This window comes from Corallococcus interemptor, from assembly GCF_003668875.1.
In the GTDB taxonomy this organism is placed as follows: Bacteria; Myxococcota; Myxococcia; order Myxococcales; family Myxococcaceae; genus Corallococcus; species Corallococcus interemptor.
In genome coordinates this window covers 1-54,870 of sequence record NZ_RAWM01000051.1, presented here as the reverse complement: position 1 = coordinate 54,870, position 54,870 = coordinate 1, and the positions used below count along the sequence as shown (strand labels likewise).

34 protein-coding genes and 1 pseudogene are annotated in these 54,870 nt (G+C 72.0%); 20 read left to right on the top strand and 15 right to left on the bottom strand.

Annotated elements, in window-relative coordinates; genetic code table 11:
- On the top strand, positions 1 to 3,181 hold a 3,181-nt coding region (locus tag D7X96_RS19760), incomplete at its 5' end, for a type I polyketide synthase (RefSeq protein ID WP_121770433.1).
- Between the two features lie 41 nt (positions 3,182 to 3,222).
- Here the strand turns inward: D7X96_RS19760 and D7X96_RS19755 are convergent.
- Genes D7X96_RS19755 through D7X96_RS19745 form a run of 3 tightly spaced genes read right to left on the bottom strand, consistent with a single transcriptional unit; the run spans position 3,223 to position 14,845 of the window.
- Positions 3,223 to 12,864: a non-ribosomal peptide synthetase gene (locus D7X96_RS19755; RefSeq protein WP_121770432.1), complete on the bottom strand. Its 9,642-nt coding sequence runs from the start codon at positions 12,862 to 12,864 to the stop codon at positions 3,223 to 3,225.
- Positions 12,865 to 12,917: 53 nt separating this feature from the next.
- A complete protein-coding gene (locus tag D7X96_RS19750) occupies positions 12,918 to 13,181 on the bottom strand; it encodes a phosphopantetheine-binding protein (RefSeq protein WP_120551329.1) in 264 nt (87 codons plus the stop codon).
- Positions 13,178 to 14,845: an AMP-binding protein gene (locus tag D7X96_RS19745; protein ID WP_121770431.1), complete on the bottom strand. Its 1,668-nt coding sequence runs from the start codon at positions 14,843 to 14,845 to the stop codon at positions 13,178 to 13,180. Before D7X96_RS19745 ends, D7X96_RS19750 begins: the two co-directional genes overlap by 4 nt.
- Positions 14,846 to 15,152: 307 nt before the next feature.
- Here D7X96_RS19745 and D7X96_RS19740 point away from each other — a divergent pair, with 307 nt between their 5' ends.
- From D7X96_RS19740 to D7X96_RS19695, 10 genes are all read left to right on the top strand, one after another.
- On the top strand, positions 15,153 to 15,992 hold the full coding sequence (locus tag D7X96_RS19740) for a thiamine pyrophosphate-binding protein (RefSeq protein ID WP_121724071.1): 840 nt from the start codon (positions 15,153 to 15,155) through the stop codon (positions 15,990 to 15,992).
- Positions 15,989 to 17,026 carry a transketolase family protein gene (locus D7X96_RS19735; protein ID WP_120551332.1) on the top strand — a complete coding sequence of 346 codons (1,038 nt, stop codon included), beginning with the start codon at positions 15,989 to 15,991 and terminating at the stop codon, positions 17,024 to 17,026. The genes D7X96_RS19740 and D7X96_RS19735 overlap by 4 nt, the downstream gene beginning before the upstream one ends.
- Position 17,027: 1 nt before the next feature.
- Positions 17,028 to 17,231, top strand: a complete 204-nt coding sequence (gene lysW / locus D7X96_RS19730; RefSeq protein ID WP_120551333.1) for a lysine biosynthesis protein LysW — start codon at positions 17,028 to 17,030, stop codon at positions 17,229 to 17,231.
- A 9-nt stretch (positions 17,232 to 17,240) separates the two neighbouring features.
- On the top strand, positions 17,241 to 18,092 hold the full coding sequence (locus D7X96_RS19725) for a RimK family alpha-L-glutamate ligase (protein WP_121770430.1): 852 nt from the start codon (positions 17,241 to 17,243) through the stop codon (positions 18,090 to 18,092).
- Positions 18,089 to 19,132, top strand: coding sequence for an N-acetyl-gamma-glutamyl-phosphate reductase (gene argC / locus D7X96_RS19720; RefSeq protein WP_120551335.1), 1,044 nt, complete (start codon positions 18,089 to 18,091; stop codon positions 19,130 to 19,132). Before D7X96_RS19725 ends, argC begins: the two co-directional genes overlap by 4 nt.
- Positions 19,133 to 19,161: 29 nt before the next feature.
- Positions 19,162 to 20,007, top strand: a complete 846-nt coding sequence (locus D7X96_RS19715) for a family 3 encapsulin nanocompartment shell protein (RefSeq protein WP_120551336.1) — start codon at positions 19,162 to 19,164, stop codon at positions 20,005 to 20,007.
- Positions 20,007 to 21,002 carry a sulfotransferase gene (locus D7X96_RS19710; protein WP_120551337.1) on the top strand — a complete coding sequence of 332 codons (996 nt, stop codon included), beginning with the start codon at positions 20,007 to 20,009 and terminating at the stop codon, positions 21,000 to 21,002. The genes D7X96_RS19715 and D7X96_RS19710 overlap by 1 nt, the downstream gene beginning before the upstream one ends.
- Positions 21,003 to 21,210: 208 nt before the next feature.
- Positions 21,211 to 21,987 carry an SDR family NAD(P)-dependent oxidoreductase gene (locus D7X96_RS19705; protein WP_120551338.1) on the top strand — a complete coding sequence of 259 codons (777 nt, stop codon included), beginning with the start codon at positions 21,211 to 21,213 and terminating at the stop codon, positions 21,985 to 21,987.
- The gene (locus D7X96_RS19700) at positions 21,984 to 22,853 is read left to right on the top strand and encodes a [LysW]-aminoadipate kinase (protein WP_121770429.1); all 870 of its coding nucleotides are present in this window, start codon (positions 21,984 to 21,986) and stop codon (positions 22,851 to 22,853) included. The genes D7X96_RS19705 and D7X96_RS19700 overlap by 4 nt, the downstream gene beginning before the upstream one ends.
- Positions 22,840 to 23,901 (top strand): M20/M25/M40 family metallo-hydrolase, encoded by a 1,062-nt coding sequence (locus D7X96_RS19695; RefSeq protein WP_120551340.1) that lies wholly within the window; start codon positions 22,840 to 22,842, stop codon positions 23,899 to 23,901. The genes D7X96_RS19700 and D7X96_RS19695 overlap by 14 nt, the downstream gene beginning before the upstream one ends.
- Before the next feature lie 4 nt (positions 23,902 to 23,905).
- On the opposite strand, the gene D7X96_RS19690 is transcribed toward D7X96_RS19695, so the two are convergent.
- Positions 23,906 to 25,141, bottom strand: a complete 1,236-nt coding sequence (locus D7X96_RS19690; protein ID WP_120551341.1) for an MFS transporter — start codon at positions 25,139 to 25,141, stop codon at positions 23,906 to 23,908.
- Between the two features lie 99 nt (positions 25,142 to 25,240).
- On the opposite strand from D7X96_RS19690, the gene D7X96_RS19685 reads away from it, so the two are divergent.
- Both D7X96_RS19685 and D7X96_RS19680 read left to right on the top strand, forming a co-directional pair.
- Complete coding sequence (locus D7X96_RS19685; RefSeq protein ID WP_121770428.1) at positions 25,241 to 26,167, top strand: RluA family pseudouridine synthase; 927 nt, start codon at positions 25,241 to 25,243, stop codon at positions 26,165 to 26,167.
- A 30-nt stretch (positions 26,168 to 26,197) separates the two neighbouring features.
- Complete coding sequence (locus D7X96_RS19680; RefSeq protein ID WP_147468350.1) at positions 26,198 to 27,694, top strand: putative metal-binding motif-containing protein; 1,497 nt, start codon at positions 26,198 to 26,200, stop codon at positions 27,692 to 27,694.
- Between the two features lie 9 nt (positions 27,695 to 27,703).
- On the opposite strand, the gene D7X96_RS19675 is transcribed toward D7X96_RS19680, so the two are convergent.
- Positions 27,704 to 27,985 carry a hypothetical protein gene (locus tag D7X96_RS19675; RefSeq protein ID WP_121770426.1) on the bottom strand — a complete coding sequence of 94 codons (282 nt, stop codon included), beginning with the start codon at positions 27,983 to 27,985 and terminating at the stop codon, positions 27,704 to 27,706.
- A gap of 133 nt (positions 27,986 to 28,118) precedes the next feature.
- Between D7X96_RS19675 and D7X96_RS19670 the strand changes: the two genes are divergently transcribed.
- Complete coding sequence (locus D7X96_RS19670) at positions 28,119 to 29,159, top strand: hypothetical protein (RefSeq protein ID WP_121770425.1); 1,041 nt, start codon at positions 28,119 to 28,121, stop codon at positions 29,157 to 29,159.
- Positions 29,160 to 29,169: 10 nt separating this feature from the next.
- Positions 29,170 to 29,688, top strand: coding sequence for a GNAT family N-acetyltransferase (locus D7X96_RS19665; RefSeq protein ID WP_121770424.1), 519 nt, complete (start codon positions 29,170 to 29,172; stop codon positions 29,686 to 29,688).
- On the opposite strand, the gene D7X96_RS19660 is transcribed toward D7X96_RS19665, so the two are convergent.
- Complete coding sequence (locus D7X96_RS19660; RefSeq protein ID WP_121770423.1) at positions 29,685 to 33,614, bottom strand: bifunctional serine/threonine-protein kinase/formylglycine-generating enzyme family protein; 3,930 nt, start codon at positions 33,612 to 33,614, stop codon at positions 29,685 to 29,687. The genes D7X96_RS19665 and D7X96_RS19660 overlap by 4 nt on opposite strands.
- 129 nt (positions 33,615 to 33,743) lie before the next feature.
- On the opposite strand from D7X96_RS19660, the gene D7X96_RS19655 reads away from it, so the two are divergent.
- A complete protein-coding gene (locus D7X96_RS19655) occupies positions 33,744 to 34,676 on the top strand; it encodes a sigma-70 family RNA polymerase sigma factor (RefSeq protein ID WP_120546246.1) in 933 nt (310 codons plus the stop codon).
- A gap of 3 nt (positions 34,677 to 34,679) precedes the next feature.
- Here the strand turns inward: D7X96_RS19655 and D7X96_RS19650 are convergent, their stop codons facing one another.
- The 6 genes from D7X96_RS19650 to D7X96_RS19625 form a co-directional block, all read right to left on the bottom strand.
- Complete coding sequence (locus D7X96_RS19650; protein ID WP_120546245.1) at positions 34,680 to 35,792, bottom strand: ADYC domain-containing protein; 1,113 nt, start codon at positions 35,790 to 35,792, stop codon at positions 34,680 to 34,682.
- 58 nt (positions 35,793 to 35,850) lie between these two features.
- Entirely contained in the window at positions 35,851 to 40,821 is a 4,971-nt protein-coding gene (locus D7X96_RS19645; protein WP_244219657.1) for a hypothetical protein, read from the bottom strand.
- Positions 40,822 to 41,039: 218 nt separating this feature from the next.
- Entirely contained in the window at positions 41,040 to 41,462 is a 423-nt protein-coding gene (locus tag D7X96_RS41010) for a hypothetical protein (protein WP_244219656.1), read from the bottom strand.
- A 110-nt stretch (positions 41,463 to 41,572) separates the two neighbouring features.
- Entirely contained in the window at positions 41,573 to 42,103 is a 531-nt protein-coding gene (locus tag D7X96_RS19635) for a hypothetical protein (protein WP_121770421.1), read from the bottom strand.
- A gap of 14 nt (positions 42,104 to 42,117) precedes the next feature.
- Positions 42,118 to 42,513, bottom strand: coding sequence for a hypothetical protein (locus D7X96_RS19630; protein WP_120546242.1), 396 nt, complete (start codon positions 42,511 to 42,513; stop codon positions 42,118 to 42,120).
- 85 nt (positions 42,514 to 42,598) lie between these two features.
- Positions 42,599 to 43,579: a ChaN family lipoprotein gene (locus tag D7X96_RS19625; RefSeq protein WP_121725219.1), complete on the bottom strand. Its 981-nt coding sequence runs from the start codon at positions 43,577 to 43,579 to the stop codon at positions 42,599 to 42,601.
- A 267-nt stretch (positions 43,580 to 43,846) separates the two neighbouring features.
- Between D7X96_RS19625 and D7X96_RS19620 the strand changes: the two are divergent.
- Positions 43,847 to 45,422, top strand: a pseudogene (locus tag D7X96_RS19620) (ATP-binding protein); the annotation flags it as partial.
- Between the two features lie 8 nt (positions 45,423 to 45,430).
- Here D7X96_RS19620 and D7X96_RS19615 read toward each other — a convergent pair.
- Both D7X96_RS19615 and D7X96_RS19610 read right to left on the bottom strand, forming a co-directional pair.
- The gene (locus D7X96_RS19615; RefSeq protein ID WP_120546240.1) at positions 45,431 to 45,937 is read right to left on the bottom strand and encodes a hypothetical protein; all 507 of its coding nucleotides are present in this window, start codon (positions 45,935 to 45,937) and stop codon (positions 45,431 to 45,433) included.
- Between the two features lie 89 nt (positions 45,938 to 46,026).
- Positions 46,027 to 48,054, bottom strand: coding sequence for a YgiQ family radical SAM protein (locus D7X96_RS19610; protein WP_121770420.1), 2,028 nt, complete (start codon positions 48,052 to 48,054; stop codon positions 46,027 to 46,029).
- A gap of 349 nt (positions 48,055 to 48,403) precedes the next feature.
- On the opposite strand from D7X96_RS19610, the gene D7X96_RS19605 reads away from it, so the two are divergent.
- Complete coding sequence (locus D7X96_RS19605) at positions 48,404 to 49,552, top strand: hypothetical protein (protein WP_120546238.1); 1,149 nt, start codon at positions 48,404 to 48,406, stop codon at positions 49,550 to 49,552.
- Between the two features lie 206 nt (positions 49,553 to 49,758).
- On the top strand, positions 49,759 to 53,439 hold the full coding sequence (locus tag D7X96_RS19600) for an AAA family ATPase (RefSeq protein ID WP_120546237.1): 3,681 nt from the start codon (positions 49,759 to 49,761) through the stop codon (positions 53,437 to 53,439).
- A 22-nt stretch (positions 53,440 to 53,461) separates the two neighbouring features.
- Here D7X96_RS19600 and D7X96_RS19595 read toward each other — a convergent pair whose 3' ends face one another.
- Positions 53,462 to 53,827 carry a hypothetical protein gene (locus tag D7X96_RS19595; RefSeq protein ID WP_120546236.1) on the bottom strand — a complete coding sequence of 122 codons (366 nt, stop codon included), beginning with the start codon at positions 53,825 to 53,827 and terminating at the stop codon, positions 53,462 to 53,464.
- A 243-nt stretch (positions 53,828 to 54,070) separates the two neighbouring features.
- Between D7X96_RS19595 and D7X96_RS19590 the strand changes: the two genes are divergently transcribed.
- The coding region (locus tag D7X96_RS19590; RefSeq protein ID WP_244219655.1) for an alpha/beta fold hydrolase at positions 54,071 to 54,870 on the top strand (800 nt) is incomplete at its 3' end.

Sequence of the window (54,870 nt, the reverse complement as noted above, 5' to 3'; positions counted from 1 at the left end):
GTCGGGTGACTTCCTGGCCACGCGGGTGTCGTACGAGCTGGACCTGACGGGCCCGGCGATGACGGTGCAGTCGGCGTGCTCCACGTCGCTGGTGGCGTTGCATCTGGCGTGTCAGTCGCTGCTGGCGGGCGAGTGTGACCTGGCGCTCGCGGGGGGCGTGTCCATCCGCACGCCGCAGCTGGGCGCGCACCGCAACCAGGAGGGCGGCATCCTGGCGCCGGATGGACGGTGCCGGCCGTTCGACGTGAACGCGGCGGGGACGGTGGTGGGCAATGGCGTGGGGATGCTGGTGCTCAAGCGGCTGGCGGACGCGGTGGCGGACCGGGACACCATCCGCGCCGTCGTGCTGGGCACGGCGCTGAACAACGACGGGGGCGCGAAGACGGGGTTCGCGGCGCCTTCGGTGCAGGGGCAGTCGGCGGTGATCCGCGAGGCGCTGTCGGTGGCGGGCGTGTCTCCGTCGGAGGTGTCCTATGTGGAAGCGCATGGGACGGCGACGGCGTTGGGGGATCCGATCGAGGTCGCGGCGCTCAAGCAGGTGTTCGAGGGCGTTTCGCCGGGGGCGTGTGGCCTGGGGGCGGTGAAGAGCAACTTCGGGCACCTGGACGCGGCGGCGGGGGTGGCGGGGGTCATCAAGACGGTGCTGGCGATGGAGCACCGGACGCTGCCTCCGACGCTGAACTTCACGAAGCCGCATCCGATGCTGGAGCTGGAGGGCAGTCCCTTCCAGGTGGTGGCGAGCGCGCGTGCATGGGAGGGGCCGCTGCCGCTGCGTGCGGGAGTGACGGCGCTGGGGATTGGAGGCACGAACGCGCACGTGGTGTTGCAGGAGGCTCCGGCCCTTCCGGAGACGGATGCGCCCCGGCGTGGGGAAGAGGTGCTGCTCTTGTCCGCGAAGACGGAGGGGGCGCTGGAGCGGATGACCTCGGCGCTCGCGGAGCGTGTCCAGGGGGCTTCGGGCGCCGGGCTCGCGGACGTCGCGCATACGTTGCAGGTGGGACGGGCTCGCTTCCCTTGGCGCCGCTTCGTCGTGGTCCGTCAGGGAGAGGACGCGGCGGCGCTCCTGACGGGAAAGCCCGGTGCCGTGTTCGACGAGGGCGAAGCCCGTGGGGTGGCCTTCCTGTTCCCGGGCGGCGGTGCGCAGCGGGTGAACATGGGCGAGGCGTTCCTTCGTGAGCCCGCGTTCCGCGCGGCCATTGATACGTGCGCGGAGTGGCTTCGCGGTCCCCTGGGCGCCGACCTCCGCGACATCCTCTTCGCGGGACCCGAGCGCTTCGATGCGGCGGCCCGTGAGCTGGACCGGCCGCTGTGGTCCCAGCCCGCGTTGTTCGTCTGTGACTGGGCGCTCGCGCAGCTGTGGCTGTCGTGGGGCGTGAAGCCGGAGGCGCTGCTGGGGCACTCGCTTGGCGAATACGTGGCCGCGTGCCTCGCGGGCGTGTTCACACTGGAGGAGGCGCTGGGGCTCGTCGTTGCTCGCGGGCGGTTGATGGAGGCGATGCCTCCGGGCGGCATGGTGTCCGTGCTCGCGCCCGTGGAGCAGGTCTCGGAGTTCGTGGGCGCGGCTGTGTCGGTGGCGGCCATCAACGGACCGGAGACCTGTGTCCTCTCCGGGCCTGTGCAGGAGCTGGAGGCCGCGGAGCAGGCGCTGACGGCCCGGGGCATCGAGCACAAGCGGGTGCGCTACGCGCGCGCCGCGCACTCGGCAATGCTGGAGCCGTACCTGGAGGGCTTCGCTCGGGAGGTGGCCCGGGTGAAGCTCCGCGCGCCTTCGCTGCCCGTCGTGTCCAGCCTCACCGGCCGGTGGCTCCAGGAGCGCGAGGCGACGTCTCCGGACTACTGGGTCCGGCACCTGCGGCACACGGTCCGCTTCTCCGACGCACTGGCCTGCCTGCTGGAGTCCGGAGACCGCGCACTGATTGAAGTGGGACCGGGCACGACGCTCACCGCGCTCGCGAGGCAGCACCCGGTTCGCAAGACGCAGCCCGTGCTGGCCACCCTGCCGACGAAGGGGGATGCACCTGGAAGCGCCCTGGCCGCCCTGGGCGAAGCCTGGGCCGCGGGCGTGGACGTGGATTGGGAACGCATCCGGGACGGCGAGCGGCGCCGGCGCGTGGACCTGCCGACCTACAGCTTCGACCGCGAGCACTACAGCCTGGATGACGCCGCGCCGGCCCCCATCTCACGCGAGGCCATGGCGGCCCGGGCGAAGGCGGTCGTCCCCCCGAAGGCGCGGGCCCCTCGCCGGAGTGAGCGCGTGGCCCCTCGCGACGCCACGGAGCAGATCCTGGTCGAGTGCTTCCAGACGCTGTTCCGCCTGGACGACGTGGGCATCCACGATGACTTCTTCGCGCTGGGCGGCGACTCGCTGGTCGCGCTCCGGCTGCTCGCGATGATCTCCGAGCGCTTCGGCAAGCGGCTCGCGCTGAAGGAGATGCTGACCGCGCCCACGGTGGAGTTGCTGGCGCGGAAGCTGGGCGGACAGGAGGAGTCGCGCGCCCTGCCTCCCGGTGTCGCGCTGCTTCAGCAGGGCACTCGCGGTCCGCCGCTGTTCTTCGTGCACGGGGCCGGAGGCCAGGCGGTGTTCTACCGGGAGCTGGCGGGCGCCATCGACCCGGGCCGGACCGCGTATGCCTTCGAGGCTCGGGGCCTGGAGCCGGATGGGCCGCTGCACACGTCCGTCGACGAGATGGCGACGGCCTACCTGGAGGGCCTGCGCGCGTTGCAGCCCTCGGGGCCGTACTTGCTGGTGGGGGCTTCGTTCGGCGGCGCGGTCGTCTACGAGATGGCCCGCAGGCTGAAGGCGGAAGGCCACGCGGTGCCGCTGTGCGCGATGCTCGACACGCCGGGCCCCGGGGACATCGCTCGGGCCCGGGTGGGCGGGGTGGGCTTCGCGCAGGAGCAGGTCTTCACGGATCCGGAGCAACAGAAGCGATACGTGCGTGTCTGGGAGGCGAACATGCTCGCGCTTCGTGACTACCCCATGCCCCGCTTCGAGGGCGGCACCCTCCAGTTCTTCCGCGCGGCGACCCTCATCGAGCACCTGCCGAAGCACGTGGAGCTGGAGTGGCTGGATTCGGGCGCGGTGATCCGGGTGGAGACCGTGCCGGGCAATCACCTGTCGATGCTCCTGGGCGAGAATGCCGTGGGGCTGGGGGCGAAGCTCGCGGCCTTCCTTCCCTGAGTGAGGTCCGCATGTTCATCCAGACCTCCTGAGCGACAGGCTCAGCGTCCCCGCCGCTGGGCCATTCGCCGCAGGTTGTCCCGCCGCTGCGCGCCCGCGTCCTGCGCGGGTGCGGGCGTGGCCACCGGTGGCGTGTCCTTCGGCGGTGACAGGTGTCCGGCGAGCGCTCGCACCGTGGGGTACTGGAAGAGCGTCACCAGCGGGACCTTGCGGCCCACCAGCGCCTCCAGCTTCGCGTGCACGGACTGGAGCAGCAGCGAGTTGCCACCCAGGTCGAAGAAGTTGTCGCTCGCGCCCACGCGCTCCAGCCCCAGCACGCTGGCCCAGAGCGCGGCCAGCGTCTGCTCCAGGCCCGCCTCGGGGACGCGGTAGTCCTCGCTCAGCTCGGGGCGATGCACGTCCGGTGCGGGCAGGGCCTTGCGGTCCAGCTTGCCGTTCGCGGTGAGAGGCAGCCGCTCCAGCACCACGAACGCGGACGGCACCGCGTGCTCCGCGAGCGACCTGCGCAGCGACGACCGAAGTTCGTCCACCGTGAACGCGGCCCCTTCGCGGAGCACCACGTACGCGACCAACCGCCGCTGGCCCGGCACGTCCTCGCGCACCTGCGCCACGGCTTCCTTCACCGGAGCCTGCGCGAGCAGCGCGGCTTCCACCTCGCCCAGTTCGATGCGGAAGCCTCGCAGCTTCACCTGCGAATCCGCGCGGCCCCGGAACTCCAGCGTTCCGTCCGCCAGCCACCGCACCACGTCACCCGTGCGGTACAGGCGCGCGCCGGGCTCGCGGGAGAACGGATCCGGTCCGAAGCGCTCCGCCGTGAGCGCGGGCTGTCCCAGATAGCCGCGCGCCACCTGGGCGCCTCCCAGGAACAGCTCGCCCCACAGGCCCACCGGCACGGGCTGTCCCGTGCCATCCAGCACGTATACGCGCACGTTCGGCTCCGGGCTTCCGATGGGCGGCAGCTGGCCCTCGGAGGCTTCGGGCTTCACGACGCCGGAGGTCGCGATGACGGTGTTCTCCGTGGGGCCGTAGCAGTTGAGCCACTGTCCCGGGACACCAGGCCCCGGGCGGCGGTGCAGCACGTCGCCGGCCACGTGCACCCGGCGCAGCGCCATGCCGGTAGGCCACGGCTGCTCCAGCGCCGCCTCCGCCATGGGCGTGGGCAGCGTGGTGAGCGTGATGCCCTCCGCCGCGAGCCACCGCACCAGCCGCGCGGGCTCCGCACGCACCTCATCCGAGGGCAGATGCAGGCTGGCGCCATGCGACAGCGCGGGCCAGGTCTCGAAGACGGTCGCGTCGAACGCGAGCCCCGTCAGCAGCGTGGCCTTGTCTCCCGCGCCCATCTCCGCTGCCGTGCCGAGCCCCACGACGAGGTTCGCCAACGTGCCGTGCGTCACCGAGACGCCCTTGGGCTTGCCTGTGCTGCCCGACGTGTAGATGACGTAGGCCATCGCCTCCGCGTGCAGCGTTACTTCGGGCGCGGTGGTGGGTTGCGACTCCAGCGTGGGCTCCGCGTCCAGGCAGAGCACGCGCACGCCGCAATCGTCGAACCGCGAGGCGAAGGCCTGACGGGTGACGACGATGCGCGCGCCGCTGTCCGTCAGCACATGCCGCCACCAGGCCTCCGGCCACGTCAGGTCCATGGGCAGGTAGGCCCCGCCCGCCTTGAGGATGCCCAGCGCGCCCCACACGTAGCCGGGCGTGCGGTCCATTCCCAGGGCGACCACTGTCTCCGGTCCCACGCCTTGAGCGCGCAGCAGGTACGCCAGCCGGTTCGATTGGGCCTCCAGCTCCCCGAACGTCAGCCGTTGCCCGTCGCTCACCAGCGCGAGCGCGTCCGGCCTCCGCCGCGCCTGCTCCGTGATGCGCGCGGGCACGCGAAGGTCCACCGGTACGTCGAGCGCGGTGTCGTTCCACGCGACGAGCAGTTGCTGCCGCTCCGCCTCCGTCAGCAGCGACAGCGACGCGAGCGGGCGCTCCGGGTTTCGCGTCACCTGCTCCAGCAGGCGGATGTAGTGCCCGGCCATGCGCTCCACCGTCGCCGCGTCGAAGAGGGCGGTGTTGTATTCCCAGTGCGTCACCATGCCGGTGGCGGACTCGCGCATGAAGAGGGTGAGGTCGTGCTTCGCGAGCCCGGGATCGAAGGACACCGGCGCTGTCTCCAGCCCTCGCAGGGGGATGCCGGGGAAGTCCTTGAAGAGGGCGAACACGGTCTGGAACACCGGCGTGCGGCTCAGGTCTCGCGGTGTCTGGAGCGCGTCCACCAGTTGTTCGAAGGGCACCTCCTGGTGCGCGTACGCGCCCAGGCACGTCTCGCGCACCCGGGTCAGGAGGCTCTGGAAGGACTCCGCGCCGGAGACCTTCACGCGCAGGGGCAGGGCGTTGACGAAGAAGCCGATGAGCCCTTCCACCTCGCGCTGGTTGCGTCCGGAGATGGGCGAGCCGACGACGAGGTCGTCCTGGCCGCTGTAGCGCGACAGCAGCGCCTGGAAGCCCGCGAGCAGCGCCATGAAGGCCGTGACGCCCTGCTGGTGACACAGCTCCTTCACGGCGGCATCCACGGCGGCGGGGAGCCGCACGAAGTGGGCCGCGCCGGCCTGGGCCTGCACGGGTGGCCGGGGCCGGTCGGTGGGCAGCTCCAGCGCGTGGGGCGCACCCTCCAGGTGCCGCTTCCACCAGGTGAGCTGCGTCTCGAGCGCTTCGCCCTGCAACGTCGCGCGCTGCCAGCGGGCGCAATCCGTGTACCGGATGGGCAGCGGGGGCAGACGCGGTGTCTGTTCGCGCGTGAAGGCGTCGTAGAGGATGCCCAGCTCGCGTCCCATCACCTCCGTGGACCAGCCGTCCGTGATGATGTGATGCATGAGCAGGAAGAGCGCGTGGTCCTCCGCGTCCAGCCGCAGCAGCGTCGCGGTCAGCAGCGGGCCCGTGCGCAGATCGAAGACGTGGCGCATCCGCTCTTCCGCGCGCTGGCGCAGGACGGTGTCGCGCTCGTGGGGCGGCACGTCCTCCAGCCGCTCGAAGGCGAGCGCGAAGGGGACCGAGGGCAGGACGCGCTGCACGGGCTGGCCGTGCTCTTCCGCGAACACCGTGCGCAGGGACTCGTGACGCTCGATGAGCGCCGCGAGCGACCGCTCCAGCGCGGCCACGTCGAGCGGCCCCTTGCACCGGATGAACAGCGGGACGTTGAAGGCGAACCCGCCCGGCGCGAGCGCGTCGATGAACCACAGCCGCTGCTGTGGGAAGGACTGCGGCGCGAAGTCTCCGGCCTCCGTGCGCACCAGGGGCGGAGCCTGGAGGGGATGGGCTTCCTGGCGCAGGGCTTCGATGCGTGTGGCCAGCTCCGCGAGCGTCGGGGCTTCAAAGAGCACCCGCACCGGCAGCTCCATCTGGAGGGATTCCCGCAGCCGCGAGGCCACCTGCGTCGCGAGCAGCGAGTGCCCGCCCAGTTCGAAGAAGTGGTCCTGGAGGCCCACGCGAGGCACCACGAGCAGCGAGGCCCAGATGTCGGCGATCACCTTCTCCACCGCCGTCATGGGGGCCAGGAACCCGGTGTCGTCCGTTGCTTCCTCCGTGGGCGCGGGCAGACCGTGGCGGTTGACCTTGCCGCTCGGCCCCAGGGGCAGTGCGTCCATTCGCACCAGGGCGGAGGGCACCATGTGCTCCGGGAGCTTTCGCGCCAGTGCCTGTCGCAGCGCCTCCGGTGAGAAGGCTGCTTCCGGTTGGACCACGTAGGCCACCAGCTGCTTGTGGCCCGGCGTGTCCTCGCGGACCACCACGACGACGTCACGCACGTCGGGCAGGGCTCTCAGGGCGGACTCCACTTCGCCCAGTTCGACTCGGAAGCCGCGCAGCTTCACCTGTCCGTCCAGGCGGCCCAGGAACTCCAGTTGTCCGTCAGCGAGCCAGCGGGCCTTGTCTCCCGTTCGGTAGAGCCGGGCGCCCGGCTTGGGGCCGAAGGGGGAGGGGACGAAGCTCTCCGCGGTGAGGTCCGGCCGGCCGTGGTAGCCGTGCGCGAGCCCATCACCGCCGACGTACAGCTCGCCCCGAACGCCAACGGGGCAGGGCTGGTGCTTCGGATCCAGCACGTAGACCTGGACCGACGGCAGCGGCGTTCCCACGGGAGGCAGCGCGGGCCAGGTGCTGGGTGCGCCGGATGCGCGCCACGCGGAGACCGCATGGGTTTCCGAAGGGCCGTACTGGTTTTCGAGGACGCAGCCGGGCAGCCGCTCGAAGAGGGATACGAGGGCCGGTGTCACCTGGAGCTGTTCGCCCGCCGTGATGACTTCGTTGAGGGGTGGCAGCTCCGTCGCCGTGCGCGCCGCTTCGCTCAGGGACTGGAGCGCGACGAAGGGCAGGAAAAGGCGCTCCACGCGGTGCTGGATGAGGAAGCGAAGTAGGGCTGGCGGGTCGCGGCGCAGCTCGGCGGCACTGAGCAGCAGCCGGCCTCCGATACACCAGGTGCCGAAGATCTCCTGGAAGGAGACATCGAAGTTGAGGGACGCGAACTGGAGCGTGGTGGCCTGCGCGCGCACGGCGCGGCGGGTCTGCCACGCGAGCATGTTGCCGATGCCCCGATGGGACATGGCGATGCCCTTGGGCCGGCCCGTGCTGCCCGAGGTGAAGACGACGTAGCAGACGGCTCCGGGCGACAGCTTCACGTTGGGCGACGTGGTGGGACGCGATGCCCGCGAGGCTGCCTCCATCGTCACGATGCGCGTGGAGGTGTCTGTCGGGAGGGCGTGCACGAAGCCCTCGTGCGCGAGGACCACGGGCGCACGTGTGTCCTCCACCATCAGGGCCAAGCGTTCCGCCGGGTAGTTCGGATCCAGCGGGACGTAGGCGGCCCCGGCCTTGAGCGTGGCGAGAACAGCGACGGGCATGTCCAGGCTGGAGCGCTCCAGGCACAGCCCGACGGAGCTTCCCGGCGTGGCACCCAGGGCGATGAGGTGGTGCGCGAGCTGGTTGGCGCGTGCATCCAGCTGCGCGTACGTCAGTGACTCCGCTTCGTTCGTGACTGCGACCGCTTCCGGTGTCCTCGCGACCTGGGCCTCCACCCATTGATGGATGAGCCCCGGAGCAGGGAGCCGTTCCTCACGGTGGTTCCATGCGACCAGCAGTTGCTCCCGCTCCTCTCGCGACAGGAGCGACAGGTCCGCCAGCGGCAGCTCGGGATTCGCGGTGACGCCTTCGAGCAGCCGCACGTAATGCCCGGCCATCCGGGCCACGGTCGCCTCCTCGAAGAGGGCGGTGTTGTATTCCCAGTAGGCGACGAGCCCGTGCGGCGTCTGCCGCATGAACAGCATGAGGTCGAAGCGGGAGACGCCCGACTGGAACGGGAAGTCCTCCACCGCGAGCCCGGGCAGCGACAGCGGCGTCGCGGCCCGCTGCAGGACGAACATCGTCTGCACCAGGGGCGTGCGGCTCAGGTCACGCGGCGGCTTGAGCGCGTCCACGAGTTGTTCGAACGGCAGGTCCTGATGCGCGAACGCCCCCAGGCAGCTCTCGCGCACGCCGCGCAGCAGCTGCCGGAAGGAACGCGAACCGGAGACGTCCGCGCGCAGGACGAGCGTGTTGACGAAGATGCCGATGAGCCCTTCCACCTCGCGCCGGTTGCGGCCGGAGATGGGCGAACCCACGACGACGTCCTCCTGTCCGCTGTAGCGCGCGAGCAGGGCCTGGAACCCCGCCAGCAGCGTCATGAACAACGTGGCGCCTTCGCGCTGTCCCAGCAGCTGGAGCGCGCCGTGGAGGGACTGGGGCAGCAGCACCTCGAAGTTCGCGCCCTGGAAGGTCTGCACGGGCGGACGAGGCTTGTCGGTGGGCAGGTCCAGCACGGGCGGTGCTCCCGCCAGCGCCTCCCGCCACCACGCGAGCTGGTCCTCCAACTCCTCTCCCTGGAAGGACTCACGCTGCCATCGCGCATGGTCCACGTACTGGAGGGACAGGGGCGGCAGCGTGCTCTGTCCCCGCGTGGGGTAGAGCGCGTTCAGCTCGCGCTGGAGCACGTCGACGGACCACCCGTCGAAGACGATGTGGTGGATGACGAGCATCAACACATGGTCGTCATTGGCGACGCGCAGGAGCAGGCCCCGCATCAGGGGACCGCGCCGCAGGTCGAACGGACGCCGCGCCTCCGTGGCCAGTTGCTCCGGGAGCTTCGCGGCCTCCACGTCCGTCCTCGCCAGCGTGAAGTCCCAGGCGGGCCCGATGCGCTGCACCGGCTGTCCGTCCACTTCGTCGAACGTGGTGCGCAGGACGTCGTGGCGACGGATGATCTCCGCGAGGCTCTGCTCCAGTGCGTCCGCGTCCAGCGCGCCCCGCAGCCGGGTGACCAGGGGCACGTTGTACGAGTACCCCAGCGTGTCCAGCTGCGAGATGAACCACAGCCGCTGCTGCGCGAACGACTGCGGCAGCCATCCGTCCCTTGGCCCGGGCACCAGTGGAAGCGACTGGATCCGGTTGCTCCCCAGCCGCAGTGCATCGATGCGCGCGGCGAGGCTGGTGACCGTGGGCGCCTCGAACAGGGTCCGCACGGACAGGTCCACCTGGAAGGTCTCCCGCAGCCGGGACGCGACCTGCGTCGCGAGCAGCGAGTGCCCACCCAGCTCGAAGAACGAGTCCTGCGTGCCCACGCGCGTGCGGCCCAGGAGCGCGGCCCAGACCTCGGCGACCGCTGTCTCCGTCGGAGTCACCGGCGCCACGTAGGCGTCGTCCGTGAGCGCGTCTCCGACTGGTGTGGCCAAGGCCTTGCGGTCCACCTTGCCCACGGGCGTCAGCGGCAGCCGGTCCAGCTTCACGAAGGCGGACGGCACCCAGGGCGCTGGCAGCTGGGCGGCCAGTCTTGGGCGCAGGGCGTTCACGTCCACGTTCGCGCCGGTCACGTAGGCCACCAGCCGCTTGTCACCGGGGGCGTACTCGCGCACCTCCGCCACGGCGTCCTCCACGCCGGGCAGGTCGCGCAGGGCGGTTTCAATCTCTCCCAGCTCGATGCGGAAGCCGCGCAGCTTCACCTGCGTGTCCGCGCGGCCCATGAAGGCCAGCTCGCCGGAGGGCAGCCAGCGCGCACGGTCGCCCGTGCGGTAGAGCCGGGCACCGGGGACCTCGCTGAACGGATGCGGCACGAAGCGGTCCGCGGTGAGGTCCGGCTTGCCGAGATAGCCCCACGCGAGCCCGTCACCTCCCACGTACAGGTCTCCCACCACGCCGGGCGGCACCGGCTCCAGGCGCGCGTCCAGCACCAGGGCCTGCGAGTTCTCCAGCGGGCGGCCGATGGGCACGGGCCTCCGCGCGTCCAGGTCCCGCTTCACCTGATACGTGGCGGAGAAGGTGGTGTTCTCCGTGGGGCCGTAGCCGTTGACGACCGCGCGTCCCGCGTCCAGCAGCTTGCGCGCGGCCAGCGGGGACAGCACGTCGCCGCCCGTGAGGACCTGTCCCACGCGCGCGAGCGCCGCGGGCCGGTTCAGCGCCATCTGTTCGAAGAACGCCGTGGTGAGGAACAGCACGCTGACGTGCTCGCGGTCCAGGATGGCCGCCAGTTCCTCCAACGACGGTGTCACCGGCGGATAGAGGAACAGCTTCGCGCCGTTGAGCAGCGCGCCCCAGAGCTCCAGCGTCGCGGCGTCGAACGACGTGGTGGCCAGCTGGAGGACGACGTCCTCCACGCTGAACCGGACATAGGAGACGCCCTTCACCAGGCGCGTCACGCCCCGGTGGGGAACGCCCACGCCCTTGGGCCGCCCGGTGCTGCCGGACGTGTACATGACGTACGCGAGCGCATCGGCGGGGATGTGCACCTCCGGCGCGGCCACCGGCAGCGCAGCGAAGGCCCGCCACGACGGGTCGAGCACCAAGACCCGCGCGACCAGGCCGTTCAACGCGGACTCGCGCCCCGGCTCCACCAGGAGCACGGAGATGCGGGCGTCGCGCGCCATGAGCTCCAGACGCTCCGGCGGGTAGCTTGGATCCAACGGGACGTACGCGCCGCCCGCCTTGAGGATGGCGAGCGTGGCCACCACCATCTCCAGCGACCGGCCCGCGCACAGGCCCACGGGTGTTCCTAGCCGTACGCCCAGCCCACGCAGGTGGTGAGCGAGCTGGTTCGCCCGCGCCTCCAGCTCCGCGTACGTGAGCCGCTGACCTCCGGACTCCACGGCCACGGCGTCAGGAGTCCGCGCGGCCTGCTGCGCGAAGAGCGCCGGCAGGGACGCGTCGCGCGGGTAGGGGACGGTGGCCCCCGTGCCGTGGTGGAGCAGGCGCTGGCGCTCCGTCGCGGTGAGCAGCGGCAGCGTGGCCACGGGACGCTCCGGCTCCGCGACCGCGGCCTCCAGCAAGCGCGAGTAGTGCTCCGCGAAGCGCGCCACCGTCGCCGCGTCGAAGAGGTCGGTGCTGTACTCCCAGAGGCCCACGAGCCCTTCCGGCGTCTCACGCAGGAAGACGGTGAGGTCCATGCGCGACACGCCCGGCTCGAAGTCCAGCTCGGACGTCTTCAAGCCCTCCAGCTCCAACGCGGGCACGGCCGAGTGCTGGAGCGTGAAGAACACCTGGAACAGCGGCGGGCGGCTCAGGTCACGCTCCGGCTGGAGCGCGTCCACCAGCTGCTCGAAGGGCACCTCCTGGTGCGCGTACGCGTCCAGGCACGTCTTGCGCACGCGGCGCAGCAGCTCCCCGAAGCCGAGCGAGCCTTCACCGCGCACGCGCAGGGGCAGCGTGTTGATGAAGAAGCCGATGAGCGGTTCCACCTCCTGCCGCGTACGGCCGGAGATGGGCGAGCCGATGACGATGTCATCCTGGCCGCTCAGCCGTGAGAGCAGCAGCTGCATCCCACCCAGGAGCGCCATGAACAACGTGACGCCCTGCTTGCGGCACAGCGCCTCCAGCGCCTTGCCCAGCTCCGGAGGAAGCGCATGGCGGTACACCGCGCCCCGCGTGGACTGCACGGCGGGACGAGGCCGGTCCGTGGGCAGGTCCAGCGCGGCGGGGGCTCCCGACAGTTCTCCTCGCCACCACTCCACCTGCTGCTGGAGGTGTTCCCCCTGGAGCCACTGCCGCTGCCACACCGCATGGTCCGCGTACTGCACCGGCAGCGCGGGCAGCGTGGGCTCCGTTCCGGCGCGAAAGGCCGCGTAGAGCGCTTGCAGCTCCCGCTCCATCACCGTGAGCGACCAACCGTCGCAGCAGATGTGGTGCAGCATCAGGAGCAGCACGTGCTCTGTTTCGCTCAGCCGCAGGAGCCGCACGCGCACCAGCGGCCCCGCGCCCAGGTCGAAGGGCACTCGCGCCTCCGCCTCAGCCAGGTGCCGCAGGGCTTGCTCGCGCTCGGACGGGGGCAGCGCCTCCAGCGATTCCACATGCAGCGGCAGGGACAGCGACGGCGCGATGCGCTGCACCGGCTGCCCGTCCACGACGGCGAAGGTGGTGCGCAGCGCTTCGTGCCGCTCCACCAGCACGGCCAGCGCCCGCTCCAGCGCGGGGACGTCCAGCGCTCCGGTGAGCCGCGCGAAGTACGGGACGTTGTAGGAGATGCCCCCGGGCGTGAGCTGCTCGATGAACCACATGCGCTGCTGCCCGAAGGAGAGCGGCAAGAGGCCATCGCGAGGGACGGGCACCACCGGCGGTGCTCGACGACGGGACCTCGCCGGGGACTTCGGCGCGGGGGCGGAAGGGGAGCCGGGGTGCTCGGTCGTCATGTCGCGCTCGGGGGAAAGCGGGGAAGGGGCCGCCCTCGAAGGGGCGGCTCGACTCAGGCGGTCTGCTCCTGGCGCAGCTCGTCGCACAGCGTGGCCACGGCGCGGAGCGTGTTGAACAGCTCCACCATGGAAACCTCCACGCCCAGCTCGTTCTCGATGCGGTTGGACAGGACCGTGGCCATCAGCGAGTTGCCGCCAATCTCCAGGAAGTGGTCCTCCGGGCGCACCACCTCCACGCCCAGCAGGTCCTTCCACCACGCGGCGAGCTTCGCTTCCGTGTCCGTGAGGCCGGAGGCTTCTTCGGGGCGCCCGCTCACGCGGGCCTCAGCCGCTCGCGCAGCAGGTACTTGCGCACCTTGCCGGTGGCCGTCTTGGGCATCTCGTCGATGAGATCCAACCGGTCCGGCCAGTACTGGTTGGACATGCCCTGCTGCTTGAGGTGGTCGCGAAGCTCGTTGAGCGTGGGCGGGGCCTCTCCCTCGCGCACCACCACCACGGCGCACACCCGCTCGCCGCCAATCTTGTCGTCCGAGTGCGCGACGACCGCGACCTCCTTCACCTTCGGGTGCGAGTAGAGCGCGGACTCCACCTCCACCACGGGGATCTTGTACCCGTACCGGAAGATGACGTCCTTCAGCCGCCCGACAATCCGGATGCCGCCGCGCCCGTCGTCGCGCGCCAGGTCGCCCGTGTCGAACCAGCCCTCCGCGTCCACCGCCGCCGCGTACACGTCGTCGCGCTTGAAGTAGGTGAGGCACTGGCTGGCGCCGCGCACCAACAGCCGCCCCGTCCCATCCGGATACGGCGTGCCGTCCTCCGCGATCGCGGGGACGATCTTCGTCTCCATCCACGCCACCGCGCGCCCGTCACTCTGGCTGGGCCAGTCCGGCGGATCCTCGTGCCGCGTGATGGTGACCGCGCCGTTCTCCGTCATGCCCCACAGCGTGTGCAGCCGCACGCCGAACACCTCGCGCACCGCCGCGATGAGGTGCGGCGGCACCGGGATGGAGCCCGTGGCCAGCTGCCTCAGCGAGGACGTGTTGCGCTGGCGCTTGCGCTGCAACGCGATGAGGTTCATCAGGTACGTGGGGATGCCGTACGTGAACGTGACGCCGTGCTCCTCGAAGAGCTTGAGCGTCAGCTCCGGGTCGCCCACGTCCATGTAGATGGCCGTGGCCCCCAGCAGGATGGGCATCAGGTACGAGTACGTGAACCCCGTGGACGCCGTCAGCAGCGACGGCAGCGCCACCACGTCCGTCCCGTCGATGCCCAGCGTGTCGCAGAGCGCGCGCGTGATGCCGTAATTCGTGTTGTGCGAGTGCACCACGCCCTTGGGCTCACCCGTGGTGCCGGACGTGTAGAGGATGTTGCACACGTCGTCCGGGGCCGCCGTGGCCACGCCGTCCAGCGACGCCTCCTTCTCCCACTCGCGCTCGATGAAGTGGCGCTCGAAGTCCAGCTCGCCGGGCTGGAGGTCTGTGTTGGCGCCGAGCAGCACGCGGTGGCGCAGCGACGGCAGCACCGCCGCGATGTCCTTCGCCATGTCCCGGTGCGAGTGCCCCGTCCACGACGTGGGCCCCACGTACACGGACGCTTCCGTGCGCCCCAGGATGAACTCCACCTCGCGCCGCCGGTAGTCCGGCGGAATGGGCGCGATGACCGCTCCCAGCCGCGCGCACGCCAGCGCGAGCGCCGTGAAGTGCCAGCCGTTGGGCAGCTGCACCGCGACGATGTCCTCGCGCCCCACGCCCAGCTCGCGCAGGCCCAGCGCGAACCGGTCCATGTATCGCGCCAGCTCCGCGTACGTCAGCCACGTGATGTCCTTGGAAAAATACCGTGCGGCGATGATCGCGGTCTTGTCCGGGTGCGCGTGGACGCAGCGACGCAGATCGTCAACCACCGTGGTGTCACGCCACCAACCCTTCCGGCGGTACTCCGCGCCCTTCGCCAATGCCGCTGCGTTATGGAAACGCTGCCCCATGTGAAGGTCTCCTCCGAGTGACGGAAAACGGGGGAATGCCAGGCGTGCCGCGCGTGTAACACCGCGAGTTTACCGGGCTAGACGGTTTTTTCTCGTGCATCTACATCTTAAGAAAATCCGCGTTGACGGCGCATGATGCGTTTTCCTAGGGTGTCTCACAACAGCCGGATTCCGGGGCTGTGTCAGCGACGCTACGGGCATGACTTTCTCGGCGAACTCAACGACCCCCGGGCTGTCGCGCGACGCGCGGACGCCAGAAGAACCCTCGGCCTCCGGTGGTCCGCTGGCGCCTGCCCGCCCTGGGGACATGGCACCGGGCGCCGCGTCGGACGCGGGGCTGGCGCTGCTGCCTCGCCGGGCGAAGCGGATCCGTCAGACCATCGTGCGGCTGGCGGCGACGCCGTCGGGCTGTCACCTGGGCGGCTCGCTGTCGATGGTGGAGATATTGGTGGCGCTGCTGGGCCGGGTGATGCGCGTGGATCCGCGCGCGCCCAAGGCTCCCGAGCGCGACCACCTCATCCTGTCCAAGGGGCACGCGGCAGCGGGGCTCTACGCGGCGCTCGCGGAGTTCGGCTTCGTGGACGTGGAGACGCTGGTGCGCGAGTACAACGCGGACGGCAGCATCTTCACCGGGCACGTGAACGCGGCGGTGCCGGGCGTGGAGTTCGCCACCGGCAGCCTGGGCCACGGGCTGGGGCTGGGCGTGGGGCTGACGCTCGCGCACGCGCTGCGCGGTGAGCCCAACCGCACCTTCGTCGTCTGCGGCGACGGGGAGATGGGCGAGGGCTCCAACTGGGAAGCGCTCCAGGTGGCGTCACACCGCAAGCTCACGGGCCTGACGCTGATCATCGACCGCAACGGCGGGCAGAACGACGGGCCCACCGAAGCCATCCTGTCGCAGGAGGCGCTGGTGCAGCGCCTGGACGCGTTCGGCTTCCAGTCGCTGGAGGTGGAAGGGCACGACCTGCCCGCGCTGGTCGCCGCGCTGGAGGCGCCCGTCGTGGGCGTCCGTCCTCGCGCCATCGTGGCCCGGACGCGGAAGGGCGCGGGCGTGCCGATGCTCAAGGGCAAGGGGCCGCACTACGCGGTCTTCTCACCGGAGCACCTGCGCCGGGCGCTCGCGTCGCTGGGGGAGGACGCCCAGTGAGCGCGTCGCTCTCCCCGGGGGTGGACCTGGCCCAGGCGCCGGAGGCGTGGCTCGCCGCGCACCCGGACCTGTCCAGCCGGCTGGTGTTCCGGCACGCGGCGGCGCGCTTCGCGGAAGAAGACGCGCGCGTCGTCTTCCTGGAGGCGGACCTGGGCGGCGGAGGCGACCCGTTCGAGAAGCGCCACCCCCAGCGCTACTTCAACCTGGGCATCTGCGAGGCCACCATGCTGGACATGGCGTGTGGCCTGGCGCACGGCGGGCACACCGTCATCGCGCACAGCTTCGCGGCGTTCGGCGTGATGCGCGCGTGCGAGCAGGTGCGGCTGAACCTGGCCTATGCGCGCGCCAACGTGAAGCTGGTGTGCGACTACGGCGGCGTCGCGGGCGCGTTCTTCGGCCCCACGCACCACGCGATTGAAGACCTGGCCGTGCTGCGCGCGATGCCCAACCTCACGGTGGTGTCGCCCGCGGATGGCCTGGAGACGGTGCTCGCCACGCGCGCGATGCTCCAGCACGACGGGCCGGTGTACCTGCGGCTGGGCCGCAACCGCGTCACCCGCCTGGACCTCCCACGCCCGCCGTTCGAGCTGGGCCGCGCCGCGCTCCTGCGCGAAGGCGACGACGTGGGGCTGCTGGCGCACGGTGAAGTGGGCGTGTCCGTGGCGCTGGACGCCGCGAAGCTTCTGGAGGCGCAGGGCGTCTCCGCGCGCGTGCTCAACGTGCACACGCTCAAGCCGCTGGACGAGGAGGCGGTGCGTGAGACGGCGTCGCGCACGCGGCTCCTGGTGACGGTGGAGGAGCACAACGTGCTGGGCGGCCTGGGCAGCGCGGTGTGCGAGACGGTGTGCTCGCTGGACCTGCAGCGGCGCGTGCTGCGCGTGGGCTTGCAGGACCGGTACGACTCGCGCGCCGGTTCGCATGAAGCGCTGCTCAAGGGCCATGGGCTGGAGGGCGGGCAGGTGGCCGAGCGCATCCTTGGAGTGCTCCCAAGAACCCCGATGTTTGCCGTGGGACCCGAAGCGAGGAGGGACTGACATGCAGGTCCAGAACCCGAACCCGATGACGCAGTCCGTGCCGCCGGAGCAGTGTCCGCTGTGCGCCCAGCCGGTGCCGGGCGGCAACCGGATCGTGGGTGAGGTGCTCTCCTGTGACGGCTGTTCCGCCGAGCTGGAGGTGGTGGGCGTCAACCCGCTGCGGCTCGAGGAAGCGCCCGAGGTCGAGGAAGACTGGGGGGAGTAGACCCGCGCCATGCGCAAGGTCGACCTCGTCTATACGCGCGTGCGCACCGAGGAGAAGCTCCTCCTCGAGGCGCTGCGCAGGCGCGACTGCGCCGTCAACCTGGTGCAGGACACCGGGATGGTGCTGTCCATGGACCGGCAGCGCGTCACCGAGGCCGACACCGTGTTGATGCGCAGCATGTCCTTCACGCGTGCGCGCTACCTGGCCACGTTCCTGGAGATGAAGGGGCTGCGCGTGCTCAACAGCGCGCGGACCATCTCGCTGTGCGGGGACAAGGCGCTCACCAGCGCCGCGCTGGCCGCGAAGGGCGTGCCCATGCCGTGGTCGTTCGTGGCCTTCGACGAGGACGCGTGCCTGGAGGCGATTGAGCAGAAGGGCTACCCGGTGGTGACCAAGCCTGTGCTGGGCAGCTGGGGCCGGATGGTGGCCCGGCTGGACTCGCGCACCGCGGCCGAAGGCGTGCTGTCCACGCGCTTTGGCACCGGCGGCGCGCAGGACCACGTGGCGCTGGTGCAGGAGTACGTGGACAAGCCGGGCTACGACCTGCGCGTCTACGTCGTCGGCCGCGCGGTGGGCGGCCTCCGGCGGCGCTCCGAGCACTGGATCACCAACACCGCTCGAGGTGCCGTGCCGGAGCGCTACGAGGTGCCGGTGGTGCACGCGAGGCTGGCGGAGGCCGCGGCGGAGGCGGTGGGCGGGGACATGGTGGCGGTGGACCTGCTGGAGACGCGCGGCGGCGACATCTACGTCAACGAAATCAACCACTGCGTGGAGTTCGCGCGCAGCATCGACGAGACGGGCGTTCCGCTGCCGGACCTCATCGCGGAGTACGTCGCGTCCGGAGCCGGAGCCCGGCGATGAGCGTGCGCGTGGCGGTGCTGGGGGCCGCGGGCTACACCGGCGGCGAGGTGCTGCGCCTCTTGCTCGCGCACCCGGCCGTGGAGGTGGTGCAGGCCACCTCCGGCCAGTTCGCCGGCAAGCGCCTGGACTTCCCGCACCCGCACCTGCGCGGAGTGGGCACGCTGCGCTACACGCCGCACGACGCGCTGGAGCCCTGCGACGTGCTGGTGAGCTGCCTGCCCCAAGGCGAGCTGATCAATCGCTGGCAGAAGGTGTCCCGGCTGGCGGAGCGCGTGGTGGACCTGAGCGCGGACTTCCGCCTGGACGCCTCGGGGCACGCGCGCTGGTACGGCAAGCACCCGCGCCCGGAGGACGTCCCCGCGTTCGTCTACGGCCTGCCGGAGTGGATGGGGGACGCGCTGACGAACGCGCGCCACGTCGCGATCCCCGGCTGCATGGCGCACGCGGGGCTCCTGGCGCTCCTGCCGCTGCTGCACGCGGGGCTCGTGCGCCCGGACGTGCTGGTGGTGGACGCGAAGACGGGCTCGTCCGGGGGCGGTTCGACTCCGGACCGCTCGTCGCACCACCCGGAGCGGGCGAACGCGCTGCGCTGCTACAAGCCGGTGGGCCACCGGCACACGGGGGAGCTGGAGGGCGTGGTGGCGCGGGTCACCGGCCAGCAGCCCACCATCCACTTCAGCGCCACGGCGGTGCCAGGCGTGCGCGGCATCCTGGCGACGGTGCACGCCTTCGCGGCGCGGCCGGTGGACGAGCCGGAGGTGGTGCGCGCCATCGCCACGCGCTACCGCGAGAAGCCCTTCGTGCGGCTCTTGCGCCCCAGCGCGTCCCTGTCTCCGTTCCCGGAGCCCGGGCCGCTCCTGGGCACGAACCACTGTGACCTGTCGGTGGACGTGGACCCGGAGCGGGGCCGCGTGGTGGTGAACGCCGCCATCGATAACCTGGTGAAGGGCGCCGCTGGCACGGCGGTGCATGCGTTGAACCTGATGCTGGGCCGCCCGGAGACGGAAGGGCTGGGCTTCCGGGGCCTGCATCCGCTCTAGAGCGCTGTTCATTCCGAGGAGCCCCACCCATGAGCTTGAGCACGAAATCCCCTGGAGAGGTGTTCGCGGCCGCGGTCCAGAAGCAGGGCACGAAGGCGCACGTGGACTACGACAACTCCATCGTGGACGCGTTCCCCGGCTTCAAGCGCCGTCCGCGCATCGCGGTGCGCGGCATGTTCAAGACGGCGAAGGCGGAGCGCGACCCGGTGCCATTCTGGTACGAGACGCATCCGCAGGCGAAGCCCACCGGCCCGGTGCAGGACGTGGAGCTGCGGCCGGAGGCCGGCTTCGAGTTCCACCAGGACACGCAGGCGCTCAAGCCCACGCGCGCGTGGATTCAAGTGCCGCGCAACCTGCTGGAGGATCCGAAGTCGCTGGCGCAGTTCATCGACTTCCGGCTGCTGGTGCGGCTGAACACGGCGGAGAACCAGGCGCTGTGCATCGGCAAGGGCGGGGACGGCGTGCGGGGCCTGTTGCACACGCCGGGCATCGTGCGGCTGCCGGCGCAGAAGACGGCGGTGCGGTCGCTGCTCAACGCGTGCGCGCAGGTGGAGCAGATGGGCGGGTCCGCGGACGGCATCGTCATCAACTCGTTGGACTTCTACGAGCACCTGGTGGGCCAGCAGTCGCTCCTGTCGGACCTGGCGGCCATGGGCATCCGCCTGTGCCGCACGCGCATGGTGAACCCGGGCACCATCATCGTGGGGGACTTCACCGCCGCGGCGACGCTGTATGACAGCGAGCGCTCGGTCATCCGGTTCGCGGAGCCGCCGCCGGGCATCTTCCCGCGTGAGGGACTGGCGGCCTACGGCGAGGTCTACACGACGCTCGCGGTGCACCTGCCCACCCACTTCTTCGTGGCGTCGCTGACCTGATGGCCTCCGCGAGCGCGAAGGGCGAGGGCGCGCAGCTCACGGTCCTCTACATCACCGGCTGGTGCCGCAGCGGCAGCACCATCCTGGGCAACGTGCTCAACGAGGTGCCGGGCTTCTTCCACGTGGGGGAGCTGAGCTTCCTCTGGAAGAACGCGTACGGGAACGGCTCCAACACGCTGTGCGGCTGCGGCCAGCAGCTGTTGGAGTGCGGCATCTGGAACACGGTGCTGACCTCCGGCGTGCCGGCGGGCCTGACGCCGCGTGCGCACGCGGAGGCGGTGGTGCGCCGGCAGCAGGCCGCGGTGCGCACGCGGCACACGCTGCGGGTGTTGGATCAGGCGGAGGACTCGCAGGCGCTCCAGTCGCACGCGGACTTCCTGGCGCGCACGTACCGCACCATCGCGCGGGCCACGGGGAGCACGGTGCTGGTGGACAGCGGGAAGTTCCCCTCCGAGGCGGCGCTGCTGCCGCACGTGGAGGGCATCCGGCCGCTGTACCTGCACCTGGTGCGCGACCCGCGTGCGGTGACGCATTCGTGGACGAAGACGAAGCAGTATGTCGTCCCCATGTCCGCCGCGCGCAGCACGGCGTACTGGTTGGGCTTCAACGCGGCGTCGGAGGAGGTGACGCGGAGGTTCCCCGCCCAGTCGCTGTTCCTGCGCTACGAGGACTTCATCGCCGCGCCGGACCGCGCCGTGGACACGGTGCTGGACCTGGTGGGCGTGCCACGGGCGCAGAACCCGGTGAAGGGGCGCACGGTGGTGCTGGGCAAGAACCACACCGTCACGGGCAACCCGGACCGCTTCCGCAGCGGACCCACGCTCCTGCGCGGCGAGGACGACGCGTGGAAGGGGGAGCTGGCCTCCGGAGCGAAGGCGCTCACCGTGGCGCTCGCGTGGCCGCTGATGGCGAAGTACGGCTACTTCAGCGGAGCCAGGCGCGCACCCATCGGAGGAACCGCGCCGGACGCAGCGGGCGGGGAGCCCCGTCCCTGAGTCCTCGGACATGAGCCCTGTCCCCACGGATGAGAAGGCAAGAAACCCATCGGGCCCCCGCCGGGGGCGCGCCGAAAAAACCTGTCCGACAGTCGGACAGGTTTTGGATCGCGCCGGGCCGGAGGTGGGGCTTGGGGCTTGATGCGATGAGTCAGCCATTGGCATCGGGTTGAAGTGCTTTGAACCTTGAAGGTCTGGAGGGACGCGGATGGAACTGGGACTCGCCAACAAGGTTGCTCTCGTCGCCGGTGGCTCCAGCGGGCTGGGCCTCGCTGTCGCGGAGGAACTGGCGAAGGAGGGCGCGCATGTCGCCATCGGTGCTCGGGACTCGGACCGACTGGCCCAGGCCGAGGCCCGGCTCAAGTCCGTGGCCCGCGGCGGCCGGGTGCTGGCCTCCCGCGTGGACGTGAAGGATGACGCCGAGGTCCGCCGCTGGGTGGAAGACGTGGTTGCCAAGCTGGGCGCCCTGCACGTCGTCGTCACCAACAGCGGAGGACCTCCCCCGGGCCCTGCGTCCACCTTCGGCGTGGATGCGTACAAGAGCGCTGCGGACGCGGTGCTGCTGCCTCCCATCTCCCTGGCGCTCGCGGCGCTGCCGCATTTGAAGAAGGCCGGGTGGGGACGCCTGCTGTTCATCACCTCGGAGACCGTGCACCGGCCGGTGGCGCGCTTCGCGCTGTCCGGCTTCGCTCGCATGGGCATCGTCGGCTTCTCCGCCGCGCTGGTGCAGGAACTGGGCGATGCCGGCATCACCGTCAACGTCCTCGCTCCGGGCTACATGCGCACGCCCCCCGTGGAGCGCACCGCCGGCAACGCGGGCGACGTGGAGGCCGGCCTTCGCGCCATGGGCGCGCACATCCCGCTCAAGCGCGTGGGGCTCCCGGAGGAGTTCGCTGCCGCCGCGGTGTTCCTCGCCAGCGAGCGCGCGTCCTTCATCACTGGCACCGTGCAGCTCGTGGACGGCGGCGCGAGCGTCATCGGATGAGCGCCACCGCCGGTGCCTCCTCCCGCCGTCCCGTCGTCGTGAAGATTGGCGGCGCGGCGGGCGTGGACCTGGAGAACGTCTGCTCGGACGTGGCGGAACTCGTCCGCCAGGGCGAGCGCGTCGTCGTCGTCAATGGCGGGTCGGAGGCGGGTGAGCGGCTCCTGGGCTCGCTGGGGCTGGAGCGCCCGGAGGCCACCACCGCGAACGGCAACGTCGTGCGCCTCACCTATGCGCCCACGCTGCGCGCGCTCACCATGGCGTGGGTGGGTGAGGTCAACAAGGCCGTGGTGCTGGCGCTGCTGTCGAAGGGCGTTACCGCGCTGGGGCTGTGCGGCGCGGACGGACGCGTGCTCACCGCGCGCAGACGGCCGCCGCTCAAGCTGCAGGACTCCGGCGGACGGATGCGCATCGACCGCGAACACCTGGCCGGCGAGGTCTCGTCGGTGAACGCGGCGCTCCTGGGGACGCTGCTGGACGGCGGCTATGTGCCCGTCGTGTGTCCTCCCGCCGTGACGGAGGATGGCGTGCTCGTGAACGTGGACGCGGACCATGTGGCGTCGTCCATCGCGGCGGCGGTGGGCGCGAAGGCCCTGGTCATCCTCTCCAACGTGCCGGGGCTGCTCGCGGATCCGAAGGACCCCTCGTCGCTGGTGCGCTCGAGCGACGACGTGGCGGGCTGCATGCCGCTGGCGGGCGGACGCATGCGCTACAAGCTGGAGGCCGTCCGCCGCGCGCTGGAGGGCGGAGTCCCCACCGCGTACGTGAGCGCGTCCCGCGTGGCCCGGCCGGTGTTCGCCGCGCTGGAGGAGGCGGGCGGTACGAAGTTCACCCTTCGCGATGGAGGCAGGGCGGATGCGGGCGCGTGAGCCGGGCGTCGACTTGTTGCGGTGGATGGTGGAGCAGTACAGCCCCAGTCACCAGGAGGCCTCCTTCGCCGGAGCGCTGGTGGAGCGGCTGGCGGCTCGCGGCTGGCGCGCGCACACCGACGCCGTGGGCAACGCCGTCGCCCGCTACGGGGACGGGGGCACCGTCATCGCGTTCCTGGGCCACATCGACACCGTGCCCGGCGAAGTGCCCGTGCGGCTGGAGGGACAGAAGCTCTACGGCCGGGGCGCGGTGGACGCCAAGGGCCCGCTGTGCGCGTTCATCGAAGCCGTGGAGTTGCTGGACGACGCCGAGCGCGCCGGCAAGCAGTTCCTCCTGCTGGGCTGCGTGGAGGAGGAGGTCGCCATCACTCGCGGCGCCCTGCACGTGCGCGACCAGTACGCCCCGGACTTCGTCATCAACGGCGAGCCCAGCGGCGCGCACGCGGTGACCCTTGGCTACAAGGGGCTGTTGCGCCTGGACCTGGAGCACCGCGCCAGCCGCCGCCACACCGCGAGCCGCGACTACCGCGCCGCCGCCGAGCACGTCATCGACGCATGGAACGCGCTCAAGCGCCTGTGCGACGACTGGAACCGCGAGCGCCCATCCCTCTTCGAGCAGAACCTGCCCTCCCTCAACGCCTTCCACACCGGCGCCACGGAGACGGAGGAGTGGGCCACCGCCGCGGTGAGCATCCGCACCGGCCCGTCCACGGACACCGGCGCGCTGCTCGCGGCGCTGGCCACCGTGCCCACCGTGACGGTGCGCACCGTGGCGCGCAAGGACGCCGTGTCCACGAACGGCAACGACGCGCTCTCCCGCGTCTTCAAGCAGGCCATCCGCGAGCGCGGCGTGAAGCCCACCCTGCGCCTGAAGACGGGCACGTCCGACTGGAACACCGTGGCCTCCGCGTGGAGCGTGCCCACCGTGGCGTACGGCCCCGGCGACGCGGCGTTGGACCACACGCCGAACGAGCACATCGACCTGCCGGAGTACGAGGAGGGCGTCGCGGTGCTCGCGCGCGTGCTGGCGCTCCTGCCCGCGAAGTGAACGCTCAGGTGCCCAGCGCGGCCAGGCCCCTGGAGCGCAGCGTCCGCATCCCCACCACGATGCCGAAGAAGAGCAGCGCGCAGCCCGCGGTGATGGGCCGCACGCCCACGTGGTCCGACAGCGCGCCCTGGCCCCAGACGCCCAGGATGTAGCCCGCGTTCACCAGCAGGAGGAACAGGCTGCTCACGCGCGCCTGCAGCTCCGGCGGCGTGCGCGCCTGGCACACCGTCTTCAAGCCGGTGAAGGCCACCAGGTACACCGCGCCCAGGATGAACAGCGTCACCAGGGCCACCGGCAGGGAGGGGGACAGCCAGTAGGCCGCGGAGCACAGCCCCACGAGCAGCAGCGACGCCTCCAGGAAGGCCCGGCGCCCCATCCTCGCGGCGATGGGGCCGGAGCCGAACGCCGCGATGACCGCGCCCGTCCCCTGCGCGGTGAGCAGCAGGGACGTGGTCGTCGCGTCCCCACCCAGCACCTTCAGCGCGAACACCGGCACCAGGCCCACGAACGGGGAGATGAGCAGGCCCACCAGCGCGCCGGAGCCCAGCGCGAGCGCGATGCCCGGATCCGTCCACGCCAGCCGCACGCCCCGCATGATGCCGGCCCACAGCGCCTCCACCTTCGGAGGCAGGCCACTGACCGCGCCGCGCATCCCCGCGAGCGCCAGCAGCACGGCGAGGAACGACAGCGTGTTGACGAACAGCGCCCCGGCGATGCCCACCTTCGTGAGCACCAGCGCGGCCAGCACCGGACCGATGATGCGCCCCAGGTTGAACTGCGCCGAGTCCAGGCTGAGCGCGTTGTGCAGGTCCTCCGGAGGCACCACCGCCACGGTGAGCGCCGTGGCGCAGGGGATGACCAGCGTGCTGAAGGCGCCGTTGAGCAGCGCGATGGCCGCCACCCACGGCACGGACAGGTTCCCCGTGCCGGCCAGCACCGTGAGCAGCGCGGCCAGCAGCGCCTGCACGCACACGCACACGGCCATGAAGGTGCGCCGGTCGAAGCGGTCCGCGAGCGCGCCCCCCAGCGGCGCGAGGATGAGCGACGGCAGGTGCGTCAGCGCGGCGACACCGCCCGTCCACGCGGCCTGGCCCGTCACCTCCGTGACGTAGACGCCCAGGGAGACGGACTCCATCCACGTGCCGATGTTCGACACGAGCGTGCCCAGCCACAGAAGGGTGAAGTCGCGGTGGGACAGGGCCCGGACAGCAGCCGAACGGGAAAACAGGGAGGTGGCCACGGAGAGCCTCGTTCTACTGCGCGCCCCTGACGCGTGCCCGGTAAGCCCACGCCTACACGGCGGTTGACTCCTCGCCTGCCTTGAGAGACGGGGAAAGGCATGACGCGGCACAAGGTTCTCGTGGTTCCCCGGGAAATTGCTGGCGAGCGGCTGGATCGCTTCCTGACGAAGCACGTCCCGGGCCTCACGCCGGAGCGGGCCCGGGCGCTGCTGGACGCGGGGCGGGTGCGCATCCGGGGCAAGAAGGCGCAGGCCACGCGCAAGCTGTGGGGCGGCGAGGAGCTCACGCTGGAGACGCCGGAGCCCCGGCCGTCGCCGCATGCCTCGCTGGAAGGCCCGGAGTTGCCGGTGCTGTACGACGACGCGGCGCTCGTCATCGTGGCCAAGCCGCCGGGGCTGGTGGTGGAGCCGGAGGGGCGGGCGGCGTCGGTGGTGGGGCTGCTCGCGGCGAGATGCCCCCCGTTCGACGTGGAGGGCGTGGCCGCGCCCGGCGTGGTGCACAGGCTGGACCGCGAGACGAGCGGATGTCTGGCATTGGCCCGCACGGATGACGCGGTGGCGGCGCTGCTCCTGGCGTTCCAGGAGAAGCGCGTGGACAAGCGCTACCAGACGCTGGTGCTGGGCCGTCCGCCGGAGACGGGGAGACTGGAAGGACCGTACGCGAGGGACCCGAAGGATCCGCGCCGCTTCACCACCCGCGTGCCCTCCGCGAGGCGCGCGGCGCTGACGTTCACGGTGCGCGAGCGGTTCCGGGAGGGGGCGCTGCTGGACATCGACCTGGACACGGGGCGCACGCATCAGATCCGCGTGCAGCTGTCGGAAGCCGGCTTCCCGGTGCTGGGCGATTCGCTCTACGGCACGGAAGAGGCACGCAGGCACCCGGCGGCGCTCGCGGTGGGACGTCAGGCCTTGCACGCGTGGCGGCTGGAGGTTCCGTCCTCCGCGACGGGGCGGATCATCCAGGTGGAGTCGCCGCCGCCAGAGGACTTCGAGCGGGGGCTCACGGTGCTGCGTCAGACCGCGTGATAGGGTTCAGGCATTGGGGAAGAGGGGAACATGCAATCGCGGATGAAGTCGTTGGTGCTGGCCCTGTGGCTGGTGGGCTGTGGATCCTCCACGAGCCCGTCGGAGCCGGAGCGGGACGCGGGCACGCAGGTGGATGCGGGCACCCGGAGCGACGCGGGCGTCACGGACGACGCGGGAACGCCTGACAGTGGCATCGCGGAGGGCCTTCCCTGCGAGAAGACCCAGGGCGTGTGCGCGGGAGCGAAGCGCGCGTGGGTGGACGGGGCCTATGAGCCCGTGTGCACGGCGCGCTCCTACGGCACGGACTACGAGGCCGCGGAGACGCGCTGCGATGGTCTGGACAACGATTGCGACGGGGTGACGGATCCGTCGACGTGGACGGATGTCATCGCGACGAACTTCGTGGCCGACGATGACTCGGTGGACAGCCTGCCCGTGGCAGGGGGCTTCCTGATGACCTACATCGACAGCTCGGAGGGCATCAAGGTCCTCCGGTTCGACGAGTCCCTGGGCCTGCGAGGCACATCGCTCATCCCGTTGGATGCAGCTTCGTCGCCCATCACGCAGGTCCAGTTGCTGCGCACCTCGCGCGGGCTGGCGCTCTACTTCACGGCGAATCATTCCCAGTCGGGCTCCTCCTTTGCTCAGGGACACCTCGTGTATCTGGATGAGCAGGGCGTTCCGCTCGGCGCTCCCGAAGGCGTCGTCCTGTTCGAGCAGTCCCGGTACTTTGGGGGCTGGGGGGGCGCGGCGCGCGTGGCGGCATCCGTGGATGGAGCGCGGATCGCCGTGGTCTGGATCGTTGATGCCCTCGATGTCCGCGAGGTGCGGGGCATGATCGTCGACGCGGACGGACAGGTCCTGGCCGAGCCCCGGGTGTTGTTCAAGTCGGACACCTTCCGTTTCTCCTCGCCCGCGGTGCTGGGCCTGGAGGATGGGGGCTTCCTCGTCACGATTCACGAGGATGGTGGGGAGCGCGAAAAGTCGTGGTTCCGGATGCGGCGTTGGGACCGGGAGCTGGGCGCCGTGGGAGAAGAGCGAGTCTTCCCCGTGGCGTACATGGCCATCCCCAAGCTGCTGATGGCGCCAGGAGCCGGCGGCAGCGGATGGGAGCCGACGTTGCTCTACCGCGAACCGGATGGGCACACGCCCCGGATCCATCAGCTGCGGTCACTCTTCGAACCGAAGATGTCCGAGACGCTGACGCCCGTGACGTGGAGCCAGTCCGCGGCGTTTGGCGCCACGGTCACCTCCCGGGGGCTCCAGCTGGCCTGGCTCGCCACGAACGTCGGGGATGTCATCCCGAGCGGTCCCTACGCGCCCTGGAATGGACGGCTCTGGGGCTTGAGCCCGTCCGGCGTCATGACGGATTGGACTCCGGGCCCCACACCACTGCCCATCTATCTTCAGGGCGCCGCGGTGCGGCTGCATGAGCTTCCCGGAGGCTGGATGGGAGCCCTCCTGAGGACCGGGACGGACAATCCCCGGACCTACGCCTTCCACTCGCTTCGCTACTGCGCGCCCTGAGTCCGGCGGCTACTCGCGGCGGAGGGAGTCGTCCTCGTCCTCGGGCGGCTCCAGCCGGGCCTGCCGCTCACTGGCCTCCTGGGAGGCCTCGGCGTCACCGGCGTGTACGCGGGCCGCGGCCTCGTCGTCCTGGTCACCGGTCCACGTCGTATGGCCTCCCGCGAAGCCCTCCAGGGGACGGGCGCCGCGATGCGCCTCCACCTCCAGGTCCTTCTGCTCCTCCGCACGAAGCCGCTCACGCTCCTGCTCTCGCTCGTGCTCATGCTGCTTCTCGAGAATCCGGTCCGCCATCGCGCATCACCTCCTGCCCTCAAGGTGGAGGCGGACGGCCTGGAAGGGCAGGGGGAGGCGGGCGGCCGTGCATGGCCGCATGCCTGGCGGGCGGCCGGCGGCACGGGCCTGCTCCGGAGTACGCTCCCGGCGCATGAATCCAGGAGTCTCCATCGTCGCGGACGACACGCGGTCCTGGGGACTGGAGACCCCGGGGCCCGGCCTGCTCCTGCACGTGCCCGCCGCTAGCCGCTGGACGCGGCGTCCCGCCCTGCACCTGGACGCGACGCGGGACTACCGGATCCGCCTGCGCGGCGGGAGCCAGACGCTGCTGTGGACCCGCATCGACGCGTACTGGGACCGCGCCCTCTTCCTCCGGGGAGCGGCCCTGTTTCCCCAGGTCCTGCCGCCCCTGTCCGCGCCGGACGTCCGGGCCGTGGAGGCCGCGCCCGGCACCGGCGCCTGGTGGGAGGCCTGGGACTGGCGGGTGGCGCGCGCGCTCGTGGAGGCCCCGCTGCCGGTGCTGCACGCCGGCCACTGGTGTCTGCGCCCCGTGCGCGCCATCCCCGCCCAGAAGGCGGAGCGGCATCCGGTCTCCCCCATGGAGTGGGGCTTCGGTCAGCCGCCGATGCCGCCGCACTCGCTGTCCGCCGTGACGTCGTTCCCCACCGCGTGGAAGGAGGACTGGTGGGAGACGGTGCCGGAGCAACGTCCGGGCGCCGTGCTCGCGCTGCGCGTGCCCTCTTCACCCGAGGACGGGCGGGTGAAGAGCTGGCGCAAGCGCGCGCGGGACGGAACGCTGCCGCCCGTGCTGCTGCTGTACGTGGACATCCTGGCGAAGTGGCTGGTGCTGGATGGCCATGACCGGCTGCACGCGGCGCTGCTCGAAGGCGTGGAGCCGCCGCTGCTGGGCCTGTGGCCGTACATCGACCCGCCCCGCCTCAGGAACAGCGTCCGCGAGGAGGGCGCCCTGTTCAGCGCGGAGTTCCAGCTGCGCGCCGGCGCGACGCCCCAGACGGTCGAGCGCGTCAACCGCATGCTCGTGCACAGCTTCACGCCCGACCCGAAGGGAACCGTCTCGCGCGCCTGGCCCATCCCTGGCGGGCGGGAGACCTGGCGTGAGGAGATCATCACCCGGCGTCGCGGGGGCTGGCTCCCGCCGCTGGAGGACCTGGACTGGGCCTGGTTCACCTAGACTGCCCGGCATGCTCCGGGATTACGCACGCACGACCACCGACAGACTGCTGCTCCGCGCCGTTCACGAAAGCGATCTGGACGCGGTCTTCACCCTCCATTCGGATCCAACGACCAATCGCTACAGCCGCCGTGGCTACATGGAGACGCTCGACGATGCGCGGCGCATCCTGGGCCTCTGGCTGGAGGACTGGGCGCGCGACGGCGTGGGTTACTGGCTGGTGGAGCGGCTGGACGCGCCCGGCGTCGTCGTGGGCCTGAGCGGCCTGCGCTACAAGGAGCTGGAGGGCCAGCGCGTGCTCAACCTGGCCTACCGCTTCGCGCCCGAGACGTGGGGCTCCGGGTTCGCGACGGAGGCGTCCCGGCTCGCCCTGTCGCTGGCGGCCCGGTACCTGCCGCACGTGCCGCTGGTGGCCATCATCCACCCGAACAACTCCGCGTCCATCCGCGTGGCGGAGCGGCTGGGGATGCGCCTGGACCGCCACGTCACCGAGGACGGCATCCAGAACCGCGTGTACGTGCCCGGCTAGCGCGGGTCGAAGGAAGCGCAGACGCGCACGCCGCTGCGCACGTCCCGCGCGGTGGCGTCACCGGGGGAGAGGTCGGCGCTCGCCGCGACGAAGGAGTCGTAATACCAGGAGCCTCCCCGGAGCACGACGCTGCCGAACTCCGGCGTCACGGAGCGCGTGAGCTCATAGGCGTTGCCCGCCATGTCCCGCAGGCCGAACGGGCTCACCGACGCGGGATGCGTCCCCACCGCGTCCGGTCCGAAGGCCAGCGGCCGCCGGTCATACGTCGCGTCGATGTTGGCGTCGTCCGGCTGGAGCTGGTCGCCGTGGGGATAGCGGCGGCCGTCCGCGCCCCGGGCCGCGTACTCCCATTCATGCTGGCCGCACAGGCGCGCGCCGGGCAGCCGCTTCGTCCGGTGGAGCCAGTAGAAGTAGCCCTCCAGGTCCTGCGCGGAGACGCCGGACAGCGGCAGCCGCTTCCAGTCCACGCTCGCGTGCCGGGTGCGCTCCGCGTAGAGCAGGGGCTCGCCCTCCTTCGCGGTGCGGAACTCCTCGCGGGTGCGGTGGAAGGTGAAGACCCAGCCCGAGCCCTGCTTCCAGCGCAGCGTGATGGTGCCCCCGTCGCCGAAGTGCGGCTGCTCAAGGATGCGCCTCGCGGGCGCGTCCGGGGGCAGGTCGTCCAGGTAGGTCAGCCAGTCGCCGAACGTCACCTCGTCGCGGCCCACCAGGTAGCCGCCGGTGAGGCAGTAGCGGTGCATGGGCGGGCTGAAGGTGAAGCGGCGCACCACCTCCGGTTCGGCGCTGCCCAGGAGGAAGCAGCCCTGCGGGATGTAGACATAGCCTTCCGGCACCTGCGTGGGCAGGGTGAGGCGCAGGGCTTCGCGCGCGCCGTGCGTGAGGAACACCGGCACGTCCACGGGCACCCGTCCCGGCTGCGTGACGTGGAGCAGGTAGGAGCCCTGCGGCAGGACGAAGCGCGAGGTGCCGGTGTCCGGCAGCGCTTCGCGGCGGTACGGCCCGTCGCTCCGGATGACGCGCGCGATGGAGACGTGGGCGCCGGGTGGGGTGCTCTCGAACGTCAGCTCCGCGGGCTCGCGGAAGCGCTGCAGTGACGCCGCGCCTTCCTTCGCGGAGTCCACCTCCTGCTCCAGGCGTTGCAGCCAGGCCTCGCGCTCCTGGCGCTGGTGGAACGCCTCCGCGAGCAGCACCCGTTCGGACAGCACCTCCGCGATGAGCCGGCGCGTCTCCGGGTGGTGGCGGTCCCGGTCCAGGCCTCGCTCCAGGCTCCGGCTGGCGCGGGTGAAGGCGGCCTCCGCCTGCTCTCTCAGGGCCAGCGTCTCCGTCCAGCGCTTCTCCGCGGCGCCGCGCAGGCCCGTGGCGTCCGTCGCCGTCTCCGGGCCCAGGGACGAGGGCGCCCGGCCGTCGAACATCGCCAGCGACTCCTCGCGGCTCGCGAGCGCCCGGGCGACCAGGGTGCGGCCGGAGCCCAGGGCCTCCTTCGCGGCGCCCAGCTCCGCGGCGATGAAGCGCGAGTCCTCCAGGTACGCCTGGAGCCGCAGCCCGCCGTAGGACGCGAGGACGGCGAGCGCGAGCACGAGCGCGGTGAGCCCCCGCCCCCAACGCGCGCGCCGCACGGCCCGGTGGGACGCGCCCAGGAAGGCCTGCTCGCGCGAGCCCAGCGTGGCCGGGTCCAACAGCCGCACTTCATCCAGCTGGCGCTGACCCCACAGGGCCTCGTTGGCGCGGCGCAGGCGGTCCCACTCCGCGCTGGCCGCCTCCACGCGCTTGCGCAGCACGCGGTGCCCGATGTCGTCGTCCAGCCAGTCGCGCAGCGTGCCCCAGCTGGCGATGAGCGATTCGTGGGCAATCTCCCAGCGCGGCAGGCCGTTCACCGTGCGCGTGTGCAGCAGCCGTCCTTCCACGAGCATGCGCAGCGCCGCGCGCGACACGTCATCCGACGCGTCCGCCAGGTCCTCCGCGCCCCGCTCGATGCGCGTGCCCTCCGCCGTCACCAGCTGGAGCAGCAGCCGCCGCGCCGCCGCGGCTTCCGCCGGGCTCATGCGCGCGAGCACGCCGTCCGCGTGCCGGGACAGCGCGCCGGCCACGCCGCCCATGGCCTCCAGCGCGGAGCGGGTGATGCGGCCCCGCGCGGAGTCCCGGCGCTCCCACAGCTCGGCGAGCGCGAACTGGAGCAGCGGGAGGCTGCCCACGCCATGCGCCGTGGAGTCGGTGAGCGTCTGCACCAGCTCCGGCGACTCGAAGGCCACGCCCCGCGCCCGCGCCGGGCCGATGATGGCCTCGCGCACGCCCTCGGGCGACAGGGGCCGGAGGATGTAGAGCGCCCGCTCCGCCTCCTCCCCCAGGCCCGGCAGCGCGCACAGGCGCGTGAGGAAGTCGCCGCGCACGGCCAGCAGCACGTGCACCCCGGGCGACGGCAGGGCCAGCTCTCCCAGCACGCGCGTGACGTGCGCGGCCTGCACGGGGTCGGAGAGCGTGAGCAGCTCCTCCAGCTGGTCGATGAAGAGCAGGAGCCCCCGCCCGCGCCCATGCGTCTCGCGCAGCGCCTGGCCCAGCCACGCGGGCGTGTCCGTGAGCGCGGCGGCGAGCTCCGACTCCCGGCGCCCCAGCACCGGCGCCAGCGCGGCGGCCAGCGCATCGAGCGGGCGGTGGCCGGGCCACAGCGTGACGACGTGCGGCTCCCGTCCGTCGCCCAGGTCTCCGGCCGCCACCCGGGGCAGCACCCCCGCGCGGCACAGCGACGACTTGCCCGTCCCGGAGTCTCCCGCGACGAGCACCAGCGGCCGCGTGCGCAGGCGCTCCAGCACCGCGCGGATGTCGCCCTCGCGTCCGAAGAAGAGCGACCGGTGCTCCGCCGCGAAGGGCGCCAGGCCCCGGTAGGGATTGCCGGCCGCCAGCGGCGCGGGCGCGATGGAGCGCTCCAGCTGCTCCAGCGCCTCGCTCAGCGCCTCCGCCGAACCGATGCGCTCCTGCGGATCCACCGCGAGCGCGCGCTGGATGAGGGCCGCGAAGTCGGGGTCCACCTCCGGGCCCAGCGGGGCGCGGGGCGGCGTGTCCTCCGGCCTTCGCGACGTGCGGCGGGGCACCTGGCCCGTGCACAGCTCATGGAGGATGAGGCCCAAGGCGTACAGGTCGCTGCGGGCGGAGGCCGGATGGCCGGCCAGCACCTCCGGCGCCAGGTAGGGCAGGGTGCCCACGAGCAGCGGCGAGCCGGACGCCAGCTCCGCGCCCACCTCGAAGCGCTCGGCCAGGCCGAAGTCGAGCAGCTTCACCTCGCCCTCGCGCGTGACGAGCGCGTTGGAGGGTTTCAGGTCGCGGTGGAGGACGCCTTGTTTGTGCGCCGCCGCCAGCCCGCGCGCCAGGCCCACGCCCAGCGACAGCACCCGGCGCCATGGCACCGGCAGGGGCAGCTCCGCGAGCGTCTCGCCGATGACGTACTCTGAGACGATGTACGGGTGGCCCTCCACCGTGCCCACGCTGAAGACGCTGACGATGTTCGTGTGCTGCAGCCGCGCGAGCGCCCGGGCCTCCGTGGTGAACAGGTCGCGGAAGCGCTCATCCGTCTGCGCGGACGCCATGAACTTCACCGCCACGCGCCGGTCCAGCGACGTGTCGTGCGCCAGGTAGACGATGCCCATCCCGCCCCGGCCCAGCGGGCGCTCCAGGCGGAACGCGTCGAACGCTTGCGGCGGCGTCCAGGGCTCCGGCTCCGGCGGCGGCAGCTTGTCCGTCACCCGCGAGCCGGAGGACTCCCACTCCTCCACGGACGAGCGCTGGAGGCCGGGCGTGAGCGTGGCCAGGAGGCCTCGGCACTCGTTGCACCCGGCCGCGTGGCGGTGCACCTCGGCCAGGGCCTCGTCCGTCAGCTGGTCCTCGAGGAGCTCGACCAGGATGTCGTCGGTCAGGCAGCTGGAAGGGAGCGCGCTCACGTAAAGTCCAGACCTGACGCTAGCCACGTGGCACGCGGCGTTCAATGACACACGCGGACAGGACGTCCCGCACCGTGCGCGCGGCGCGCGTGCAGAGCGGGCCGGAGCGCGTCATGGTATGGCGTTGCCATGTCCCAGGTGCCCGCACTGGCCGCGACCTTCCTCTCGCATACGAAGACCCGCTTCGTGGCCCCCTCGCCGGAGGACTTCGCGGCACTCGACGCCCTGCTCCAGCGCGCCTGGGAGGACGCGCAGGCCCGCTGGCCGGGCGTCACCGTCCCCGCCGAGCGCTTCGTCACCCACGTCGCGGAGCGGCTTCCCCCGGCGAGCCCCACCGCGCCCATCGCGCCGCTCGTCTCCGGCCTGTCGCTGCCGGAGCTGTACCTCGCGTGCGCGTGCCTCCTGGGCCACGCCGCCGCGCATGAGGCCCTGGAGCGCCACTACCTGGCCCGGCTGCCGGAGCGCCTGCGCAGCCTGCGCCAGCCCGACGCGATGATCGACGAGGTCCGCCAGCGCGTGGGCGTGAAGCTGCTGGTGGCCAACGCCGGCCAGGCGCCCGCCATCGCGGACTACACGGGGCGCGGCGGCCTGTTGAGCTGGGTGGTGGTCATCGCCAGCCGCATCGCGAACAAGCTGCGCGGGCAGGAGAAGCCCTCCACGGAGGACGACGCGGAGGAGCTGTTCAAGGCGCTGCCCGCGCAGGGGTTGGATCCGGAGCTGGACGTGATGAAGCGCCGCCACCACGCGGCCTTCCGCCAGGCCGTGCGCGAGGCCGCCGCCACGTTGTCGGCCGAGGACCGCCATCTGCTCCGCCTCCACTTCGCCGACCGGCTCTCCACGTATGAGATGGCGCCGCTCTTCCGCGTCAACCAGTCCACCATCTCGCGCTGGCTGAAGCGGGTGCAGCAGCAGGTCTACACGGAGACCCGGCGCCGCCTCCAGGAGCAGCTGGGCCTGTCCACGGAGGACTTCCAGAGCTTCATCGCCTTCGTGGACAGCCAGCTGGATTTGACCCTCAGCCAGCTGCTCGATGAGAAGCGCGAGCCCCCCCAGGAAGGCTGAGCGCTACCGCACCCGCGCGGGCTCCGCCTTCGGAGCGCCATAGGACAGGTTGCGCAGGAGCGCGGCCCCGGGCTTCACGTCGCCCCGGCGCACCGTGCACACCTCGCCGTGGGTGCCCTCGCTCGCGGTGTCCGCGGCCTGGAACCGGCCGGGGCACTCCTCGAGGATGCCCTCCAGCGCGCGCCCGTCGCGGGTGCGGGACAGGCAGGTGGCGCCGTCCGGTGCCCAGGCCGCCTCGAAGGAGCCCCTGGCCGGGTCCCACTCGCGCGTCACCTCGGTGGCGCGCTCCAGCACGCCCAGCCGGTCGTAGATGTCGATGGTGGTGTCCTGGCGCGTGTGGCTCTTGCCGTTGCCGCAGTAGTCCGCGCGGGCCAGCCGGGTGCAGGACTGGTGCAGGCCGGCCAGGGACTGCCCGTCGCGCGAGGCCCACGGCGCGTAGCCCCAGAGGATGCACTTGGAGATGGCGCCGTTCTCACACGCGAAGGTCACCCGGTCCGCCGCGTCCGAGTGCGCGCCGGTCGCGTCCCACGTGCCGCCCACCGCGAGGGCGCGGGGCGCGGGCGAGCGGTCCAGGGCGACGCAGGGGTTCTCCCACTCGCGCGCCACCGGGTTCCACGCCTCGATGCGATAGAAGACGCGGCTGGCGTCGTCCGCCGCGGGCTCCGCGCCGCAGATGGCCACCTCCACGGGCTTGCCGTCGCTGGCGGTGCCCTGGAGCACGGTGCCCACCACGTCGCTGGCCGTCGCGCCGGCCTCGGGGGCGGGGACGGCCCACAGGCGGCCGTGCTCGAAGCGCAGGGACTTCACCCCGTCCTCCGCCTGCCGGGGGGCGTCCAGCGCCACGGAGACGAGCACGCTGGTGCGCTCGTCCGTGGGCTTCTCCGGGTCCCAGCTGCGCTTGGTGCCCCACAGCATGGTGCCCTGGGGCCGGGCGATGCGCTGGGCCGTCTGGGACTGGCAGCGGCGCGCGTAGCGCTCGGCGTCGGACGGGCCGCTGATGGACCGGGTGGGGCCGGGCCCGGGCTTGAGCGCGGCGGCGGCGGGCGGCGCGGCCTGCACGGGCGCGGACAGGAGCAGGGACAGGCACACCGGCAGGGCTTTGAAGGGCGCGTTCATCGCCTCGGATGAGACCCCGGGCGAAAAATCGATGCACGGAATCCGTCCTGACGGGTCTTCAGTCCCACCCTCGCAGCTGGACGCGTACCCGGCTCAGGAGCAGCTCCCATTCCTGCCGCTTGAGGGTGGCCATCACGCGCCCGGTGACGATGGTGAGCCCGGTGAGGGTCATCACCGCGAAGCCGATGCGGTGGTCCCTCAGGCCCGCGTCGAGCAGGTTGGCGACGACGTCCAGGAGCAGGAACAGCGTCCCCAGCGCCAGGTAGGCGCGGATGCGCAGGGCCATGCCCACCGCGACGCCCAGAAGACAGACGGCGCCGAAGACAATGGCATACGTGCCATCCGCGGACTCGCCCATCCGGGCCGCCAGCTTCGCCGCCGCGGGGACGTAGAGCAGCAGGCCGCCCAGGATGCGCACCGCGTTGCGCGCCGCGTGCGGGAGGCTGGACGTGAAGAGCTGTCCCATCATCAGGAGCAGCAGCCCCAGCGGCGCCAGGTACACCTCCAGCCCCTCCAGGCCGAACGCGAGCGCGGCGATGAGCAGCGCCAGGTTGCAGGCCGCCGCGGCGAACGCGCCGAACATGCGGCTGCGCTCCACCGCGCCCAGCGCCGCGTACAGGAGGCCGGAGCCCCCCGCGAGCAGCGCGGCGTCGCCCGTGGCATCGGCGGGGAGGATGAACGCCACCGCGACGGGCAGCAGGGCCGCGAACCGCCGCGTCGCCTCCTCCACGGGGCGCACGCCCGCGCGGCGCGCCAGCACCGTCACGCCAACGAGGATGAAGCCCAGCGACAGCGCGAAGAGGGCGTCGTGCTCGGGGCGCAGGCCCTGCGCGTAGAGGCCTCGCACCAGCGCGTAGACGCCCACCACCGCGACCTGCACGAAGTAGACGTGGCGGCCGGTGTGCTCGCGCCACGCGGCGTGCAGGGACACGCCCACGGCCAGCGCGATGGCCCCCAGCGCCACGGGCAGCACGTCCTCGGAGGCCTGGCCTCCCACGGCGACGGCGGCGAGCAGCGCGGCGCTCGCCACCAGCCACAGGTCGCGGCCCCAACCCATGCCCCCCGCGATGTCGCTCCGGCGGCGGGACGTCACGCGCCGAGCGGCGTGGAGGACCAGCGCGCTCCCCGCGGCGGCCAGGGCCAGCGCGGCCCCGGAGCGGGCGAACAGGGGCAGGTAGGCGGGTTCCCAGGGAAGCAGGGCCTGCGTGAGGACCGCCATGCCCGTGGCGACGACCGCGCCTCCAGCGGCCAGGGTCCCGAGCCCCGCGATGAACCCGGCGAGCGCCCCGCGCCACTGGAACGCCGCGACGAGGAGCGCCGCCGCGCAGAGCCCCAGCGTCAGGGGGAGCGCGAAGGACACCATCCACCCGCCCATCAGCCCTTCGGCCATCCGCCACACGAGGACGGGGACGGCCGTCGTCGGAGACGCTTCTCCCGTCACGGCCAGCGCGTACACCGTCGCGGCGATGAAGTAGGGTAGGGCGGCCGGGTGGGCACGCAGCCGCGCGCGGCCTTCGTCATGGCCCCGCCGCTTCGCGAGCCACGGAGCAATGACCACCACCGCGAGCCCCAGCAGCGCCAGCGTGGGCCCGGGCCAGGCCTCGAAGTGCGGCGCCAGGTGGGCTCCGGCATGCACGAGCAGCAATGCGCCTGCGCCGGCCACGCCGCGCCCCGGCCCTCGCGCGCCGCCCAGGAACAGCACGATGCCGGTGGCGAGGACGAGCTCCGCCGAAGTCATGCCGGGCTGGAAGAAGGCCGCCGCCGCCACGAGCACCACGGCGGTGAGGGCTTCCTTCCGGAGTGCCTGGAGGAACGGGCCCGGCCTGTCCTCGGTGCCCAGCGACAGGAGCCGCCGGAAGAACGCGCGGCCCGCGTCCACCCGGGCCACCGCGGCCGCGAAGCCAGCGTAGACGAGCCCGGCGGCGGCGACGCCCATGAACGCGCGCTGCCACAGGAGGACGCGGGTGAGGCCCGGAGGCATCCAGGCCGCGGGGTTCAGCCAGCTCAGCGAAGGGCTGATGAGGTGCGCCGCCGTGGCGCGGATCCACTGCCCACTGGGAGGCAGCAGGGCCACCAGTTCGCCGCCGAGCAGCGACGACTGCGCGGCCCACAGCGCGGCGCCGGGGAGTCCCAGCAGGAGCCCCACGTGCGCCAGGAACCGCGAGCGGAACGAAGCCGCGAGCAGCACCCCCAGCAGCGCGGGCCCCAGCACCAGCAGCGGAGGCACCAGGGCCATGGCGCGGGATGGACCCGGCAGTCCCACGACGACGGCCGAGCGCAGGAGCAGCAAGGCCAGCACGGCCATGCCCAGGTGCGGCACCAGGTGGTACAGGGGCCCGTGCCGGGGCCGCTCCAGCCGCCGGGCCACCCACGGCCCCACGCGCCGCAAGAAGAGCGCCAGGGCCCAGAGCGCGATGCCAATGAGCGGCAGGCGCCAGGCGGACACGTCCGGCGGAAGCGGCCGGCCCGCGCGGTTGACGGCCCCGGTGAGCGCGATGAAGCCGCCCGCCATGGCGAAGGTCACCACGGAGCCGCGCACCTGGAACGCGACGAAGCCGCGCGACACGAACGCCAGCAGCGCACCGGCCGTGAGCAGCGCGCCCGCGAGCAGGGCCTCCGGGCGCTCGGCGCCGTTGGAGGTGGCGACCCAGTTGAGGAGCGTGATGACCGCGAACGCGGCCTGCACGAGCGCCGCCGCCGCGAAGCCGTCCGTGAAGAGCGGCCGTCCCCGCGCGCCGAACGGAAGGGGCAGGACGTCCAGCAGCCGCCGGCCCTTCACCTTGTCGAAGTCCTGGCCGCGAAGCAGCGCGAAGAGCGTGAAGCCGAAGCCCAGGCCCGAAGCCACGAGCGCGGCCCGCGCGGAGACGAAGTCGGAGACCGTGCCCAGGCCCTGGGACACCGTGAGCGCGAGTCCCGTGGCCGCCAGGAAGCTGACCATCCGGCTGCCCTCGCGCCGGACGCGCAAGAGCAGCACCGCCGCGGCCAGCGCCGTGGGCACGCAGGCGAGCAGCGCCGTCTGGGACGCGGAGAGCCCCGGGAGCACGTCCGGTAGCACGGGCGTTACTCCCAGGGCCCAAGCCACGCCGAGCGCCGCGATGACCAGCGACAGGTCCTCCAGGGGCCGGAAGGCATCACTCCGCCCCTGGCGCGCCAGCCACGCGGACTGCGCGAGCCCGGCGAGGCCGTAGAGCACCGCCGCGAGCGAGAAGACGCCCAGGCCCGCCGCGCTGGAGGCAAGCCACGGAGTCCCGTCCACGGCCGAGAGCGCGCCGAAGAGCAGCGCGACACCGCCCAGGTAGTGGAGGCCCCGCCAGCGCCACCGCCCCGCGAGGTGGGCCGCGGCCGCGATGACCGCGCCCGCGTACGCCTGGGGCCAGGGCGCGTCCGTCCCCTGCATCCACGCCACCACGGAGAAGGCAGGCATCGTCGCCAGCGACACGACGACGCCCCACGCGAGCATCCGGTTGCGAAGGACACCCGAGGACGTCACACGGGCCAGGAGCACCAGCCCGGCGGCCACCGCCGCGACGCCGAAGCACCACCACGCCGGGTCGCCGGGCGCCTGCACGCGCGCGACCAGTGCTCCCGCGAGCAGCGAGGCCATGACGGCCGGATGCACCAGGGCCCGCCGGCGGAACTCCAGCAGGAAGAAGACGAGCGCGGCCAGCACGGGCGTGCAGGCGGATGCCGTATCCACCCAGGTGTCCTCGCCCGGGAAGCGCGAGAAGGCACCCAGCGCCCCCGCGAGCGCGCCGCTGGCGACCACCGCGTGCGCCAGCGTCTCGAACACCGGAGCCGCGCGGGGATGGAGCGCCCGGACGGCCTCCGTGGATGCACCCGCGGCCACCACCGCACCCAGCGCCACCGCCCAGAGCACGAAGCCCGCGAACAAGGGCCCGCCGGGCTCCATCGCATCGAACCCGGAAGGCGCGCTCGCCACACCGAAAACGGCCAGCCAGAGCGCACCGTAGAGCGCGGCGCCGACCCCGACGAACGAAGCTCTCCCGGCCTCCGCTGCCCGGTGCGTCCGCCACAGCGATGCGCCGAGCGCCACCACGCCCGCGAACGCGCACAGCGCGCGCAGCCACGGTGCATCGTCCCAGCCCATCAGCGGCAGCCCCGCCAGGAGCGAGGGGAACAGCGCCACCGCGAGGGACGCGGTGGACGTCCCGTGCCACAGCCGCCCCGCGGCCCTCAGCGGCAGCAGCGCCACGGCGGCGACGCCGAACGCGGCGGGCACTCCGGCCGCGGGCGCCAGCGCCACCAGCGCCGACAGCGCGATGAACACCACGGGCAGCAATGCGAGCCCGATGCCCGCGAGCACCCGCCCCGCCGAACGCGAGCGCCGCGCCAGGAACGCGCCCAGCCCGATGAACGCCGCGTGGTAGCCCAGCAGCGCGCCCGTGACGATGAGCTGCCGGGGCACTCCGCCCAGCGCCCGCCACGCCTCGCGCACGCCCATGAGCGAACCGCCCAGCACCAGCACCGCGCCCAGGAACCACCAGATGTACTCGTTGAGGCGGGGAGGGTTGTCGCCCTCATCGAGCGCGATGACCGCCTCCAGCCCGCTGCCTCCCAGCGAATCCAGGTGCCCCCGGCCAAACAACGCCTGCCCCGAACCCAACGCCGACCCCAGGTCCTCCTCGCTGGCGGACTCGACGTCCGGCGACGACACCCGCAGCGCCACCCGGGCCGCCTGCTCCCGCTCCGCCCGGGCCGTCTCGTCCAGCGAGTGCGCGAGCGACGCCAGCCACCCCGGACGCCATCCCCCCGCGCGGCGCAGCGAACCGGCGACGTCATCCGCCCAGGCCTCCACACGCACCGCCGGGTCGACGGCCGGAGCCTCCTCCACCGGAGGCACGGGCACCTCCGGCACGCTCACCCCGGCCGCCTCCACGGGCGCCGCGAGCGAGGCCTCCAGCCGGGCCGCCGTGTCCGCATCCAACAACCCATCGAAGCGCCAGTGCTCGATGCGCCGCCGCATCCGCGCCAGCACGAAGTCATCCAGGTGCCGCCCGGCGGCGGGCACGAGGGCGGCGCCGCACTCCGGGCACAAGGGCCCGGAAGCCGGCGCACGCGGTTCCGTACAGGCAGGACAGAGCATGTGCGTCATCATACCGGGCCGCCCACACCCTCAGTACCGTCCGTGGTGACACTGTCACTTCAGGAGCCCGGCCATGGCCTCCACGGCCGGGCTCCCTCCCACGTCCGGATTACAGACCGTCCGGGTAGCACCAGCCGGTGGTGCTACCCGCAGAACCCGGTGTAGCCGTTGCTGCACGTCTCACCCATCCGGGCGGGGTCGAACGCGAAGCCCAGGGGCTCCAGCACGGACTGCTCGATGCACGTGCCGTACACACCCCACACCGTGCCCGTGGGGCAGCCGGGGACCGCCGCCATCGGGTCGCACGTCTTCAGGCACTGCCGGGCTTCCGTGAACAGGTCCGAGCACGCGAAGCCCTCCGCGCAGTCCGTCACCGCCGGGGGGTTGGCCTCCGCCGCGGGCGTGCGCGTGCAGGCCGCGCCCTGCATCCCCGTGCCCTGCGACTTCTCCAGCGTGCCGTCATCCGCGAAGGAGTTGTCCGCCGCGCAGGTGTGACCCGGCACGCTCGCCGCAGTGTTCACGTCCAGCCGCACGAACGCCGTGTCCTTCAGCGCCGGATCACCCATGCCATTGGACGGGGAAGACAGCCGATCCGGGGAACCCGGATGCTCTTTGGATTGCGCGAAGCTGTCTTGAATTGAGAAATCAAGCTGCATCCCTTCTGTTCGGGGTGGATTCAGAACGGGGGGCCGCGGGTGGTGACGCGCAGTTGCTGGCTGTTCATGGCCACCGCGAGCTTCTGGAAGAGCTCCTGGAACTGCGCCGTCGTCAGCTGGGGCCGAAGGGTGATGAGCTCTCCGCGTTCCTGCTCCCCCCACTGCCGTGAAGAGATGCTCCGCTCCACGAGCTGGCTCGCCTTCGCGAACGCCTCCGGGTTGCGCGGGGGCAGGGGCGGCGGGGGCCTGGGCTTCTCCTCGGGAGGTGAGGAGGAGATCTCGTCCCGGGTGGCTTGAAGTTCTTCCCGCATCATCCTGCGCAGGTCGTCCCGGAGTGCCGCCACGTCCAGCCCCGCCACTGCGGGCGGAGCGGGACGCGACGTGGCTTCCAGGGCCTGTCTGAGCGCGCGAAGCTCGCCCTCCAGCCGCTCCAGCTGTCTGGGTGTCTCATCGGTGGTGGCCGGTGGAGGCGCCCACCGGGACAGGCCGAAGCCCGCTCCGGCGGCCGCCAGCAGCATGGCCAGCTGAAAGGCCCTGGATGCCATGGTCATGACACGGCCTCCCGCTACGGCTGCTTGGGCGGGTTCACGGAGGTGGCGATGACCTGGACGTTGTTACAGCTGCCCGCGCCGTCGTGGTAGACCATGATGGCGGAGTCCGAGGTGATGGAGTGCGCCGCCTCGAGGATCTTCGGGTCGCTGCTGCTGCACATGGCCGAATTCCCGCTCGCGTCCCTCACGAAGAACATGACCGAGTTGTTGCCAATCACCCGGCCCTCGAAGGTGATCTGGATGAACTGCATGTTGTCCGCGGTGTTGCGGATGGCTCCAATGTCTCCACCAAAAGCATTCACGGAGGTGTGGATGACGACGGGAAAGCCTTGCTTGAAGCCTGCCCAGGCGTTGCCGCCGACCGCGAGCATCGCCAGGCCCAACCCAATGGCTGCCTTCTTCATGAACATGGTGTGTCTCCAGGCTGTTGTGACAGGGGACGGCACCGCGCATTTCGCGGTGCCGCCCAATCCCGTACCAACACGGTCTGACACGCTATGGCTTCTTGTTCCGCGCCCGCAGCGCCTTGCACGGGTCGTCCTCCGGCATGGCCGGCGTGAACCACACGTAGTCGTAGGGCAGGGCGGTGGCGCCCACGGCGGCCGCGTAGTCCTGGGGCTCGAGCGCGTCCGGTGACACCTCCAGCAGCGCCACGCTCAACACGCTGACGTCCTTCACGCGGCGCTCCAGGTGCGCGGGGACGCCCCGGTCCTCGCGCACGTGGCCGTTGCCGGTGATGAGCACCGCGCCGTCCGCCGTGACGGTCTCCAGCAGCCGGTCCGCCATCATCGCGTCGCGCGCCCGCTGGGCCAGCGCCATGGGCTCCAGCATCTCCTGGGGCAGCTGCCCGCAGTGCGAACGGTCCAGCTCCTCGCGCACGGCCTTCGCCTCGGCTTCCGGCACGGGCGCCTCCAGGCCCAGGCGCGAGCGCAGGTCCGAGGGCAGTGCTTCAGGCCCCTTCATCACCAGCTCGCGCACCCGCGCGCGGGGCAGGTTGGCCGCGACGATGGGCAGGTGCGCCTGGAGGCCCGCGCTGAACACGGGCGCGTAGAGGCTGAAGTCCGGCCAGCCGCTGCCCGCCCAGTCCACCGCCTTCGCCAGCCCCTGCGCGTCCTCCGGATGGGCCTTCAGCGCCGCGTCCACCGCGGGCTGCTGCGTGACGTCCAGCATCTCGAAGGCGAGCGCGGGACGCTGGCCCCCGTGTGTCCTCGCGCGCACCAGCTCCGCCTGGAGCCGGTGATGGTCCGGGTGGTCATGCCGTTCGCCCAGGAGCACGAAGCGCGCGGGCACCACCGCCGCGCGCAGGGCGCTCTCGTCCACGAAGCGTCCGGCCGCCACGTCCCAGATGCGTCCGGCCAGCGGGTGGTCCCGGTACAGCGTCGTGGCCCACTCGCGCGCCGGAGGAGGGGAGGGCTGCTGCCGGCTGGCGCAGCCCGAGGACAGCGCGAGGACGAGGATGAAAGGGATTCGCGTCATCCCGTCATCTCACCCAGACCGCGTCCGCTTTGCCTGCTTCAAAGCGCCAGGGCCCTTGTTCCCCGACAGAAGCCGTCCGCCCCCATGGAGAAGCGGCGGGCAGGTTCACGGTCCCCCCGGGAAGAGCCCTGCTCGGTAGGCGACGTCCGGCGTTGAAGTGGGGAGAACGGCTCGCTACGTCCACCCCAGGTCTTTTCTTCCACGCGTCCCGCACCTTCCGAGCCTGCCCTGAGCCGTCCGCCCCACGAACAGAACCCTCCGGAGCCGGCGGCGCTGGACCGCGCCAAGACAGCCTTCTTCAGCAACGTGAGCCACGAGTTCCGCACGCCCCTGACGCTGATGCTCGGGCCCGTGGAGGACGCGCTGGCGGACACGGTGGAGCCGCTGGGGCCGCTCCAGTCCGAGCGGCTGTCCCTCGTCCAACGCAACGCCAGCCGGCTGCTCAAGCTGGTCAACACCCTGCTCGACTTCACGTGCACGGAGGCCGGACGCGTGCGCGCGGCCTTCCAGCCCACGGACCTGTCCGCCTTCACCGCGGAGCTGGTGAGCCACTTCGAGTCCATCGCGAGGCGCGCGCAGCTCACCCTCACGACCGACCTGGCGCCCCTGCCGGAGCCCGTCTGGGTGGACCGGGAGATGTGGGAGAAGGTTGTCTTCAACCTGCTCTCCAACGCGATGAAGTTCACGTTCGAGGGCGGCGTCCACGTCCGGCTGCGCATCGACGACGGCCAGGCGCGGCTGACGGTCCGCGACACCGGCAGCGGCATCCCGGAGGCGGAGCTGCCGCGCATCTTCGACCGCTTCCACCGCGTGGAGAACGCCCGCTCCCGCAGCCACGAGGGCAGCGGCATTGGCCTGAGCCTGGTGCAGGAGCTGGCGAAGCTGCACGGCGGCACCGTGGGCGTGACGAGCACGCTGGGGCAGGGGACGACGTTCTGTGTCTCGGTGCCCCTGGGCCACGGCCACCTGCCGCGCGAGCAGCGGGTCTCCCAGGGCTCGGGGCCCGCGCACACCCGTCCGCGAGGCGCGTCCGCGTACGTCGAGGAGATCCGCGGCTGGCTGGGCACGTCCCCGGAGGAGGGCGCGCGAGCGCGGGAAGGCACGAAGGCCGCGCCGCTGTTGCCCCCCATGTCCGCCAGGGTGCTGGTGGTGGACGACAACGCGGACCTGCGCACGTACATCACGGGGCTCCTGGCCGCGTCCGTGACGGTGGAGACGGCGGAGGACGGCTACGCGGCGCTCCAGTCCATCCGCGCGCGTCCACCCGACCTGGTGTTGAGCGACGTGATGATGCCGCGCCTGGGCGGCTTCGGGCTCTTGCGCGAGCTGCGCGCGGATCCGCGGCTGAGGGCCATTCCCTTCGTCCTCCTGTCGGCGCGCGCGGGCGAGGAGGCCTCGGTGGAGGGGCTGGAGGCGGGCGCGGATGACTACCTGGTGAAGCCCTCTGGCCACGGTGGTGGAGACGCTGCTGGACGTGTCCCAGCTGGCCTCGGGGCCGGTGAGCCTGAACGTGGAGGACGTGGACCTCTCCGCGCTGGTGACGGAGGAGGTGGCGCAGCTGCGGGAGGAGGTGTCCCGCGAGGGCAGCGAGGTGCTCCTGCGCATCGCCGGTCCGGTGCGGGGCCGGTTCGACCGGGCGCGCCTGGCGCAGGTGGTGCAGGGGCGCTTGTCCAACGCGCTGAAGTACGGGCCCGGCAAGCCGGTGGAGGTGCACGTGGAGCAGGTGGGCCCGTGCGCGCGCCTGACGGTGGAGGCCCACGGCGGCAGCGTCGGTGTGTCCGAGACGCCAGGGGGCGGCGCCACCTTCACGGTGTCACTGCCCCTGGCGGGCCCGAAGGCCTGAACGGCGCGTTACTTGGAGTCCACCACCAGCACCATCCACCGGTCGGTGGCGTGGTCGATGCGCACGTTGGCGGCACCGGCCTCCTGGAGCTGCTGCACCACGCGCTCCAGGAACTGGAGCTGATCCGCGGGCGCGTCCACGAACACGTTGCGCGAACCCGGGCCCTTCGCCTTCGGCTTCTTCTGCGCCGGGGCCGTGCCCGCGTGCAGCTCCGGAGCCGCCGCGGCCTTCAGCAGCGTCCCCGCGTCCTCCGCCGTCACTTCCGCGCGCTCGTCCTGCACGTCCACGTCCTGCTCCTCTTCCTTGGGGGCGGCGGCCGGAGCGGCGGGCTGCGAGGCCAGCTCCTTCTTCGCCTGGTCGCGCAGCTCGTTGAACGTGCGCAGGTTGATGGTCGCGCCGAAGCGGTCCTTGAAGCTCTCCAGGGCGTCCTGACGGCTCAGGTCCGGCTGGTTGCGAAAGAGGTCGAGCAGGAACGCGTGACGCTCCTGCGACTGCTCCTGGGAAGTCCTGGGCATGGCTGTGTGGCTCCGGCGGTGTGGCCGCTTGAAGAAAACGCGGCGCACCTATACCCGAGCCTCCCCCCGGAACGAAAGCCAGGGGCCCGCTACCGCCCGCGAGGCCCCGGACGCGACGTGCGGCCCCCACCCCGGGGCCCGGACGGACGCGGCTGCGCGGGACGCGGCCACGCGTTCGTCGCCAGGCCCTCGTCCGCGTTCGCACCTTCCGAGGCACGGCGCAGACGCGCGGCCTCCGCGGCGGACTCCGGCGGCACCAGCGCCTTGGGGCCCCGGCCGATCAGGTCCTCGCGCCCGGCCAGCTTCAGCGCCTCGCGCGCCAGCGGCCAGTGCTCCGGGTTCCAGTAGAGGAGCAGCGCCTTCTGCAGCCGCTTCTCGCGCAGGCCCTTCGCCGTGTACACGGGCTCCATCTTCAGCGGATCCAGGCCCGTGTAATACATGGCCGTGGCCACCGACATGGGCGTGGGGATGAAGTCCTGCACCTGGCGGGGGCGCTTGCCCTTCTCCTTCAGCCACTGCGCCAGCATCACCATGTCCTCCAGCGTGGAGCCGGGGTGGCCGCTGATGAAGTAGGCGATGTCGTACTGCTCCTTGCCCGCGTCCTCGCTGGCGCACGCGAACATGTGCTGGAAGCGCTCGAAGCTCTCGATGCCGGGCTTCTTCATCTTCTCCAGCACGCGCGGCGACACGTGCTCCGGCGCCACGGACAGCTGGCCGCCCACGTGGTGCGCCGCCAGCTCCTTCACGTACTCCGGCGAGCGCTCCGCCAGGTCGTACCGCACGCCGCTCGCGATGAAGACGTGCTTCACGCCCGGCTCCTCGCGCACCTGCTTCATCAGCGAGATGAGCGGCCCGTGGTCCGTCTGGAGGTTCTCGCACACGCCCGGGTGCACGCAGGACAGCTTGCGGCAGCGGCTCTCGATGTCCTCGCTCTTGCACTTGAGCTTGTACATGTTCGCCGTGGGCCCACCCAGGTCCGTAATCGTCCCCCGGAAGTCCCCCATGCGCCGCACCTCGCGCACCTCGCGCAGCACGCTCTGCGCGGACCGGCTCTGGATGACGCGGCCCTCGTGCTCCGTGATGGAGCAGAAGGTGCAGCCGCCAAAGCACCCGCGCATCAGCACCACCGAGTGCTTCACCGTCTCGTACGCGGGGATGGACTCCTTGTACATGGGGTGCGGCACGCGGTTGAACTTCAGGTCGTACAGCTCATCCATGGCCACCGTGGCCGTGTCCCCGGGCTTCTGTCCGGCGCCGTCCTCCAGCGGCCGGGCGGGCGGGTTCATGTAGATGGCGCGGTTGCCGTGGCGCTGCGCGATGGCGCGCGCGTTGCCGGGGTTGGTCTCCATCTGGAAGTCCCGGCTCATCACCGCGAAGGCGCGCGTGTCCGCGACCACGTCCTCGTAGGAGGGCAGCACCACCACCTTGCCGTGGTCCGCCGCGCGCTTCGCCGGGTCCGCCTCCAGGGCCTTCATGGCCGCGTCGTTGATGAGGTGCGCGGTGCCCCGGATGTCCTTCAGGTCCTCGATGCGCTCGCCCTTGTTGAGCCGGTCGGCGATCTCCCAGATGGGCCGCTCGCCCATGCCGAACACCAGCAGGTCCGCCTTGGCGTCGAAGAGGATGGAGCGGCGCACCTTCTCGCTCCAGTAGTCGAAGTGCGCGATGCGCCGGAGGCTGGCCTCGATGCCGCCCAGCACGATGGGCACGTCCGGGAAGGCCTCGCGGCAGCGCTGCGCGTACACGATGGACGCCCGGTCCGGCCGGCAGTTGGTGCGCCCGCCCGGGCTGTACTGGTCCTCCGAGCGGTTCTTCTTCTGGGCCGTCAGCCGGTTGAGCATCGAGTCCAGGTTGCCCGCCGCCACCCCGAAGAAGAGCCGCGGCGCCCCCAGCGCCTTGAAGGGCTCCGCCGAGTGCCAGTCCGGCTGGGGGATGAGCCCCACCTTGAACCCCCGCCCCTCCAGGAAGCGCGCGATGAGCACCGGCCCGAAGGCCGGGTGGTCCACGTAGGCGTCGCCGCTCACGATGATGATGTCGCACTGCTCCCAGCCCCGGGCCTGCATGTCGGCGCGGGTGACGGGGAGGAACGGGTGGGCATAGCGGGGAGCGATGGAGGCCATGGTGTAGGTCCCCTCAACAGCCGGGGAGGGCCCAACCAACCCCATCAGGGAGGGCGCTGTCCACTGCGACGGCCGCCTGCCCCCCTCTTCCCCGAGAGAGCGGCAACCTGTCAGGTCGTCCAAACCCAGACATGGAGTGCGCCGTTTCTCGACTCCTCGCAAAGACAGACAGCCGGGTCATTGGGGCTCCAATGGGGTGTCTGTGTATACCTGGACCTGGGTACAGCCTTGCCCGTATTGCTAGAAAAATCCGTTTATGGCAGAGAATTGTGCACGGGCCTGGTTGTCATTGTCTGGCGTCAGGACCGCTCCCCCCGACCCGGCACCGCCCTTCTCATTGGAGAGAGTCATGTCCTTGCGCCGTCCTCTGTCGTTCTTCGCCTCCCTGCTGCTGCTGGGCGGCTGTGGTACCGAAACCCTGGAGGAGGGCGCGGGGCCGCGTCAGTCCAGGGCCGCGCTGCACACGGGCATGGACCTGGCGGTGGCCGGGCTGGGCGTGACGTGCGCGGAGGGCCAGGTGGCGACGGTGACGGGCACCATCGTCAACGAGGCACCGACGGGCATCGACCCCTCGGTGGCGGGCATCTACGCCGGGGACCCGGCCGAGGGCGGCACGCTGCTGGCGACGGTGAACGTGCCGTGGCTGGTGGGCAAGGAGCGCTATGCGTTCGAGACGGCGGTGCAGGTGCCGGACGGTACGCAGAAGCTGTTCGTGGTCGCGGACCACGTGGACTTCTTCCCGGAGGACAGCGAGGAGAACAACACGGGGTCGCTGACGCTGGCGGCGGGCGGCGGCTGTCTGGTGAACCAGGCGCCGGTGGCGCTGTGCAAGGACGTGACGGTGCCGGCGAACGCGTCGTGTGGGGCGACGGCGTCCATCGACAATGGCTCGTATGATCCGGACGGCTTCCCGCAGCCGCTGAGCATCACGGCCAGCCCGGCGGGCCAGTACCCGGTGGGCACGACGCCGGTGACGCTCACGGTGTCGGACGGGATGGATTCCGCGTCGTGCTCCGCGACGGTGACGGTGGTGGACGATGCGGCGCCGGTGGCCGGGGCGAGCAAGAACCTGGTGCTGGCCCGCACCCTGGGCGCGGACTACAAGACGGTGACGCTGGCGGACTGCGCGCAGCCGGCGGTGGACACCTGCGGCGGGACGCTGGACCTGCAGCAGTCGGCCTCCATCCTCCGCGTGGAGTCGGACGAGTCCGAGGACGCGCTGTTCAGCCTGGCCCTCTTCAAGTGCCAGGACATCAAGCTGAGCGCGGACCGCAAGTCCGCGCAGCTGCGCGCGGAGTCCAGCCTGCTGGGCAACGGCCGCGTCTACACGATGGTGTACTCGGTGGCGGACGCGTCCGGTAACGCGACGATTGGCACCTGCAAGGTGAAGGTGCCCAGCCTTCAGGGCCTCATCTCCGTGGGCGTGGGTCCCGTGTACTGCCAGGGCGAAGGCTGCCCGGCGAACACGGGCGGCGGGCTGCTCTGCCCGCTGCTGTAGTCGCCACGCAGCTCCAGGGCGGTGATGACGGCCCGGGTCCGCGAGTGTGCGCGGCCCGGGCTGTCGTGTTGGGGCTTCACCCCTGGTGCAGGCGTGCGAGGGGCCCTGCGCGTGCGTTGACGCAGATCGCTGCCTCCCCTAGCTTGGCCGGCTCCCGGCATCGCCCCATTCCGAGGTGAGGAAGGGCCGCGCCGCGAGCACCCCGTATGATGCGCAGGACGGACGAGGAGTCGGGTCAGGGGGAGGCGCCGCGGGACGAGCGTGCTCCGGATGGCCTCATGCCCGTGCTCCGCGTGGAGTACGACACCGACGTCCAGGTGGAACACGCCGCGCCGGTGCTCCGGGTCCGCTCGTCGTGGCCGCCCGAGGACGAGGACGCCGCGCCCGCGCCGAAGGCCACGGAGGTGAAGGGCAGGGCATCCGCGAAGGGACGGACGCTGACCTTCCGGGAGCTGGACTCCGCGGCGCTGGCGTCCAGGCCGCCCTCCCACCGCATGAACCGCGCGGTGCCCACCGTTCGCGGTGACGAGGCAGAAGCCCCGCGCCTCGCTGACGCTGGGACGCCGAAGCCGCCCGCGCCGAACCTCATCCGCGTGGACGACGCGGCCGACGCGCGTCCTGTCGAAGAGGCTCCCGCGCGCGACGTGTCCGCCTCCGGTGACGTCACCCCCGCGGAGCGCGAGGCCATGCAGGCCGCCGTGTCCTCCGGGCGCCGCCGGGAACAGTGGGTCGCGCCCACCTATCTCCCGGAGGACCTGCGCGACGCGCTGGTGGCCGAGCGCAGCCAGTACCGCGCGCAGCGGATCCAGGAGGCCCGCGAGGTGGGCCTGGCCGGGCCCGGGGTGCTGGGGCTCGTGCCCGTGCCCGCCGCGGATCCGGACTGGTCCGGTGGCTCGCTGCTGGGCTTCCTGGGCGAGGAGCTCGTCTTCGCCGGGAACATCGTCCACCTGGACTTCGAGTCCGGCCGCGTCTTCGCCTCCTCCGACTCCGGCGAGGACCTGGACCGCCGCGTCCTCTCCTGCGAGCGCTGGTGCTACCGGCCCTACGACTTCGCGGAGGCCCTGTGCGCCGCCGCTGCCGCCTACGAGGAACGCGTCCCCGCGCTCGAGAACGCCCTGGCGCGCGCGAAGGGGGAATTGCTGCCCTCCACGCCGTCCCCCCGCGACGCGGAGCTCATCCCCGTGGACCGGCTGTGGCGCCAGCCGTGGGGCAGCATCTGGGGCCCGCCCGGCACCGGAAAGACCACGGCCGTCGCGGACCTCATCGCCCGCGCCCTGCGCGCCTACCCCCACGAGCGCATCCTCGCGGTGGCCCCCACCAACCGGGCCGCGGATGAGCTGGTGATGCGCGTCAGCGCCCTCCTGGAGCGCGACCCCATCCCCCTGCGCCCCCTGGCCCACACCATCTTCCGGGGCGGCACCGGCGCGAGCGACGCCGTGGCGAAGCTGCCCACCGTGGCGGTGGAGGAGAACAAGTCCAGCAAGCTCATCAACACCATCCAGCAGCGCGAGCGCGAGCTCACCCTGGAGCGCGCCCGGGGCGGCGCCGCGCCGGAGCTCGCCCGCATGCAGGCGGAGCTGCGCTCCTTGCGCGGCCGCGTGAAGGACCCAACGCTCAAGGAAGCGGAGAAGGGCGACAGCCCCCTCATGGTGCTCACCGTGCACCGCGCCCTGCGGCTCGTGTCGGAGCTGGAAGGGGAGCAGACCTTCGAGCGGCTCGTGGTGGACGAGGCCGGGATGGTGACGCGCGCGGCGACGGCGTTGCTGGCCCCGCTGGCCCGGCACGTGACGCTCGCGGGAGACCCCAAGCAGATTGGCCCCGTGAGCCGCGCGGCGGAGGGCGCGGGCAAGGGCACCCAGACGTGGCTTCGCGCCAGCGCCCTGTCCCACCTGGAAGACGCGGTGAAGGACGCGGAGCGCCCGGACGTGCTGCTCCTGCGCACGCAGCACCGCATGCACCCGGACATCGCGAAGGTGGTCAGCCACTTCTGCTACGGCGGCGCGCTGGAGGACGGCGACCTCGTGAAGGACCGGGCCCAGAAGCCCCCGCCCGTGCCCGCCTTCCCGTCACGCGCCATGTGGCTGGTGCTGGACGGCCTGAGCCGCGACACGCGCCGCCTCACCCATGGCCGGGGCGAGACAGGCTCCGGCTACCAGCGCGAGCTGTCCGCGGAGCTCGCCGTGACGCTGGCGCGCCAGGCCGTGCGCCTGGGCCTCACCGTGCTGTGCGTGACGCCCTACCGCGCGCAGGCGGCGCTCCTGCGCAAGCTGGGCAACGCGGCGGGGCTGCGCCACGACATGTTCAGCGCCTCCACCATCCACCGCCAGCAGGGCACCCAGTACGACGTGGTGATGGTGGACACGGTGGCCGGAGGCCGTCCCTTCCCGCCGCACACGCTGGTGCCCATCCTCAACGTCGCCGCCAGCCGCGCGAAGGAATACCTGCTGGTGCTCGCCTCGCGCGCGGAGGCCCGCGCCTCACCCGTGCCCGCGCGGTTCCTGTCGCTGCTCCCCCGCGTGCGCGTCCACGCCGGCACGCCGCCGAGGCTGGAGCTTCTGGCCACCACGCCGCGTCCGCCTCCGCCGCCCCCGCCGCCGCTGGTGCCCGTGGGCCTGGGCGGCGAAATCGCGGGCGGCAGGGACACCGGGCCGCTCTTCACCCAGGAGCAGGTCTCCCTCTTCGAGCGGCGCTTCGACGACGGCCACCACCTGGTGCGCGGCGTGGCCGGCAGCGGCAAGACGTACGTGCTGGCGCACTGGGCCGCGCGCTACCTGCTGGAGAACCCGCGCGCCCGGGTGCTGGTGTCCTTCTACAACCGCTCGCTCGCGCCGCTCGTGGAGAAGCTGCTCCTGGAGGCGCTCACCGTGCGCGCCCCCCCGGAGCAGGTGCGTCCGCTGCGGGCCCAGGTGACGGTGAAGCACGTGGGCGCGCTCCGGCGCCTGGAGCCGCACGCCTTCGACGCCGTCTTCGTGGACGAGGCGCAGGACATGGACGCCAGGGGCCTGGCGTCGCTGCACGCGCTGGTGCGCCCGCGCGTGGACGCGGACGGCCGCGAGTCCCGCTGCTTCCAGCTGTTCATGGACGACTCGCAGAACGTCTATGGCCAGGTGCCCATCGACAGCCTGAAGGAGCAGCTGCCCGAAGGGCTGTCCTTCCGGGGCCGCACCCGCGTGCTCAAGGAGACCTTCCGCGCCACGCGCGACATCCTGGACGTGGCCTTCAACGTCGTGCTGGACCCGCTGCGCCAGCACCGCGTCACCGACCCCGGCATGCGCGAATACATGAAGGCCGGGGAGCTGGCCCGCGAGCGGCTCCTGTGGCTGCCGGAGGAGACGCTGGAGGGCCTCTACCGCGTGCAGTCCACCGAGCGCGGCGGCGTGCTGCCCCAGGTGAAGGACTTCGCCTCCAGCGCCAGCGAGGCGCGCTGGGTGGCCAAGGAGATTGCCCGGCTGGTGCGCGAGGAGGGCGTCCACCCGGGCGACATCCTGGTGGTGGCCCCCGTCATGCCCGCGTCGTTCACGGACGCGCTGCGCAAGGCGGGCGTGCCCGCGGAGGCCTACGGCGGCAAGGGCGGACGGGACGTGACGGACTTCCGGGTGAGCGGCGTGGACCACGTGCGCGCCACCACGGTGTTCTCCTGCAAGGGCCACGAGTGCCCCGTCGTCTTCTTCGCCGGGCTGGAGGCCCTGGACTCCATCGAGGCGTGGATGGCGGGAGCGCGCCAGCGCAACGACCGCGAGAACGAACGCATCCGCCGCGCGATGTTCTACGTGGGGGCCACCCGCGCGATGAAGCGCCAGTACCTCACCGGCGTGCGTGGGGGCCGCTTCCTCCGGGTGGCCGCGTCCTACGTGGAGACGCTGGCGGGCCACCGCCCGGCGCCCTGAAACATCCAGGGCGCGGGACTTGTTACATCCGCCAGCCGGTGACGCCCGCGCTCTTGCCGAACGCCGGCTGCGCGTAGACCTCACGGAAGCGCGCGCGCAGCAGGTCGAACGTCTGCTGCAGGTCCGGCGCCGCGGCGCGCGCGTCCGGCAGCTGTCCGCCCATCCGCGCGAAGCAGCGGCTCATGGCGCCATCCAGCCACTGCGTCACGGACGCGGTGTCCTGGTCCTGCAGCCGCTCGAACACGGACAGCGCCCGCTCCAGCGTCTCGCCGACCAGCTCCGTGGAGTCGACCGCGCTCCCTGCGCAAAGCTTCGCGGCCCGAACCTCCAGGGCCGGACGATGCTTGCGAACAAACTCCCCGAAGGCATGCAGATTCACGGTGACCATTCTTAACCCTTCGCCCCCATGCTGTCAGAACGCTGGACGCGAAAATCCTTGGCCACCAGACACCGTGCAGCGTGACGCTGGAAAAGGGTGGTGGGATGAATCATGTATCACTCTCCGTCCTGGCAAGCGAGCCACCGGGGGCGCGGCGTATTGCCCGTGGGTCGGGTGTGCCACCGGGTGGGCGCGGGCAGACCCAGGGCGTCCCCGGTGTTGTCCGGCGCGTTTCTGGGGAAGGCAGGAGACATGCGGCGCACGGTGGAGCTGACAGAGCTGGGCGGGAATGACGAAGGCCCCCGCGTCCTCTTGTTGCCGGGACTGGGCGCCCGTGGATCGGGCTTTCGTGAGCTTGCCCTCCAGCTGACAGACGCAGCGCGTCCCGTGCTGGTCGAGTACCCGGAAGGCGAGCACGCGGCCCGTGGCGCGCGGGCGCTGGCGGAGCAGGTGCTGCGCGTCACGGGGAACGTGGACGCGGTGGTGGCCAGCTCCTTTGGCGGCATGGTGGCGGCGCACCTGGCCGCGGGCGGGGCGACGCGCGGCGTCGCGTTCCTGGGGGCCTTCACGCGCACCGAGCACGTGGGGCCTCGCGGGAGGCTCATCGCGATGATGGGGCCCATCGCCGTGCTGGGGCGTCCCGGACGCGTCGCGGCATCGCTGGCGGCGTGGCGGCCGGTGCCGGCGGATCAGGTGGCGGACGTGGTGCCCACCACGGCGCTGGAGCGCCTGACGACGCTGCGGCGCGCGTTCGCCATCCACACGGAGCCGCCCCCGCCGGACCTGCGCCCGCTGAAGGTGTCCTGCGTGTGCATCCAGGGGGACCGCGACGTGCTGGTGCCGCCGTCGTCACTCTCGCGGCTGGCCGCGTCGCTGCCGGAGGGCACGCCGCTTCACGTGCTGCGCGGTGCGGGGCACGTTCCCTATTTCTCACATCCGGAGGAATGCGCGCGGCTGCTCACACCGTGGCTCCAGGCGCTCGCGCCCGCGGGGCTCGCGGCGCTGACGGCCCGGGAGCTGGGGCGGGACGAAGGCAGCGCCTGGCTCTTATA

Bases quoted from the DNA above. Each gene is read 5' to 3' on its own strand.
- D7X96_RS19755 (WP_121770432.1), bottom strand. From the start codon at position 12,864: ATGACGACCGAGCACCCCGGCTCCCCTTCCGCCCCCGCGCCGAAGTCC.
- D7X96_RS19745 (WP_121770431.1), bottom strand. From the start codon at position 14,845: ATGGGGCAGCGTTTCCATAACGCAGCGGCATTGGCGAAGGGCGCGGAG.
- D7X96_RS19740 (WP_121724071.1), top strand. From the start codon at position 15,153: ATGGCACCGGGCGCCGCGTCGGACGCGGGGCTGGCGCTGCTGCCTCGC.
- lysW (WP_120551333.1), top strand. From the start codon at position 17,028: ATGCAGGTCCAGAACCCGAACCCGATGACGCAGTCCGTGCCGCCGGAG.
- D7X96_RS19725 (WP_121770430.1), top strand. From the start codon at position 17,241: ATGCGCAAGGTCGACCTCGTCTATACGCGCGTGCGCACCGAGGAGAAG.
- argC (WP_120551335.1), top strand. From the start codon at position 18,089: ATGAGCGTGCGCGTGGCGGTGCTGGGGGCCGCGGGCTACACCGGCGGC.
- D7X96_RS19715 (WP_120551336.1), top strand. From the start codon at position 19,162: ATGAGCTTGAGCACGAAATCCCCTGGAGAGGTGTTCGCGGCCGCGGTC.
- D7X96_RS19710 (WP_120551337.1), top strand. From the start codon at position 20,007: ATGGCCTCCGCGAGCGCGAAGGGCGAGGGCGCGCAGCTCACGGTCCTC.
- D7X96_RS19705 (WP_120551338.1), top strand. From the start codon at position 21,211: ATGGAACTGGGACTCGCCAACAAGGTTGCTCTCGTCGCCGGTGGCTCC.
- D7X96_RS19700 (WP_121770429.1), top strand. From the start codon at position 21,984: ATGAGCGCCACCGCCGGTGCCTCCTCCCGCCGTCCCGTCGTCGTGAAG.
- D7X96_RS19695 (WP_120551340.1), top strand. From the start codon at position 22,840: ATGCGGGCGCGTGAGCCGGGCGTCGACTTGTTGCGGTGGATGGTGGAG.
- D7X96_RS19685 (WP_121770428.1), top strand. From the start codon at position 25,241: ATGACGCGGCACAAGGTTCTCGTGGTTCCCCGGGAAATTGCTGGCGAG.
- D7X96_RS19680 (WP_147468350.1), top strand. From the start codon at position 26,198: ATGCAATCGCGGATGAAGTCGTTGGTGCTGGCCCTGTGGCTGGTGGGC.
- D7X96_RS19675 (WP_121770426.1), bottom strand. From the start codon at position 27,985: ATGGCGGACCGGATTCTCGAGAAGCAGCATGAGCACGAGCGAGAGCAG.
- D7X96_RS19670 (WP_121770425.1), top strand. From the start codon at position 28,119: ATGAATCCAGGAGTCTCCATCGTCGCGGACGACACGCGGTCCTGGGGA.
- D7X96_RS19665 (WP_121770424.1), top strand. From the start codon at position 29,170: ATGCTCCGGGATTACGCACGCACGACCACCGACAGACTGCTGCTCCGC.
- D7X96_RS19655 (WP_120546246.1), top strand. From the start codon at position 33,744: ATGTCCCAGGTGCCCGCACTGGCCGCGACCTTCCTCTCGCATACGAAG.
- D7X96_RS19650 (WP_120546245.1), bottom strand. From the start codon at position 35,792: ATGAACGCGCCCTTCAAAGCCCTGCCGGTGTGCCTGTCCCTGCTCCTG.
- D7X96_RS41010 (WP_244219656.1), bottom strand. From the start codon at position 41,462: ATGGGTGATCCGGCGCTGAAGGACACGGCGTTCGTGCGGCTGGACGTG.
- D7X96_RS19635 (WP_121770421.1), bottom strand. From the start codon at position 42,103: ATGACCATGGCATCCAGGGCCTTTCAGCTGGCCATGCTGCTGGCGGCC.
- D7X96_RS19630 (WP_120546242.1), bottom strand. From the start codon at position 42,513: ATGTTCATGAAGAAGGCAGCCATTGGGTTGGGCCTGGCGATGCTCGCG.
- D7X96_RS19625 (WP_121725219.1), bottom strand. From the start codon at position 43,579: ATGACGCGAATCCCTTTCATCCTCGTCCTCGCGCTGTCCTCGGGCTGC.
- D7X96_RS19615 (WP_120546240.1), bottom strand. From the start codon at position 45,937: ATGCCCAGGACTTCCCAGGAGCAGTCGCAGGAGCGTCACGCGTTCCTG.
- D7X96_RS19610 (WP_121770420.1), bottom strand. From the start codon at position 48,054: ATGGCCTCCATCGCTCCCCGCTATGCCCACCCGTTCCTCCCCGTCACC.
- D7X96_RS19605 (WP_120546238.1), top strand. From the start codon at position 48,404: ATGTCCTTGCGCCGTCCTCTGTCGTTCTTCGCCTCCCTGCTGCTGCTG.
- D7X96_RS19600 (WP_120546237.1), top strand. From the start codon at position 49,759: ATGATGCGCAGGACGGACGAGGAGTCGGGTCAGGGGGAGGCGCCGCGG.
- D7X96_RS19595 (WP_120546236.1), bottom strand. From the start codon at position 53,827: ATGGTCACCGTGAATCTGCATGCCTTCGGGGAGTTTGTTCGCAAGCAT.